The sequence below is a fragment of the Fructilactobacillus lindneri DSM 20690 = JCM 11027 genome (genome assembly GCF_002907375.1).
GTDB classification, from domain to species: Bacteria; Bacillota; Bacilli; order Lactobacillales; family Lactobacillaceae; genus Fructilactobacillus; species Fructilactobacillus lindneri.
Genome location: NZ_MIYK01000010.1, coordinates 345,436 through 385,911 on the forward strand (window position 1 = coordinate 345,436; position 40,476 = coordinate 385,911).

A 40,476-nucleotide genomic window follows, 5' to 3' on the forward strand; every position below is an offset into this window, starting at 1 on the left:
AAGTTTTTCAATGCGCAATCAATTGATGCAATACGAAAAGCAGGTGAGGATGGAAACTTAATTATTGTGCCAAATGAAAGCAATAGTTTATACGGCCAGTTAGCTGCTTTTAGTAAAATGCAAAGAACAAACGAAACTAAATAAACATGAAAAAATTAAATTTTAAGCAAATTCATCACATTGCCATCATTGGATCAGATTACGATAAGTCTCTCCATTTTTATCGTGATATTTTAGGCTTTTCTGTAATTCAAGAACATCACCGTCCAGATAAAGCGGACGTTAAAATTGATTTAAAAATCAATGATATTACAGAATTAGAATTATTTATTAAAGCGAGTGCGCCACAACGAGTTAATTATCCAGAAGCTCAAGGGTTACGACATCTGGCATTTGCCACTACTCAGATTGAAACTGATATTAAGATGCTTAAAGCTCAAGGAGTAAAGGTCGAAACGTTGCGAAAAGATGATTATACCGGTGAAAAGATGGTCTTTTTTTATGATCCTGATGGGTTGCCCATTGAATTACATGAATAATTAGTTGATAAAGTTTTTACATCTGATATCATATCCAGGTCATTCTTTAATGAAATATGATAAGAGTTTGAGTGAAAATTTTTAAGTTTGATAGATAAAAAAAGCTGACCGGAATTTAGTTCCGGTCAGCTTTTACTTAAAAATTATTTTTTATTTTCATCAGAATCTTCTTTGTCTTCTTCAGGTTCTTTTTCAACTCGTGGAGCCTGTTTAATCATGGTTAAGTCTTTCCAGTTAACTACCGTTTTACTATGATAACTATCAATAATCTCTGGATCATCACTTTCAAATGTTACTAAAAAGGCATTTTTGTAGGCCTTATCAATAAAACCAGTGAATTTTTGTTTTTTAATCTCAAAACTAACCTCATCACCAATGTCAAACGGTGATAGTTCTGTTTCAGTTGCTTCGTCATTCTTTTTTGGCAAACGAATCACCTCCTAATGTACTTAACTTATGAAATATAAACGAATATTCAACTTTTGTCAATTTTAAACTATTTTGTAGTACAATTTAAGTACATAGTTTTATATAGAGGTTAGTTTTGGCAAAAAAAAGAAAACGTAAGCGTCCGCAACGACGTACCAAAAAAGCAAAACAGAGTAAAATCACAGGATATGGATTGATTATTTTGATTGTAGTATTAATGGCAGGAGCCATTGGTGCTATCAAATTTGTCAATTCACCATCTTTTACGCGATATACTCAAAATGGAGTTAGCAAGCAGCATCAAGAATTTATTAACAAGGTTCTCCCTTCTGCAATTGACGTGCAGAAAAAATATAAGATTTTAGCTAGTATTACACTTGGACAAGCTATCTTAGAATCAAATTGGGGACAAAGTCAGTTAGCTTCAAAATACAATAATTTATTTGGCGTAAAAGCAGATCCTAATCAAAAAAGCGTGGAACTAAGTACGACTGAGTATACCAACGGTAAACCGCAAACAGTTACTGGGCGTTTTCGGGTTTATGATAATTGGAACCAGTCAATTGAGGCTCATGCTCAATTATTGGCACATGGAACTGACTGGAATAATATGCAGTATAAAGAAGTTGTACAAGCTAATAATTATAAACAGTCGGCCGCTGGTCTCAGTTCTGACGGTTACGCAACAGATCCTGCTTATGCTCAAAAAATTATTCAAATTATTGAAAAGTATCATCTAAACAAATATGATAAAAATCAAAAATAAGGAGAATTTAAGATGAATTCAACTTTATTACAACCAGGTAATACAATCGGAATCATTGGGAATTATTTTAGCAGCACGCAGTTAATTAATGCGGCTCGTGATGCAGGGCTTAGAATTGCTACGTACAGTACTCACGATAATAGTCAGATACAGCGACAGGCCGACATTGCGTTTGTAGGCAAATTAGATGATAAGGAACAACTCCAGCGTTTTGCCGAACAATGTGATGTTGTTACATATGTTTCTGATCTTATGGATCCTGAAATCCTAGCTTTTATTCAAAAATTCGCTCAAGTTCCCCAAGGGATGAGTCTGTTAGAAATGGTTCAAGATCGTGCTATTGAACATGCATTTTTTGAACAGTTAAACGTTAATAGTGCCCCATATGCAACGGTAGTTAATTTAGGTGATGTTTATCAAGCAATTGAAGCAATTGGATATCCAGCTACTTTAAAACCTATTTTAAAGAATTCAAAAAACTGTCAACAATTTGAAATCAAGACTAAGGCAGATATTCAGTTAATAGGAAGTTTATTTGATCATGGAGCTTATATCCTTGAGTCTGGTGTCCCATATCAACAACGTTTTTCAGTAATTGCAGCTAAAGACGTTAATAATCAAATTAAACAATTTCCCCCAGTAATAACTGAATTCGTTAATCATCAACCGCAAACAATAAATACGGTCTTAGATAAAGTTGATGATGAAGTTGTTGACGAAATGATTCGGATTACTGATGTAATTGGGAATAACATTAAATATGTAGGTACGTATGAAGTTTCGTTTGGAATTACCAAAGATGGTGCCTTATACGTTTGCGGAATCACTCCAACGGTTAGCAAGACAGGTTATTTATTTAATTTAGCAATAAATATCAATGAATACCGTCAACATTTACGTGCTATTTCTGGAATACCATTAGCAGATGTGACTAAATATAGTGATGTAATTATGCAAACATTTACTAAACGACAAGTTCCAGCTATCATTCAGGAACGATTAAAGCAACCTGATTGGCATTTTATATTTGATTATCAGTCCGATGCAATCGATGATGATTATTCTGGCTGTCTATTGATACCTACTAAATCAGTTACAAAATCTTTAGAGAAACTTGCTGCGACTAAAATTTGGGAGAATAATTAAAGAAATTGAGAGTTAGCAATTATGCCAGCTCTCTTTTTTGATATAATTAAACTAACAATGAATTTTGAGAGGACGAATAATAATGGCTAAAGCAAACCTGTTAAAAAATATGAATAATAAACAAAAAGAAGCCGTTGAATGTGTCGATGGACCTCTTTTGATTATGGCAGGTGCTGGTAGTGGGAAAACTCGTGTGTTAACTCATCGCATTGCTTATTTAATTGAAGAACGAGATGTTAAGCCCTGGAATATTTTGGCAATTACTTTTACTAACAAGGCTGCACGTGAAATGAAAGAACGAGTCAGTAATCTATTAGATGTTGGCGGAGACGATGTGTGGGTTTCAACGTTTCATGCTTTAGGAGTTAGAATTTTACGCAGAAATATTGAAAAATTGGGTTATAATCAGGCATTTTCAATTGCTGGAACGAGTGAACAAAAGACTTTGGTTAAAAGAATTTTGAGTGATTTGAATCTTGATCCAAAGAAAAATGATCCACGAGTAATTTTAGGGGCGATTTCGAATGCCAAAAATGATTTGGAAACCCCACTTGATTATCAAAATAATCATAATGATGGCAATCCCTTTCATCAGGTAGTCGCTGATGTTTATGCCGAATATCAAAAACGATTAAGACAAAATGATTCAGTCGATTTTGATGATTTAATTATGCTGACAATTCAATTATTTGAAGAATTTCCAGATGTGCTTAGCTATTATCAAAATAAGTTTCATTATATTCATGTCGATGAATATCAAGATACAAATGAAGCCCAGTATCGCCTCGTTCAATTACTAGCTGGTAAATATCATAATCTTTGTGTAGTGGGTGATGCTGATCAGAGTATTTATGGCTGGCGAGGTGCCAACATGAATAATATTTTGGATTTTCAAAATGATTATCCAACTGCTCACGTTACGATGCTGGAACAAAACTATCGTTCCACTAAAACGATTTTGAGTGCTGCTAATGCAGTTATTAAAAATAATGAAGAGCGTAAAGATAAAAATTTATGGACTGAAAATGGACAAGGAGACAAAATCACGTACTATCGAGCACAAAGCGAACGTGATGAAGCCCAATATGTAGTTTCTAAGATTAAAGAAGAGATGCAGCAAAAGAAGTTTTCTTATAATGATTTTGCAGTTTTGTATCGAACAAACGCACAATCTCGAGTAATTGAAGAAACTTTTTTAAAGGCTAATATTCCATATACCATGGTTGGTGGTCATAAGTTTTATGAACGAAAAGAAATTATGGATTTGCTTTCATATTTGACATTAGTTGCTAATCCCAACGATTCCTTGAGTTTTGAGCGAATTATCAATGTTCCTAAACGTGGGATTGGTGCTAGCAGTTTTGAAAAACTGAGAACCTATGCGAGCGACAATCAGTGGGGCTTATCTGAAGCTGCTAATAATGTGGTAATGGCTAATGACATTCCAGCTCGTTCGCGAAATGCAATTGCTAATTTTGGACAAATTATGACATCGTTGCAAGCTAAAGCCAATGATAAAACGGTAACTGAGATTACAGAAGAAATTCTTGATAAAACTGGTTATATGGCTGCTCTAAAAGCTGCCGATAATTTAGAAGCACAGGCACGAATTGAAAATATCGAAGAATTTATTTCAGTTACACAAAATTTTGATGATAAATATGATGAATCAGATAGTGAAACAGGAAATCGATTGGTTGATTTCTTAGCAGATTTAGCATTAGTATCTGCTCAAGATGATGTTGATGAAAATGCTAAACAAGTCACTTTAATGACACTCCATGCTGCCAAAGGATTGGAATTTCCAGTGGTTTTCATGGTAGGAATGGAAGAAAAGATTTTTCCGCTTGCCAGAGCTGCCGAGAAACCGGATGAACTTGAAGAAGAACGACGGTTGGCATATGTGGGAATTACTAGGGCGAAGCAAAAATTATATCTTACCAATGCTTTTTCCCGCATGTTGTATGGACGGATGCAAAACAATCCAGCTTCAAGATTTATGACAGAAATCAAACCAGAACTGCTTGATAACGAAAACGCCATGAAATCCCAAGGTCCTAAAACGCCGTTTGATAATACTTATCAGCGTAATAGCGATCGTGCTTTTAGTACGCCTTATCAACAATCACAACATCGAGTTGCTAAGCCAGCAGGAACTGGAGCTGAGCAAAAAGCTTGGAAAATTAACGATAAAGTTAGTCATAAAACGTGGGGTGAAGGAACCGTTGTTAAAATAAATGGTACAGGCGAAGACATGGAATTGGATATAGCCTTTAAAGATAAAGGTGTGAAGCGATTGCTAGCTGCATTTGCTCCAATCAAAAAGATTGAAAAATAAAGGCGGTGAGTGATTTGCACAAACTTTCATCGGAAAATTTAACTGAACAAGAAGCTCGTCAGGCTGCTGATGAACTGCGACCTCAATTAATTAGATGGGGAAAAGAATACTATGAAAATGATCAGCCGTCTGTTCCAGACGCTGAATATGACCAAGTCTATAACCAATTAGTGAAATTAGAGGAGCAGTTTCCAAATATTGTAACTTCTGATTCTCCAACTCAACAAGTCGGAGGAAATGTTGATTCTGATTTCACTAAAGTAAAACATCCGATTCCGATGCTATCTTTAGGAGATGTTTTTTCAAAAGAAGAACTAAACAATTTTATTGAGCGTTTGCAAAAGGAATACCCAGAAGATCAGGAATTTAATTGTGAATTAAAGATTGATGGTTTATCAATTTCTCTGCGTTATGAAAATGGGATTTTAGTTCAGGGATCTACCCGTGGAAATGGGAAAATTGGGGAAGATATTACTAAAAATATTAAAATGATTCCGTCAATCCCACAAAAGTTAACACGTCCAATTAACATTGAAGTCCGCGGAGAATGTTATATGAGCAAAACGGAATTTCTTAAGTTAAATGAACGTCGCCAAATTGATGGTAAGACTACCTTTGCCAATCCTCGCAATGCTGCAGCTGGAAGTTTGCGCCAATTAGATCCTAAAGTTACTGCTGAGCGTCATCTAAGTACCTTTATGTACAATGTGGCAGATTATAGCGACTTACAAGCTACAACGCAAAGCGGAATGTTAAAGGAATTAAAAGAACTTGGTTTTACAGTTGATGAGGATTTTCAAGTTGCTTATACCATTGACGAAATCAATCAATATGTCGATAAGTATCAGCAACAACGTAATGATTTAAGTTATGGAATTGATGGAATTGTGATTAAAACTAATTCACTTCCGTTACAAATGAAGATTGGTCATACGGTTAAAGTACCTAAGTGGGCAATTGCCTATAAATTTTCTCCCGAAGAAGTCAAAGTTAAAATTAATGATATTGAATGGACCGTAGGAAGAACCGGGGTAGTGACACCTACTGCCATTATGGATAAGGTCAAATTAGCTGGGACGACTGTTTCGCGTGCTTCGCTTCACAACGCTGATTATATTGAAAAGAAGGACATTCGGATTGGTGATACAGTTGTTCTTTATAAGGCAGGGGATATTATTCCTGAAGTTGAAAGATATTTGCCAGAACTTCGACCTGCTGATTCAAAGCCGTATGTCATTCCAGATACTTGTCCATCATGTGGAGCAAAATTAGTTCATTTAGATGATGAAGTTGCCTTACGCTGTATTAATCCAAAATGCCCAGCCCAATTAGCAGAGCAAGTTACTCATTTTGCTTCTAGGAATGCAATGGATATTGATGGGCTAGGTCCTAAAATTGTAAAACAACTATTTCAAAGGAATTTAATTTCAGATGTAGCGAGTTTATACAAATTAAAACAAACAGATTTAATTGATTTAGATAAATTTGGGGAAAAATCATCCCAAAATTTGTTGACAGCACTGAATCAAAGTCGTAATAATTCGATGGAAAGATTGTTGTTCGGTTTGGGGATTCGTCACGTTGGTAATAAAGCTGCTAGACTGATTTCACAACATTTTGGGTCAATCGATGCTTTAATGAAAGCTACTCGTGATCAAATTGCCGCCATTGATTCAATTGGTGATATTATCGCTGATAGTGTGGTAACTTACTTTTCTGATCCAAATAGTCAGGATTTGATTGCAGAACTCCAAACAGTTGGAGTTAATATGAAATACACTGGTCCTAACCCAACTGTTCAACCAGATACATTTTTTACCAATAAAAGAGTAGTATTAACAGGTAAGTTAACTAGTATGACTAGAGAAGCAGCTTCCGAGTGGCTTCAAAATCAAGGAGCTGAAGTAACCAGTGGTGTTTCTAAGAAAACTGATTTATTAGTAGCAGGAGAAGCTGCTGGCAGCAAGTTAACAAAAGCTCAGAAGTTGAAGATTCCGGTCTGGGATGAATCAAGGTTTAAAAAAGAAATGGCGGAAAAACAATAAGTTGTGGAAGGTGAAACAGTGAAACGATTAAGTATGATTTTGATGGTAGCAGCTAGCTCATTGGTCTTAGTTGCCTGTGGAAGCAATAATAAATTGGGAACTAATAGCGGTTCTAATAAAACACAGTTAACAGGTAGTGATTCTAGCAGTAATTACCAAAGTTTAATTAAAGATGGTCATTATCAAGTCAGCAAATCATCCGGTGTAGATGATCAACAAACTAGTAACCAATTTAATCTTCAAGGTTTTCAACATGGATTATTGGATATTTCTAAAAAAGAATTTTCTCCTGATAAATATGTTTTCCAAGAAGGGCAAGAAATTTCAACTGAAACCACACAAAATTGGTTAGGAAGAAAGAGTAAAGATAATCCTGATGGTTTAAATCCAGAACAACCCAAGAAAAAAGTAGTTCCAGAATATCTACAACAGATTGATGAACAAGATTACCTTCAACCTGAAGGCGGTAAGATGAAACTAAAAGGTATGACCGTTGGATTGGGACTTAATTCGATTTATTACTATACTAAAGAAAAATATGGTGCTCAGTATTCAAAGAAACTTGATAGTGCAGAGATTGAAAAGCAAGGTAAGGAATTAGCAAACATTGTATTAGCAAGATTACGAAAACAAAAAGATCTGAAAAATATTCCAATTGTAATTGCCTTATATAAGGCCGCTCCAGATGATAGTTTAGTTGGGGGTAATTTCTTTGCTTACTCTGTTAATAATCCTGGTTCGGATTCAGTTAGTTCATGGAATAAGATTGATCAAAAGAACTATGTTTTCCCAACTACTAATGGAGAAAAGGCACCAAATGCAAATGATGAAACGGCCTTTAATCAATTTAAAGAAAAAGCCCAAAGCTATTTCCCTAATTTAAGTGGAATTACTGCACAAGCTCAATATACAAACGGCTCTTTAACCGGAATGCATATCGATGTTACTACACAATTTTATAGTTATACTGAAATCAATAGTTTTACTCAGTATTTGCAAACCTCGGCAGAAAAATACTTGCCTCAAAATACTCCAATTGAAATTAACGTTGGCTCAACAAATGGAGTACAAAGTTATCTAAGTCGAAGTAAAAATGCTAAGAAATTTAGTGCACACGTTTTTAATAATTACTAATCACAAAAATTGGATTGGAGGAACAAAATGACTGAAAAAGTAAATGAAGAAAAAACGCAACATATTGCTGGTCTAGCCAAGCTAAGTATTGATAAAGAAGATTTGCCTAAGTTCACAGAACAACTCAACGACATGCTTGAAATGTTAGATGAAATCGATACTGTTGATACTGATGGGGTTGAACCAACTTATACCGTAACTGATCGAATCAATGTAATGCGTGAAGATGTTGCAGATAATTGGGGACAAAGAGATGCGTTATTGCATAACGCTCCTGAAGCAGTCGATGGTTTGATTCGAGTACCAACTATCATTGATGAAAGTGAGGACAAATAATGAATTATTTTGATAATGATTTAGAATCAGTTCACCAACAATTAGTTAATGGTGATATTACTTCCGAAGAATTAACGAAGCAAACAATTGATAAAATTAATTCCGAAGCTGATGACATTCAAGCCTATTTATCAATGAATGATCAAGCAATTGAAAAAGCTAAAGCAATTGATGCTGCTGGAATTGATCCAGATAACATTTTTTCTGGAATGCCAATTGCTATTAAAGACAACATTGTTACAAAAAACATGAAGACGACGGCTGCTTCTAAAATGTTAGAAAACTTTACCTCAGTTTATGATGCAACAGTTGTGGAAAAGTTAGAAAAAGCTGGAGCTGTAATTGTTGGTAAAACTAATCTTGATGAATTTGCGATGGGTAGTTCTACAGAAAAATCAGCTTTTAAGACTACACGTAATCCATGGAATCTTGATACAGTTCCTGGCGGTTCTTCTGGTGGATCTGCTGCGACTGTTTCAGCAGGTGAAGTCCCAGTTAGTTTGGGTTCTGATACTGGTGGATCAATTCGTCAACCCGCTTCGTTTACCGGAGTAGTTGGGTTAAAACCAACTTATGGACGAGTTTCTCGTTGGGGATTAATTGCGTTTGGCTCAAGTTTTGACCAAATTGGTCCTTTGACTAATAATGTTAAAGATAATGCTCATATGTTAAATGCGATTGCTGGACATGATGAACATGATGCGACATCCTCTAAAAAAGAAGTTCCTGATTTTACTGAACATATTGATGCTGGTGTAAAAGGATTACGAATTGCTTTACCTAAAGAATATTTAGGTGAAGGAGTTGATCCAGAGATTAAAACTGCTATTAAACAGGCCGCTGAAACCTATCAAAAATTAGGTGCAACCGTAGATGAAGTTTCGTTACCTAATTCTAAGTATGGTGTAATGGCATATTACGTTTTAGCTTCTTCTGAAGCTTCATCTAACTTGGAACGTTTTGATGGGGTTCGTTATGGTTATCGAGCTGATGGCGTTAAAAATCTTGAAGATTTGTACGTTAAAACTCGTTCAACTGGTTTTGGTAACGAAGTTAAACGTCGGATAATGTTGGGAACATTTTCCCTTTCAGCTGGCTCATTTGATAGATACTTTAAACAGGCAGCAAAAATTAGAACGATTATTTTAAATGATTTTCAAAAGGTCTTTAAAGATCATGATTTAATCATGGGACCAACGACACCAACAACTGCTTTTAAAGTTGGTACTGAATCAACTGATCCAACTGAAATGTATACAAATGATACCTTGACAATTCCAGTTAACTTGGCTGGATTGCCAGGAATGTCATTACCAGCTGGATTTAGCAAAGGATTACCAATTGGAATGCAGTTAATCGGACGTCCATTTGATGAAAGTACAATTTACCAAGCTGGATATGCATTTGAACAAAATACTGATTTTCATAAAGAAAAACCACAGTTGGGAGGTAAATAATTATGAATTTTGAAACTACTATTGGTCTAGAAGTCCACGTTGAATTAAAAACTAATTCGAAAATTTTCAGTCCTTCCCCAGTAAAATATGGTGCTGAAGCCAATGCAAATACGAACGTGATTGATTGGGGTTATCCAGGAACCCTTCCAACTGTTAATAAACAGGTAATTGCAAATGGAATTACTGCTGCACTTGCTCTTCATGCCGACATTCAAAAGCATCCTCATTTTGACCGAAAAAATTATTTTTATCCTGATAACCCTAAAGGCTATCAAGTAACTGAAAATGATACTCCAGCTGCTATTAATGGTTGGATTGAAGTTAAAAGCGGAGATGGCAAGAAAAAAATTGGAATTGAAGAAATGCACGTAGAAGAAGATGCCGGTAAAAACACGCACGGTAAAAACTATTCATACGTTGATTTAAACCGTCAAGGAACTCCTTTGATTGAAATTGTTTCTAAACCAGAAATGTCATCGCCACAAGAGGCTTATGATTATTTGGAAGGTTTGCGTGAACGAATTCAATTTACTGGTGTTTCCGATGTGAAAATGGAAGAAGGTTCAATGCGAGTTGATTGTAATATCTCGTTGCGACCAATTGGAAGCGATCAACTAGGTCAAAAAATTGAATTAAAAAATTTGAACTCTTTTAATTACGTTCGTAAAGCGCTTGCCTATGAAGAAGAACGTCAAGCACAAGTTTTAATGTCTGGTGGAACCATCGGAGCTGAAACACGACGTTTTGATGAATTAACTGGCAAGACTTATTTAATGCGGGTCAAAGAAGGAAAAGATGATTATCGTTACTTCCCAGAACCTGACCTTCCTAGTCTTGATATTTCTGATGACTGGATTAACGAATTGCGAGAAGCATTACCAGAAATGCCTGCTAGTCGGCGCAAACGTTATGTAAATGATTTAGGTTTAACTGAATATGATGCCATGGTTTTGACCCAAACTAAAGAAATGTCTGATTTCTTCAATAAATTAGTAGAACTTGGTAGTGATCCTAAGATGGCTTCTAATTACCTTCAAGGTGACGTGAATGCCTATTTGAATGACAATCAAGTGGTCTTAGAAGATACTAAAATCACTCCAGAAGCGTTGGCTACCATGATTAAAATGATTATGGACAAGACAATTTCAACCAAGATGGCTAAAAAGGTCTTTAAAGCCATTACTGAAGGTAAAGATCCTAAGAAATTTGTTAAAGAAAAGGGACTGGTACAATTATCTGATCCAGCTAAGTTACAACCAATTATTGATGAAGTATTAGAAAATAACCAACAATCCATTGAAGATTTTCATAATGGAAAAGATCGGGCAGTTGGCTTTTTAATTGGACAAATCATGAAACAAACTCATGGAAAAGCAAATCCTCAAATTGTTAATCAACTTTTGATGAAATCATTAAATAACTAGAAAGTGGTGTAAGAATGCAAAAGCGAGCACGGATAATTTATAATCCAACCTCTGGAAGAGAAACGTTAAAGACCAAGTTGGTTGATATTTTAGATGTTCTTGAGCAGGGAGGATATGAAACTAGTACGTTTGCGACTACTGCCAAGCCTAATTCTGCTCAAGATGAAGCGGCTCGCGTTGCAAAAGATGGATTTGATCTAGTCGTAGCTGCTGGCGGAGACGGAACGATTAATGAAGTTATTAATGGGATTGCACCGTTGGAAAATCGTCCTAAATTAGGGATTATTCCAGCTGGCACAACTAATGATTTTGCGAGAGCGCTAGGAATTCCCCGTGATGACTTTGTAGAAGCAGCCAAAGTAATCACTAATGGTAAATTAACTTCCATGGACGTTGGCAAAGCCTATAATGATAAAACTACCAAGTATTTCATTAATATTGCTGCTGGAGGACGTTTTACTGAACTAACTTATGATGTTCCGTCTGATCTGAAGACTATTTTAGGTTATATGGCTTATTTGTTAAAAGCGGTAGAATTAATTCCGCAAGCAAAACCGATGAATATAAAAGCCACCTATGATGATGGTGAGTATGAAGGAATGGCGTCGATGTTTTTTCTGGCCATGACTAATTCAGTTGGTGGGTTGGAACAAGCAGTTCCTAATGCAGCTTTAAATGATGGTAATTTCACTATGATTATTGTTAAAACTGGCAATATGGTTGAAATTCTTCAGTTAATTACTAAAGCTTTAAACGGGGGACGACACGTTAATGACTCGCGGATTATATATAAGAAGACGCGTAATTTTTCTGTGGTTCCTAAAGATGGTCGGATGCCAATTAATCTTGATGGTGAGTTTGGTGGCAATGCACCGATGAAGTTTGTGAATTTAAAGGAAAGAATCTCAATTTTTGCTAATTTAAAAAAAGATAAAGTTGCTAAAATTGATGATTAAGTAAGTTTTGTCGATATTTTCGACAAAACTTTTTATTAGGGAGAAAAAATGAGTAAAAAAATTATAGCACCAGTGACTAAAAATGAAGAACTAACCGTTTCAATTTCTGATTTAACTTATCAGGGATTGGGAGTTGCTAAAGTTGATAATTTTCCAATCTTTATCGAAGATGCATTACCAACTGAAGAAGTAAAAATCAAGATTATTAAAGTTAAAAAGAATTTTGCATTTGGTAAGTTGATTAAAGTTTTGAAAAAAAGTGCTGATCGAGTAGAAATTCAAGATAAACGTTATACTCAATCAGGAATTGCACCGTTACAACATTTAAGTTATCCCAAACAATTAGAATTCAAACAACATCAAATTGCAGAGCTATTTAAAAAAGCTCATCTTGATGTGCAAGTTGATCCTACAATTGGGATGGAAAATCCTTCAGAATATCGGAATAAAGCACAAATTCCAGTTCGAGAAATTAAGGGACAATTAGAAACCGGTTTTTATCGTCGTCATAGTCATGATTTGATTCCAATTGAAGATTTTTATATTCAAGATCCACAAATTGATAAAGCAATTTTGGTTGTTAGAGATATTTTACGAAAATATCAAATTCCTGCTTATAATGAATTAACTCATCAAGGTTTAATTCGAAACGTTATGGTTCGTTATGGTAAGTTTAGTCATGAAATGATGATTGTTTTAGTCATGAATGGGAAACAATTACCTCATGCAGCAGAGATTGTGGCTGATATTGAAAAAGCATTGCCAAACCTTGATAGTTTAGTGCTTAACATCAATACGAGTAAGGGGAACCGTTTATTAGGCGAAAAAAATGTCATGTTAGCTGGTAAAGAATACATTATGGATGAATTATTAAACACTAAATTTATGATTTCTCCATTGTCGTTTTATCAAGTTAATCCCGAACAGACTGAAAAATTGTATTCACTTGCCATTGAAAAAGCTAGTTTAACTAAAAATGATATTGTGATTGATGCATATTGCGGAATTGGAACTATTTCGCTCGCAATGGCGCCCGAGGTTAAACATGTGTATGGTGTTGATGTGGTTAAAGAAGCAATTGAGGATGCTCGTACAAACGCTAAGTTAAACCACATTGAAAATGCTACCTTTGTCGTTGGTAAAGCTGAAGGTCAAATGAAAAAATGGGAAACAGACGGAATTAAAGCTAATGTAATCGTAGTTGATCCGCCTCGTAAAGGATTGGATGCTAGTTTTATTGAAAGTGCAATTCAAATGAGTCCGGAAAGATTAGTTTATGTATCATGCAATCCAGCTACTCTGGTCCGTGATGCCGAACTATTGATTGCTGGGGGATATAAAATCAAGCAGCCAATTCAACCTGTTGATCAGTTCCCTCAAACGCCGCACGTTGAAAGTGTCACGGTATTTTCTCGGGATTAAAAAATCAAATAAACATAATAAAAGCGACCAAATCTTGATTGATTTGGTCGCTTTTTTATTATTTTCAAGTTAAATTATTTTTCCAAATGACTTCTTAAAACTTAGTAAATAACAATTCTGAATGGGTCAAACAATGATAATTTAAATTGCTAATTCCACAATCAATTATTTGAGCTAAATAATTTCAAAATTTTTTAAGATAACTGTAGATTAATGATTTTAAATTACGATAATCATTCCAATAACTATTAATGTATAAATCATTAATGCAAGCTAAATCGAACGTTCTTCGTAAATTTTAATTTTTAAATTCATATAAAGTTCAGCAACATAATTTAAATGGTGTGGTTTTTAATTATGATATTTTCATTAATCAATGAAATTTATATAAAAAAATTAATTTTAACAAAATCCGAATATTATCTTTCAAAAGACACTTTCAATCTTCGTAAAACGATTGACATTGCTTGTTTTTTAGTTATATATTAATAAAAACGAACTTTAGTCGTATTACTGAAAGGTCATAAATTTAAAATGGATACCGAAATTAAAAAGATTACTGATACACCCGAAAATGTTCAAAAATTGCATAAAATGATTGTTGATACTTTTTGGGATACCTATCGTGGCTCCAGTGCTGATCAAAATATTGCTGATTATCTTCAAGATTCATATTCATCAGAACAAATTGCGACTCAATTACAGCAGTCAAACTGTGCGTTTTACTTTATAATGAAAGATGGGAAGGTAGTTGGCTATATGAAACTCAATTTTGCTGATGCCCAAACGGAAGCTTACAATGGTGATTCAGTTGAAATTGAAAAATTATACGTTTTACCATCCTTTAAACGGCAAGGACTTGGTCGTAAATTATTAGAATTTGCAGAAACAACTGCTAATCAAGATCATGCTGAGTATCTTTGGCTTGGGGTGTGGTGTGACAACGATAAAGCTTTAGCCTTTTACCATGAGATTGGATTTAAACAGACAACCACTCATACCTTTGATTTAGGAAATGACCCCCAAACCGATTTAGTCATGGTCAAAAAATTACAAAAATAATCATTAGTTAGGTGAGATGAATGAATAAAGAAGAAAAATTAGCGGTTTTAGAAAAATTAGTTAGTTTTAACACTTCAGAAGGTAATGAATTAGCCGAGGCTCAATATTTGCAAGATTTATTGTTAGGACACGGGATTGAAAGTGAAATTGAAAATTTAGGGAATCATGAAGCTAATTTAATTGCTGAAATTGGAAACGGACAAAAGCCAGTTTTTACCATTAGTGGGCATTTGGATACCGTCGCAGTCGATGTGAAAAAATGGGATACTAATCCATTTACGTTAGTACGTAAAGACGGACAAATGTATGGAAGTGGGTAACCGATATGAAGGGTGGCGTTGCTGCTTTAGTGATTGCTATGATTAATCTAAAGGATGCCGAAGTTCCTCTGAATGGAACGTTACGTTTAGTTTTGACATCTGGGGAAGAATCAAATATGCACGGCTCGCGTCAATTACACGCTGATGGTGCAATGCATGATTCAGATACGCTTTTAATTGCGGAACCAACTGGTTATCGGACGGTCTATGCTAATAAGGGTGAAGTCGACTTTAAGATTACTGCTCAAGGGAAAGCTGCTCATAGTTCACGTCCCAACTTTGGGATTAATGCCATTCAAAACTTAATGGATGTCTTGGAATTAATTAAAACTAAGGTCGAAGCTCGTGCCAACCAAAACCAAAATGATATTTTAGGCAAAACGACCTTTACGATTGATATTTTCAAAGGTGGAATTCAAATTAATGCGATTCCAGCAAACGCAGAAGCTCAAATTAACACTCGAATTGTACCTGAATATTCAAATGATGATGTGATAGATGATGTTAAAACGATTATTGATGATTTTAATCAAACTCATGAAGGTGAAATTAAAATTGAAATTTTAATGAACATTCCACCAGTGGTTGGAGATCCAGAATCAAAATTAATTAAAGATATTATCAAATTTGCGACTCCCTACATGAAAAACATGCAATATACTCCTTTAGAAAAACAACAAGGAAAAGAAATTCAGGCTAAGCAGGGTTTTAATCCCTTTTCAAACGATAAGATTGATGTTTTGAGTGGTGCAGGTGGAACGGATGCTTCAGAGCTCCTTAAAGATAAATTAAGTGGAGCTAACTACGCTGTCTTTGGCCCAGGTAATCCATTGAAAATGCATCAAACTAATGAATATGCTTCAGAACAAATGTGGTTTGATTTTATTGAAATTTATCAAAAACTATTTAAGGATTATTTAAATAAGTAAAATAATTTAAATTCAGATTTAATAGATTTATTTTATTGGTCTTAAATAAAAAAGACACTCATTTGAGTGTCTTTTTAAATAACTAATATTTCTAATTTTCTTCTTCGTTCCATTCAGAAGCATGTTCTCGTTGATAAGTAGCGATACTTTTGTACTCTGGTTTCAAGTCTCGACTTAAATTAATATAAATTGGAACTAATTCACGGTAAGCTTCGTAATTAACAGGGTTAGGTTTGTGGGTATTAGTAACTCCCACAAAGTTTTTAACATCGTAAAGACTGTCAATCATACCAAGGCTATACATCCCTAAGACAGCAGCACCCAATGCGGTTCCTTCAAAACTTTCGGGAATATTTACATCTTGTTCAAAAACATCAGCTAGCATTTGACGCCATAATTCTGAACGAGCAAAACCACCAGTAGCTTGAATACTCTTTGGATCGCCAACAACTTCTTCAAGTGCTAGCATGACGGTATATAAGTTATATACGATTCCTTCTAGAGCAGCTCGAATCATATGACCTCTAGTGTGTTTTCTTGTAAGACCAAAGTAGGTTCCACGAGCATCAGCATCCCAAATAGGGGCACGTTCGCCACCTAAGAATGGTAAGAAGATTAAGCCATCTGATCCTGCGGGAATCTTAGCAGCAATTTCAGTTAACAAATCATAAGCGTCAATGTGCATTTGTTCTGCGGTTACTTTTTCTGGAAGACAGAGTTGATCACGAACCCAGCGGAAGACAATTCCACCATTATTAACTGGTCCGCCAACAACCCACATATCTTTGGCTAAGTAGTAACAAAATACTCGTCCCTTAGGATCAATAGTTGGTTTGTCAGTTACTACTCGAACAGCCCCAGAAGTTCCAATTGTAACTGCCACTACACCAGGTTGAATGGCATCTACTCCAAGATTAGCTAAAGGTCCGTCAGAAGCACCAATGACGAAAGGAGTATCTGGATTAATTCCAATCATTTGTGCATAATGTTTCTTCATTCCTTTAAATTGATAAGTAGTATCAACTAAATCAGGTAATTGATCTTGTTTAATCCCAGCAACTTCAAGTGCTTGGGGATCCCAATCCATTGTGAAAATATTAAATAAACCAGTAGCATTTGCAATCGAATAATCTTCTTTTAAAACACCAAATAATTTATAGTTAATATATTCTTTAATACCAACAAACCATCTAGTTTTTTTGAAAATTTCTGGTTTTTCATTTCTTAGCCACATGATTTTTGTTAATGGTGACATTGGGTGAGTTGGAACTCCAGTTTTTTTGTAAAGTTCCATTCCAACGCCGTTTTCTTTTAACTCATCAGCATACTTTACAGCTCGATTATCAGCCCAGGTAATAGCACGTGTTAGTGGTTTATAATTTTCGTCTAGACAAATTACACTGTGCATTGCACAAGAGTATGAGATTCCTTTTAAAGTTCCATTTTTTAAATCAGCTTTTTCAAGAACGTGATTTAAACCTTCTAGCATGGCACTAAAAATTTCTTCTGGATCTTCTTCAGCCATATCAGCCGTATCTTGATAAAGTGTATAAAGGTCGTTTGAATATCCTTTAACTTGTCCCTTATCATCGTACAAAACTGTTTTGACACTGGTAGTACCAATATCAACACCAATTACGTATTCCATAATAATATTTCCCCTAACTACATATTTAAAACAGTTAAATTCAGTCATTAAAAATTTTTGTAACGCTTTCATTATATTGAAATAAGGAATGAACTTCAAGCAAGACACTGTCAATAATGATAATATTAGACTAACTTATTTACGCTACGTGAGGATTAAAATGCATAAATTGACTCGACAGTTATATCAACAACAGCAGCGAAAAAATCGTTTGCGAAAATGGTTCATACTTATTATGATAGTAATTTTTATTTTTGCGATTGGATTTGGAATTTTTAGTTTTTTTGAAAAACAAGAGCAACAGCGTCAACACCTAATTACCCAATATCCGGTTCGTGGATTGATAATTGATCAAGATGATTCATATGTAGATTTTACAGAAGCTAATCAGCGAGGGATAAAATATGCTTATATCCGTGCAACCCAGGGGGCTAATTTTACTGATGATGATTTTAGCGATAATTATTCTCGTAGTATTGGTTCTGGTTTAAAAATTGGAGTTTATCATCAGTTTGGTTTTGGGAGTTCAGTTAAAGATCAAGAACAAAATTTCGTGAGATCAGTTGGTAACAATATTGGCGATTTACCAATTGGTATAGATATTAGTTACTATGGAGATTATAATTCTGAAAATGTTAATCCTAAAAAATTACGTACCAAGATTATTGAAATTACTTCGTTTTTATATCATAAATATCATCGTCCAATTTTGCTTAAAACTAGTTCTGATAATTATCAGATTTTAAAAAATATTAATCACGTTCAGTTTTCTTTAGATGGTAATCATAATGCTAAAAAAGTGGAATTCATTAATTTAAACAAATCCGATCAAATTTACGATAATGGTAAATCTAGTGATTATCAAATGTCTGCTTTTGATGGAAATAAGGTAAAATGGGAACAGTATTTAAAACAACTTAAAAACGACGATTTAGAAAAGAGTGGATTACATGATTAGATTAGGAACGATTGGAACCAACTGGATTACACAACGAATGGTTGATGCAGCAGTTACTACCAAACAATATAAATTAGCTGCTGTTTACTCACGTCATTTAGAAACTGGAAAACAGTTTGCAACCAAAAATCATCGTCAAAGAACATATACAGATTTAGATGATTTTTTTGCTTCCGATATTTTTGATACCGTCTATATTGCTTCACCAAATGTTTTTCATTATGGACAGATTATGCAAGCCTTACAGCATGAAAAAAATGTAATTGTTGAAAAACCAATGGTGTTAAGTACCTATCAATATCAGAGTGTAATGGATGAATTAGACCGTCATCCACAACTACATTTGTTTGAAGCGGCACGTAATATTCACATGCCTGCTTTTAAGGCTGTTTTACAAGCGATTGATAATTTGAATCATATTGATGGGGGTGATTTCACCTTTAGTCAGTATTCATCACGATATGATAAAGTATTAGCTGGAATGAAACCAAACGTGTTTAATCCACAATTTGGCGGTGGTGCTTTGGCTGACTTGGGAGTTTATCCAGTGTATGCAGCTGTGGCATTATTTGGATTGCCAAAACGGCAACAATATTTTCCAACTTTTATTCAAACTGGAGTTGATGGTAAGGGAACTGCCGTTCTAAATTATGAACAGTTTGATGTTATTTTAAACTTTAGTAAAATTTCATCATCTAATCATGATTCAGAAATATATAGTGGAAAAAAGACGATTACGATTGATAATGCTGGAGAATTTACTTCAGCTTCAGTAGTTTCTAATGATTCAGATGAGAAATTAAGTCCATTTTATCAGGGTAATCCCATGGTTCCTGAATTAACTGATTTTGCAGAAGTACTTAATCATCCTTCTGATGAACCAAGTAGAAAAATGTATTTTCAGTGGATGCAGCAAATGCAACAAGTTAACTTATTGATGTCGCGCTTAGCTGCCTCAGCAGGAATTGAATATCCTAATAAAACGAAGGAGTAAAGATTGTGTTAGAAGAATTTGAAAAAAGATTTGAAAAACTAGGATATGAAGAACAAACAGAGATTCAAAAGGCCGTTTATGATCCAATGATTGATGGCGGCGAAGATATAGTCGGTTTATCACCAACTGGATCAGGAAAAACGGTTGCATTTTTAATGCCGATTCTAGCAAACATTATGCCAGGTGAGGGAGTTCAAGCAATCATAGTTGAACCTTCTCAAGAGTTAGCCATGCAAGTGACAAATGTCATGCGTGATTGGGCTAAACCGTTTAATGTCAAGATTTTACCTTTGATTGGGGGAGCCAACGTTAAACACCAACATGAACAATTAAAAAAACGTCCAGAGATTGTAATTGGAACTCCTGGTCGAATTTTAAGTTTGCTTGCTGAACATAAATTAAAAGTTAATGGTGTAGATGAAGTAGTGATTGATGAAGCTGATGATTTACTACAAGATGATACCTTAGATAAGGTAAAAGAAATTGTGGCTTCCGTACCTCGTGACTCTCAGGTAGCTTATTTTTCAGCAACTGATAGCGAAGTTTTACATCACCTAGATGAATATATGGGCAAACCAGCTCGTATTATTGATGTCCGAAACACCGATAAAAGTCGAGGAGCCGTGAAACATGGTTTATTTGAAGTTTCTCGTGGAAAACGAAATGATGTTTTAAATCGATTAGCTAAATTAACCAACTTTAAAGCTTTAGTATTTTTTAATCAAAGTGAAAATTTAAATCGGGCGTACAATTATTTTAAACACCAAGGTCATGCGCCAGTTGAAAAGTTGAGTGGGGGAGAAAATAAACTCCAACGTGAACGAGCATTGAAAAACTTTAGAAAAGGGCAGACTAAGTTATTATTAACAACAGATGTTGCTGCCCGGGGCTTAGATATTCCCAAATTACCTGCTGTTATTAATTATGATCTGCCGACGGATGCAACTACTTATATTCATCGTGTCGGACGAACAGGAAGAATGGGAGAACCAGGGTTAGTGATTAATTTTGGTGATGATCATGATTTACGTGATTTAAAGAAATTACTTCGAGATGAAGAATATGAACTTAAACCAATTTATTATTATGATGGAAAATTAGTTGATCATATTGATCAGGAACCAGTTAAAAAAATTAAAAAGTTTGAGTCTCAAAATAGTAATGAACGTATTGAACAGGCTCAGCCTGTGATACCCAAAAAGCATAAAAAGAAGAATCGAAAACGGAATCAAAAAAATAAAGGGAAACATAAGAAGTAAGTTATATTCCAACAATTTCTTTACGAATGGAAGAATTCATGAGAAAATTAAACAGTTGGAATATGGCCCCATAGCACAACTGGATAGGGCAGCCGCCTCCTAAGCGGTCGATCTCAGTTCGAGTCTGAGTGGGGTCATCAATAAAGAAGTCAATCACCAAACCGATTGGCTTCTTTTTAATAAAATAAATTAATGTTTTGTTATTAAAAATTTATATTCATGTATTGTAATAATTAATGAAAACGCATACAATTAAGAATGTCGTTAAAACTTATATGTGGAAAAGAGGAATCACAAATGATGCCGTTTGTTGTATTATTTTTAGGAATTGCTTTATTGCTATTTCTAATTATCAAATTGAAATTAAATACATTCGTTTCTTTGATTGTTGTTGCCATTTTAGTTGCATTGGGATTGGGAATGAATCCAGCTTCAATTGCTACTTCGATTAAAATGGGAATTGGAAGTACACTAGGAGAACTAGCCATCGTCTTTGGTTTTGGTGCTATGATTGGACGTTTGGTTTCAGATTCTGGTGGTTCTTATCGAATTGCTAAGACTTTAATTGATAAATTTGGTAAAAAGCGTTTGCAGTTAGCAATCGTGATTGCTTCATTTATTATTGGAATGTCATTGTTTTTCGAAGTTGGGTTAGTCTTATTAACTCCAATTGTGTTTGCAGTTGCATTAGAAGCAGATGTTCCTTTTCTTTACTTAGGAATTCCAATGGCTGCCGCTCTATCGGCAACCCAAGGATTCTTACCTCCTCAACCTGCACCTACAGCTGTTGCTACTGCACTTGGTGCTAATATTGGTGAAGTATTACTGTTTGGTATTATTGTAGCAATTCCTGCAGTAATTATTGCAGGTCCACTTTGGACAAAAGTAATTCAAAGATTTTTCCCAAGTGCTTTTGTGGTAAAGAAAAGTTTACCAGCATTTGGAGAAGTTAAACAATATGATTTAAAAGATACTCCAGGCTTTGGGTTGTCAGCTCTAACTTCATTATTACCAGCTATTTTTATGGCTGTTAATACCATTTACCAAATGATAGCTCACGGTGGAAAAGCTGTTGCTAAACCTACTGGATTTGATGCTGTGATTTCAATGTTAGGGAACCCAATGATTGCCATGGTAATTGCACTTCTATTTGCAATTTGGTCCATGGGATTCCATCGGGGTAAAGATATGAAACAAATCTCAACTAGTATTGCTGACGCGATTAAATCAATTGCTATGTTATTGATGGTAATTGCTGGTGGTGGTGCTTTCAAACAAGTTTTGATTGATGGTGGAGTTGGAAATGCTGTTAAGGGCATGATGATGCATTCGTCATTATCACCAATTATTTTAGGCTGGTTAGTTGCAGTGATTCTTCGTGTTTCACTTGGATCAGCAACAGTTGCTGGAATGACAGCTGCTGGATTGGTAATGCCATTAATGGCTTCCTTAAATGTCAATCCAGTTATGATGGCACTTGCAATTGGTGCTGGATCATTAGCTGCTTCGCATGTTAATGATGCAGGATTTTGGATGTTTAAAGAATACTTTGATTTAGATGTTAAACAAACTCTTGGTATTTGGACTACTCTTGAGACTGTGATTTCAGTTGTGGGGTTGATAATGGTTCTAATTCTGAATATGTTTGTCGGTTAATAAATAAAAGACTCTGAAAAAAATCAGAGTCTTTTATTTTGTCTTTATTTAGCTTTATCTTTAAATGAAATTAAAATTGCCCAGAAATAATTTAAAATAATTACGACAATATTTTGTAAAATATTGATAACATTTTGTTCTAAATTAGAGTTGAATTTTAACAAACTAATCCCCAAAAACATGATTCCAGCACCGATAATACAAGTAACAAATCTGCCGGCAAAGAATGTAGCCATTTGATACCAAAATTTTTTGTTAGTATGATGTTCAGCATGGAAAACAAAATATTTATTAGTGAAAAATGCAAATAAAACTGTAAAGAACCAATCAATTAAGTAATTTAATAAATAGCCAAGCGGGGTGAATTTTTGTAATAAGAAAAAGACAATGATGTTAAAAGCAGTAGCAGCAACTCCCCAAAATAAATAGGGAATGACATCTTTATGCTTTTGATATAGTTTCAGGATTGCTTGCATTATTCCTGCTCCTCAATAATATATTGTGGTCGATGTTTAGTTTCTAAGTAAATCTTACCAATGTACTTACCAACAATTCCTAAGCAGAATAATTGAATTCCGCCAATTAGCAGAATGATTGAAACTAAAGATGGCCAACCTGCTACCGATCCACCGAAGAAAATGGCTCTGACAATGACAACTAAAATTCCAATTATTGCTAGAAAACATGAACATCCACCAATGAAGGTTGCAATTCTTAAAGGAGCATCTGAAAAATCGATAATTCCTTCGATTGAATATTCAAATAACTGAAAAATTGACCAATGTGAGTTTCCAGCAGCACGAGGTTGTCCTGGATATTTAATGTATTTAGTTTTAAAACCAACCCAGCTAAAAATCCCTTTTGAAAAACGATTATATTCGGTTAATTCGTTAACAGCATCAACGTAACGACGTGACATTAAACGATAGTCTCGTACATTGGGTTGAATTTTTACGTCAGATAATGCATCAATAATTTTATAAAAGGATGATGATAAGAAAGCTCGAATCGGATTTTGTTTTCGACTGGTTTGAATGCAGCCAACACAGTAATAATCTTCTGTATTAATAATTTTGAGCATTTTTGGTAATAATTCCGGTGGATCTTGCAAATCGACATCCATAAGTGCAACATAATCTCCATGAGCGTTACGTAATCCTGCTGTCATTGCTGATTCTTTACCAAAGTTTCTGGAAAAAGAAATAAAGTGGACAGTTTCTGGATGCTGATTATGGAGTTCTTTTAATATTTTTCCAGTATTGTCTGAAGAACCATCATTGATGAATAAATAGTCGGGAATAAATTTTTTACCATCTTTGTTCATTTCTTTAAAGACTTTTTCTACGGTATCATAAAATAAATTAATTGATTCCTGTTCGTTATAACATGGAACAATTAAACTGATTGTTTCCAAATCATTTCCTCCTCATAAAAGCAAACAAAGTAATTTGTTTGCTAAAGCTAATCTTAATTTTATCATTAATTAAACTTAAATTGTAACGGATTTAGATTAAGATTCTGATATAATTCAAATTAGCGTGTAATTTAATAATTAAATTTTTCAGGAGATTAAGTTGTGAAAAAGATTAAATTAATTTTAAAGAACAAGATCAGTCCTATTTTTAAAATATTCTTGCACCATTTTAAAATGGGTAATGTTTCTGATTCTGCTATTGTGTTTGCTTACTATGCTTTATTATCTTTGTTTCCAGTATTGATTATTATTGGCGGGGTTATTAAGATTTTAAATGCAAATCCTGATACTGTGTTTGGTTACGTTAGACCATTAATGCCAAATTCAATTTATTTATCATTAAAACCGATTTTTGAATCAGCATTTGCTGGTGGTCATGGTGGGAGTAATTTATCAGTGGGTCTTATTTTGGTGATTTGGTCCGCCAGTAGTGCAATGGCAGCGTTTCAAAGAGCTGTCAATCGGACCTATGGTGTTGATAACCAAAGTGCTTTGATGAATCGGATTATTTCATTTTTATGGATGTTGTTATTAGTATCGTTTCTTTTCATCTTAATGTTGTTATTAGGTTTTGGACAAGCATTGTTAAGTTTTATTCAACATACTTTTAATGTTTCTAGTGTAATCATTACAACACTAGAAAATGCTAGATTACCATTAATTTTGAGTTTATCATTTTTAGTTTTATTGATGTTATATTATTTTGTTCCAAGCTTAAAAACTAGATTTAAATATACTTTATTTGGTTCCATTTTTTCATTAGTTGGGTTAGCAATTTTGGCTCAGGTTTTTTCTTTAATTATTGCTAATTTTTTCAGAAATATTTCAGCTTATAAAACATTGGGAACCTTTATTGTTGTAATGCTGTGGTTATATTTTATGGGAATGGTACTTTTATTTGGTGCTGTTATTAATGCTAGTGTGCATGACTACTGTTTAGACGGGATTGATGAATCACATAGTAAATTAAAATCCCTAGAAAAAAAAGCCCTTAAAAAAAGGCTTTAATAATAACTATTTTGTAGCGCTTTGAACAAGTTGCTTGGAAAAAGTATCCAGTATTTTGATATCATTTTCATCTGGGTCTAGATTGATTTTAACATTGGGAGCTCCGGCAACTGCTCCAGCTTCTTGGAGAGCTTTTGCAAATGCATCAACTGCTACGTTGTAAAATTCCTCGTAAAAAACATCACCAGATCCTGCAACACCAAATATTTTTCCAGTTAAATCAAGATTAGCTAAATCATCATAGAAATCCATTCCTTCTTCAGGAAGATTTCCTTCATCGTACGTATATGGACATATAACAATGATATCTGTGTCTAATAATTCCTCAGCATCTGTTTGAGAAATTTCAGTTTCAGTTACATTGATTCCTAAATCTTCCAATCCCTCGGTTACAATATCTGCTACATCTTCGTTATTTCCGGTAATAGTTGCATAAACTACATGTGCTTTTGTCATCACGAAACTTCCTTTACTATTTATCTGGTTAGTATAGCAGAAGAGAATTCAATTGTGAATTTAGAAAGGATAATTAGTTATGAAAAATAATTCGCAAAAATTAAAAATTAGTCGAATTGAAGCACAAAAACGTCCTGGTCGTTATAATGTTTACATTAATAATGAATATGCATTTCCAATCAGCGAAGAAGTTTTAATAAAATATATGATATTTAAGGGAAGTGAATTTACATCCGCCGAAATTGAACAGATTAAAGCAGCGGATAATCTTTCAAAACTCTATGGAAAAGCGGTTGATTTTATATCTTATCGTCAACGAACCCAGTTTGAAGTGGAAAAGAAACTGAAAGATTTGACCGATGATGAAATTATGATTGCTAATGTAATTGAACGACTAATTAAAATTGATCTAATTAATGATAAAAACTATGCTAAAAATTATATTAGACAGGTAGCAGATGGAAAAAATAAAGGACCTGGAGCAGCGACCCGTTATTTGCAACAAAAAGGAGTTGCTGAGGCGGTCATTAATGATGCGTTAAAACAATATTATTCAAAAACAAAAGTAGTTCAAAACGCCCAGCAGATTGCCCAAAAGTTATTTGACCATTATAATCGTTACCCATATAATAAAAGAATTGAAAAAGTTAAATTAACAATGATGAGGAAAGGATTTAGTTTTGATGATATTGATCAAGTGTTAGATTTAATTGATAAAACAATTGATGAAAATCAACAAAATTTAATTTTAAAAAAGACCTGTGCTAAAGTATGGAAAAAATATCATGCAATTGATTCCTATCAGCGACGACAAAAAGTTAAACAAGCTTTGTACCGGAAGGGCTTTGATTTAGATGATATTGATCAATTTTTAGATGATTTGGAAGGTTAATGAATGAAAAATATTAAAGATTCAAGACTACTTTTTTGGACAGTTGAAGTATTATTAGTGATTGGAATTATTTTTTTAAGTACTAAAATTAATTTTGTTTTTTATCCCATCGGCGTTTTTATTTCAACTATTTTTGCACCATTATTAATCGCAGGTTTTCTTTATTACATGTTGAATCCGGTTTTAAACCTGTTAATGAAGATTAAAATCACGAAGACTAAAACAATTAATCGCACCTGGGGAACAACGATTATTTTCTTAGCTGTTATCGGGATAATCGGATTTATCTTAGTTTCATTTATTCCCCGCTTAATTTCTCAGATTACTAATTTAGCAAGTACCATGCCGCAGTTCACAGCTCATCAAGAACGCTCTTTAGCTAAAATGACTAAATATGGTTTTTTAAAAAACGTTGATTGGGATCCGATTGTGTCTAAAATTCAATCATCTTATTCGGCATATCTAAAATCGATGTTAAATCATTTATCTAATAGTGCTGGTGACATTATTTCAACTGCTGCAGGAGTTGTAGTTACGATCATTACAGCTCCAATTATTCTTTTTTATATGTTAAAAGATGGTGATCGTTTATTACCTAGTATTGAACGTTTGCTTACAACTTTATCAGATAAGCATCGTCATCAATCTGAAGTATTGTTAAAAAAAATGAACAAAACGCTTTCTCATTATATTGGAGGTCAAGTGATTGAATGTTTATTTGTTGGTACCTTTACTTCAATCGGATATTTAATGATCGGGCAAAAATATGCGTTGTTATTAGGTGTTTTTGCTGGGTTTTGTAACTTGATTCCTTATGTTGGTCCTTATATTGGAATTATTCCAGCGTTATTTGCAGCGATTGTGGTTAGTCCAATGCAGGTAGTATGGACAATTGTAGTAGTATTAATAGTTCAACAGGTAGATGGAAATTTTGTTTATCCAAATGTGATTGGTAAAAGTTTAAACATTCATCCATTAACAATTATTTTAATTTTATTGGCTGCCGGTAATATTGCAGGATTATTAGGAATGATTTTAGCAATTCCAATTTATGCGATTGTAAAAGTAGTTGTTGAGTATTTTTATAGTATTTGGCAGGTTCAACACGACCAAAAATCTGATATTGATTCAGATAATTAAATATTAAATTAAAATCCGGGTTCTCCGGATTTTTTTATCATTATTAGATGTTATATAATTTTGTTAGGAGGATTCTAATGAATGAAAAAGAATTAACAAAAGAAGTTGATAAACGAAGAACATTTGCGATTATTTCTCATCCTGATGCTGGTAAAACAACAATTACCGAGCAATTACTTTTGTTTGGTGGGATTGTTCGAGAAGCAGGGACTGTTAAAGCTCGTAAAAGCGGTAATTTTGCAAAATCAGATTGGATGGAAATTGAACAAAAACGTGGAATTTCTGTTACTAGTTCCGTAATGCAATTTGATTATCAGGGTAAACGAATCAATATCTTGGATACTCCTGGACATGAAGATTTTTCTGAAGATACTTATCGAACTTTAATGGCAGTTGATTCAGCTGTGATGGTAATTGATGCTGCCAAAGGGATTGAACCACAGACTAAAAAACTTTTTCAAATTTGTAAAATGCGGGGAATTCCAATTTTCACTTTCATGAACAAACTTGATCGTGATAGCCGTCCTCCAATGGAATTGGTTGATCAGTTAGAAAATGTATTGGGAATTGAAGCCTATCCGATGAACTGGCCAATTGGTTCTGGAAGGATTTTTAAAGGAATTTATGATCGATATAATCATCGAGTTGAATTATTTCAACCTGAAAGTAATGAACGAAATTTTTTAAAGTTGGATAAAGATGGTAATATTGAAGGCGATAATCAGCTAGAAGATGATGATATCTATGGAGATGCAAAAGACGAAATGGATTTAATCTCTGAAGCCGGCAACGAATTTAGTGCAGAAAAAATCAAAAATGGAGATCAGACTCCTGTCTTTTTTGGTTCGGCATTAGCTAATTTTGGAGTTCAAACCTTTTTAGATGCATATTTAAAGATGGCTCCTGCTCCAGGTCCACATAAAACTTTGGCTGGAACTGAAGTTGAACCAAATGATGAAAACTTTACTGGTTTTGTGTTCAAAATCCAAGCTAACATGAATCCACATCATCGCGATCGAATTGCGTTTGTGAGAATTTGTTCTGGAGAATTTAAAAAGGGAATGGATGTTACCCTTGATCGAACCCAAAAATCAATTCGTTTGTCAAACGTTACTGAGTTTATGGCAAATACACGTGAAAACGTTAAAACCGCAGTTGCTGGAGATATTATCGGGCTTTATGATACTGGTAATTTTCAAATTGGTGATACAATTTACACGGGTAAACACCAAGTTGAATTTGAAAAGCTTCCGCAATTTACCCCAGAATTATTTATGCGGGTTTCTGCTAAAAATGTTATGAAGCAAAAGTCATTTCATAAGGGAATCAAACAACTTGTTCAAGAAGGTGCTATCCAACTTTATACTACGTATTCAACTGGTCAATATATTCTAGGGGCAGTGGGTCAGTTACAATTTGAAGTATTTAAGTTTAGAATGAAGAATGAGTATAATTCAGATGTTTTGATGGAACCGATGGGGAATAAAATTGCTCGTTGGATTGATCCAGAACAATTGGATGAAAAGATGTCGTCTTCACGGAATATTTTGGTAAAGGATATTAATGAAGAGCCACTCTTCTTATTTGAAAATCAATTCGCAGAACGTTGGTTTAAAGATAAATATCCGAATGTTAAATTAACAGCCAAGTTATAAAAAGGAGAAAAATATGAAACATTTATCAGCTTGTACAAGTGTTTTGGTAGGTAAAGACGCTAGTATTGATGGTTCAACTATGATTGCCAGAAATGACGATACTTTTTTGCCACTAACACCACAACGTTTTTATGTTGAACCAGCATATCAAAATGAAAATAAGGTTTGGAAATCCAATCAAAATGGATTTACCATGACAATGCCAACTTCTGGATATCGCTATTTATTAACACCTAATGCAGACATTGCTAAAGAAGGGGTTTATGCAGAAAGTGGTTTTAATCAAAAAAACGTTGCGATGAGTGCAACTGAGAGTGTTTACGGAAACTTACACACTTTGGCGTATGATCCATGGGTTACAAACGGATTAGCTGAAGATTCCCTGCAATCAATGGTGCTTCCTTATATTAATTCAGCTCGTGAAGGAGTTTCATATTTAGGTAGTTTAATTAAAAAGTATGGTTCTCCAGAAGGGAATGGCGTCCTTTTTAGTGATAATAATGAAGTTTGGTATATGGAAATTGTTACTGGACATCATTGGGTTGCTCAAAGAATTCCTGATGATAGCTATGCCGTTGTTGCTAATCAAGTTGCAATTCAACAAGTTGATTTTGATGATCCTGATAATTTTATGTTTTCAGACGGGATTCAAGAATTTGTTGCCAAACATCGATTGAATCCTGATGCTGAGGGGTTTAATTTTAGACATATTTTTGGAACTAGTAATGAAAAGGATCGTCATTATAATACGCCCAGAGTATGGTACGGTCAGCGTTATTTGAATCCAGAGATTGAACAATCACCAACTTCATCTAATTTGCCTTTTATTAGGAAAGCTAATCGAAAAATTGCGGTAACAGATGTCGAGTTTATTTTGAGTTCTCATTATAATGAAACCGAGTATGACCCATTAGGTAATGGGCCTGAGGATTTAAAAACTAAGTTTAGACCCATTTCAATGAACAGAACACAAAATTCTCATGTTTTGCAGATTAGAAATGATGTTGATTCGGCTTGGTCTGCGATTATGTGGTTAAATTTTGGAATTCCAGCATTTAGTCCTTATGTTCCATTTTTTGCAAATGTAAATGCTACTGATCCAACGTATGAAAATACACCTTTGCAAATGGATGATACTAGTGCATATTGGATGTATCGTAAGTTATCAATGTTAACTGAATCGCATTACAGTCATTTTATTCAAATGGATCGTGATTTTAAAACTGATGTTAACCAAATGTTTTTAACTCATATTGATAATACAATTGATCAAGTTAAGCATCGTAATCCTAAAAACATTTCTGCATTTTTACAAAAACAAAATCAAAGCTTGGTAGCTGAGATGAGAACACGAGTTGACAATTTGATGCATGAATTAATGTCAAAAGGTTTAACTTTATCTAAACTTACTTATGATATGGATAAAAACTTATAGGATAAACAAAAACTACTTGAGATTTTAAATCTCAAGTAGTTTTTTAATTAGTTAATTTAGGATGATTTTTGGTAATTAGCTTAACATCATCAGCTTTAATCCATTCAGCACCACCTAATGATAACCAAAGTGTTTGATTTGTTTTTACTTCTTTAAAAACTTTCCAAATTGATCCAATAGGTAGTTGAATATCATAGGGTATTTTTTCATTTGGATCTTGATATACTTTGGTTTTTATTGCAATTTTAACTTGATAATTAACCGGTTGAACAATTTTCCAATTAGCATGACGATAATAACAAATTATATTTTGTGATTTATTGGTAAATTGACCCTTTAGGTCACCCACTAAAAGATTAAGTTTGTAATCTTTTAACTGTGGTAACTTAAGATTGAAAGGATCTTCTAATTTACCTGTTATAAATTCAGGAGTTTTTAGTAATTTACCAGTGTCAAAATCAAAGCAATATATCATAACCGGTTTTCCCATATCTTTTACGTAGTGCAATGTTATAACCTGATTTGGAATGATAACAGTTGAACTAATGCCAGAAACATTTTTAAAAGTATAATTATGAATAGAAGGAATATCAATGTGTATGGAATTACCTAAATAGGTTTTAATGATTAAAGGGGATTTAAGCAGCTTTTTATTTTCATCAACAATGTTTACGAAAATGGTAGTTGAAATCTCACCATTTGAAATTGGTAATTTTGATTTACTAAAATTCGAAGTTAGTGATGTTTGAGAAGAGGATTGTTTGCTGACGTGACTGTTACTTAACTCTGATTCTTTTTTATCATAGTGGGATTTTTTAACAACTGAATTATTTTTATTATTATGGTTTAACAATTTTTTGATAAAGTTTAACAAGATACATTCCTCCGTTAGATAATAGATTAATTCTAACATTTTCGTAAACAAAAGCCCGAATTAAACTAATTCGGGCTTTTGTTTATTTTGCAGTAACTTGAATGTTACCATTTTTATCAGTTCTTGCAAGCAATTCTTTAGCTTCTGGATGTTCAAGTAAATAACTTGCAGTTTGGTCTTCAACTTGTTCTTGAATTACGCGACGGAGAGGACGAGCTCCCATTGCTGGATTAAATCCTAATTCAACTAATTTATGTTTAGCATCATCGGAAACATTAACTTTAATTCCATTTTCAGTTAATGTGTTATTCATCTCATCCAACATAATTTCAACAATCTTAGTTAAATTATCTTTATCAAGAGAGTTAAATTCAACAATTCCATCAAATCTATTTAAAAATTCTGGTTTGAAATAAAATCCAAGTTTATCAAGAACAGAATGAGTATTTCCACTTGATTCAGCTCCAAACCCAACATTAGCACCAGTATTAGCACCGGCGTTACTAGTCATGATGACGACAGTATCTTTAAATGAAACGGTTCTTCCTTTCGAATCGGTTAGGCGACCATCATCTAATACTTGTAAAAAGGTATGCAAAACATCTGCATGTGCCTTTTCTACTTCATCTAATAAAATCAGACTATAAGGATTTCTGCGAACCTTTTCAGTTAATTGACCAGCTTCATCATAACCAACGTATCCAGGAGCAGCACCAATTAATTTGGCAACTGATTGTGGTTCTCGATATTCTGACATGTCGAATCTAATCAAAGAATCTTTAGACCCGAAAAGCTGTTTTGTTAATTGTTTTGCTAATTCAGTTTTACCAACTCCTGTAGGTCCAACAAATAAAAATGATCCAATAGGACGGCCGGTTTTGTTGAATCCCATACGATTTCTTTGAATTGCTTTAGCAACTTTTTGCACCGCTTCATCTTGGCCAATTACATGAGCTTCAAGATTTTTATCAAGATCTTTAAGTTGTTGCTTTTCTTGATCTTCTAGATTTCCAACTGGAATATTAGTAATCTCTTCTACAACTTGTTGCATATTTTTTTCAGTAACCGTGTTGTTTTTGTTTGTAGCTTGAGCACTATGATCTCTTTGTTGCTCTAATTGTTTTTCACGATCTCTAAAGTATGCTGCAGTTTCGTAATCTTCTTTGTTAAGTGCGCTTTCTTTTTCTTTTTCAGCGTTAGCAATCTCCTTGTCAATTGTTTTAGGATCGATAATATTAAGAGTTAAATTTTTTCTTGAACCAGTTTCATCCATTAAATCAATGGCTTTATCAGGTAAAAAGCGGTCATTAATATATCTTTGTGATAATTTAACGGCTGCCTTGATTGCGTCATCAGTATAATGCACTAAGTGATAATCCTCATAACGTTTTTGCAAACCCTTTAAAATCTTGATAGCTTGCTCTTCATTTGGTTCATCAACTTTAATTGGTTGAAAACGACGAGCTAAAGCTGAATCTTTTTCAATATCACGATATTCTTTCATGGTAGTTGACCCAATTAGTTGAAAATCACCACGGGCAAGAGAAGGTTTTAAAACATTTCCTGCATCTAATCCGCCTTCAGAATTCCCGGCACCCATGATTTCATGAATCTCATCAATAAATAAAATAATATTTTTATCTGCTTTAACTTCTTTAATTAACTGTTGCATCTTTTTTTCAAATTGCCCACGAATACCAGTACCTTGAATAATCGAAACCATATCGATTTGAATGATTTTTTTATTTTGTAATTTTTGTGGTACAGTTCCATCAGCAATTTTTTGGGCTAAACCTTCAACGATGGCAGTTTTTCCAACACCGGCTTCACCAATTAAGACTGGATTATTTTTAGAACGACGATTTAAAACCTCAATTGCACGAGCAGTTTGTTTATCTCTTCCTACCACTGGATCTAGTTTTCCAGTTCGTGCTAACTTGGTTAAATCAGTTCCGTAAGTTTTTAAAATACTACTAGGTCCTTGTGGCGGCATTTGAAAATTACCGGATCCGGAATCTCCGCCTTGCATTGATTTTAATAAGTCATCTAGACTACCAAAACCGTATGCTCCTTGTTGTCCTTCCATAATTAAACCTCCTTATAGATTATAAATGATTGCTTGACCTTATTTGACTATTACAAATATTATACTCTCCAACTAATGTGTTTCAAGTAATTGGACTGTTGTTACGTTTTTTAATTCGAGTTACTATATTATGATAAAATTAAATAGATGACAGGGGGAAATACGTTGGTTAAAACAAAAGAAGAATATACTGCTTTATTAGATAAACTCCGCGATGGTGAAATTGAAACTTTAACCATCACGCCTAGTGAATTTTTCGTATTTCAACAAGCATTTATGGATTATAAGACTAGAAAAAGAATTGTAGGAAGAGCTGGTAATAAAGGTATCGTAGTTTATCATTATGCTCAAAACAGTTAATGATTCAAGTAATTTAACTCGGGGTTTTAAAAACTTGTATTTTCGGTTAGATATTGGTACGCTTAAAGTATAAATAAGGTCAATAAAGGGGTGCGTTTATTATGGAAAAACGTCAATTTAAAATTACAGCAGAAACCGGTATTCACGCTCGTCCTGCTACATTCTTAGTTCAAACAGCTAGTAAGTTTGATTCAAATATTAGCTTAGAATATGATGATAAAACGGTTAACTTGAAATCAATCATGGGTGTAATGTCACTTGGTGTTGGTCAAAATGCGGTTGTAACTATTTCAGCCGAAGGCGACGATGCTAAAGAAGCACTTGATGCAATCGCTAAGACTATGAAAGAAGAAGGTTTAATCGAGTAATCTTCATTGTTTAAAAAGAGTTGCTTATGCAGCTCTTTTTCTTTATGAAGATGTTTGCAAACTGATTATTAAAAACATATAATTACATTTGTTTAGCTCAAATTGGAAGGGTGAAGATTTGCTTGAATATTGGATTATTTACAGATACATATTTTCCACAAGTTAGTGGAGTTGCGACATCTATCAAGACCTTAAAAGATGAGCTAGAACGTCGTGGAAATAATGTTTATATTTTTACTACCACGGATCCAAATGCTAAAGATGATGAACAGGGAATATATCGTTTTTCTAGTATTCCTTTTGTTTCTTTTACTGAAAGACGAATTGCAGTTCGTGGTTTATTTCAGGCAACCCAGATTGCCAAAAGCCTCAAACTTGATATTGTTCATACTCAAACAGAATTCTCAATGGGTATGATTGGTAAATTTGTAGCTAAGAATATGAGTATTCCTTGTATTCATACTTACCATACAATGTATGAAGATTATCTTCATTATGTTGCTAATGGGAAACTATTAAAGCCAATTCACGTAAAAGAAGGAACCCTAGCCTTTTGTCATCATTTAGACGGAATAATTGCACCTAGTAAACGTGTATTGGATAAATTGACCAATTATGGAGTAAAAAGTCCAATTCGTATTATTCCAACTGGTGTCGATATTAATCATTATGAAAAACAAAACAATGAAAATATTAGAGAAAAATGGGGAATTCCGACTGATGCTCCTGTGATGTTGTCACTTAGTCGTTTGTCTTATGAAAAAAATTTAACAGGATTAATTAACGCTTTTCCTGCAATCCTAAAAAAAGTACCTAAAGCAAAATTAGTAATTGTTGGAGCAGGTCCTGCAGGAGAAAATTTACAAAAGCAAGTTAAGAAGCAAGGACTTGTTGATAATGTTATTTTCACTGGTGAAGTTAAGAATCAAGACGTTAGTTCATACTATAAAATGGCCGACGTTTTTGTATCAACTTCAAATTCAGAGTCACAAGGACTAACTTATATTGAAGCAATGGCAGCTGATACCAAAGTAGTGGTTTCAGCAAGTCCTTATACTGATGATTTAATTAATGATAATTCATTAGGGAGAACATTTGAGACTGATACTGACTTTGTTAATGATGTTGTATCGTATCTAGAACATCCTAATGATTATCCAGATAATCCGTCTTTGCGGAAGCAAAAACTGCATGATATTTCTGCTAGTTATTTTGTAGATCAAGTTTTTGACTTTTATGTTGATACGATTAATAGTTATCAAGTTGACGATAAGGAGTAACTAATGCTCAAAATTGATATGTTTTCTACGGCTACTAAGGTAAAAGGTCAGGGAGTTGGTAGTGCATATATAGAATTAATTGGGATGTTAAAGAAATATCTTCCTAATGATTTTGACATCGAAATAAACAAATATAATCAAGCTGATATTAGTCATTATCACACTATCAATCCCAGCTTTTATTTGTCTACTTTTTCGAAAAAAAGAGGGCGTAAAATTGGTTATGTTCATTTTTTGCCTGAGACTTTAGAAGGAAGTTTAAAAATTCCAACACCGTTTCGGCAATTATTCTATAAATATATAATTGCTTTTTACAAACGGATGGATCATATTGTTGTGGTTAATCCAACTTTTATTCCTAAATTAGTAGCATACGGAATTCCTGAAAGTAAGATTACCTACATTCCTAACTTTGTCAGTAAAAAAGAATTTTATCCGGTTTCAAGAACTACTAAAGAAGCTTTAAAGCATAAATATGGATATGAACCTAATAAATTCACGATTTTATGTACTGGACAGGTACAGACACGTAAAGGTGTGCTTGATTTTGCAAAATTGGCACGTGAAAATCCTGAATATCAATTTGTATGGGTTGGTGGTTTTTCATTTGGAAGTATGACAGCTGGTTATACGGAACTAAAAAAGTTGGTTGAAAACCCACCTGCAAATCTTAGCTTTCCTGGAATTGTTAATCGAGATAAATTAGTAGATTATTATAATTTAGCCGACCTTTTTCTTTTGCCATCTTATAATGAATTGTTTCCTATGTCTGTTTTAGAAGCATTTTCTTGCGGTATACCAGTAGTTTTAAGGAATTTAGAGTTATATCGAAAAATCATTGATGGATATTACTTAGCTGCAGATGATGAAGCACAGATGAATCGAATAATAAATAACATTTCAGCTGACAATCAATTGTGGAGTGATTATCATCATAAAGCATTGAAGGCGTCTAATTTTTATTCAGAAGATCATTTAGCCGAAATTTGGCATAATTTTTATTTCGAACAGGCAAAACTGAGTAAATCGAAAGGGGATTTGAATGTCAAAAAGAAATAAAATCTCGTTTGTTGTGATGATAGCTTTGGGATTTTTAATTTCGTGGTATGCAATTCGTGATATTAAATTTAGTGTATTGATTAACGATATTACGGAGATTAATCCCTGGTGGATGATTGTAGCACTTGGTTGTATCCTCTTGTATTTCCTTTTAGAAGCAGTCGTAACTTATATATTGGTTAAAAGTAGTACGCCAAATTTTAGTTTTCGGGATGCAATCAGAGTTCCGCTTGTCGAACAGCTGTTCAACGGGATTACTCCGTTTTCTTCTGGGGGACAGCCAGCCCAATTAGTCGTTTTGGTGCAATCAGGAGTTGATGCTGGAAAAGCAACTTCTGCTTTATTGATGAAGTTCATAGTTTATCAAGCCATGATAGTAATTAACTTTATTTTTAGTTTGATTATTGGTTTTGATTATTTGATTGATAAAGTCCATGCTTTGGCTATTTTTGTTTTATTTGGTTTTTTAATTCATTTATTTGTAATTGTAGCTTTACTGATGATTATGTATTGGTATTCTTTTACAAAAAAACTGGTTAATTTTTGTCTTAAACCGGTTCGTTGGTTTGTTAGCGAAGAAAAATATCTACGATGGCAACATAACTTAAATAATAAAATTGATACCTTTTATACTGAGAGTGTTAGAATTGGTCATCAATGGAAATTGATATTAAAAATTTTTGTTTTAACCTTTTTTCAGTTATTATTTTATTATTTGATTCCTTATTTCATCATGCTGGCATTAGGTTACTATAATGCAAATGTATTGATGATTACTAGTTTGAATGTGTTGATATTTTTAGTTATTTCAATCTTTCCAATTCCTGGTGGAGCTGGTGGGGCTGAATATAGCTTTGAAATGTTATTTAAGAGTTACGTTTCTAATGGTAGTAAACTAGTGTTAGCAATGATATTGTGGAGAATTCTCACTTATTATTTAGGATTAATATTGGGATCATTCGCATTGGTTGCTAAACCAAGCAAAATGCTGAATAAAAATAAAAGTTAATTAACATTAATAATTTGGGGGAAGTTAGAATGTCAGGTTTTTTTAAACGCATTCGTAATTTATTAAATACAACGATTGGTTTTTATGTTTTGGTTGTATTTCTTTTTTGGTTAAAAACATATATTTGTTACAAAACTGATTTCACTTTAGGTGTTTCAGGTGGGATGCAGCAGTTTCTTTTAGCTGTCAATCCAATTCCATCAGCAATGCTATTATTTGGAATTGCCTTATACTTTAGAGGTAAGCTAGCTTATTGGTTAATGTTGATTATAGATTTTTTACAATCAACTTGGATTTTCGCTAACATTCTTTATTATCGTGAATTTTCAGATTTTCTTTCATTGGGAATTATTAAAGGGACAGGTAATGTTCAAAATAATTTAGGGAAAAGTTTTTTAGAGATTCTTCGACCAGGTGATTTCATTGTCTACGTTGACATTGTAATATTGATTATTTTATTACTTTTTAAAGTAATAAAAATTGATCATCATCCACTTAAGTTTCGATATGCATTTAGTATTACGATTCTTTCTCTTGTATTAATGTTTGGAGAATATAGTGCTGCCAATGCCAATCGATCAGGATTATTAACTAGAACTTTTGATAATAATTACATAGTCAAATATTTAGGATTGAATGAGTACGCAGCCTTTAATATTTATCAAACTCAAAAAGAGAGCTCAACACGTGCCAATGCTAAAGCTAAAGATTTAAAGGGCGTTGAGAAATTTATAAATAAAAATCAAGTTTCTCCAAATGTTAGCTATTATGGCAAGGAAAAAGGTAAAAATGTCTTTATTATTCATTTAGAGAGTTTCCAACAATTTTTGATTAACTATAAAGTTGATGGAAAAGAAGTTACACCAAATCTTAATAAATTCTACAGAAATCAACATACAATTGCTTTTGATAATTTTTATCATCAGGTAGCACAAGGGAAAACTTCTGATGCTGAAATGATGTTGGAAAATTCACTCTATGGTTTGCCTCAAGGATCAGCAATGGTTAGTTATGGAGCCCAAAATACTTATCAAGCAGCTCCATCAATTCTTGATCAAAAAGGCTATACTACTGCTGCTTTTCATGGTGACGTACCTACTTTTTGGAATAGAAACAATACTTATAAATCATGGGGTTATGACTATTTCTTCAGTGATTCTTACTATAAAAACAAATCCAATTATAATGTCGGTTATGGGATGAAAGATAAGATATTCTTTAAACAAACGATTCCATATTTGCAACAGTTACCACAGCCGTTTTATGCAAAAATGATTACTTTAACAAATCATTATCCTTATGAACTAGATAAAGCTAATACTTCATTTCCTGCGACGACTACGGGTGATAGTACCGTTGATCCATATGTTCAAACAGCTCATTATCTTGATCAGGCCTTCGGTGAATTTGAAAGCTATCTCCACAAAACCGGACTTGATAAGAATAGTGTGGTGGTGCTTTATGGTGATCACTACGGTATCTCTAATAATCACAGACCAGCTATTGCTAAATTATTACACAAAAAGAGTGTTAATAATTATGATCTAGCTCAATTCCAGAAAGTTCCATTTATGATTAATGGAAGTAATCTTGATGGACATGTTGACCATACTTATGGTGGGGAGATTGATGTTTTACCAACGCTTGAGCATTTATTGGGCATTAAGAATAACAATATGATTCAATTTGGCCATGATTTACTTAGTCCAGAAAATCAACAAATTGTTCCATTTAGAAATGGCGATTTTGTAAGTAAAAAATATACAAAAATTGGTGGAACTGTATTTGATACTAAGACTGGCAAAGAATTGAAATTGACTAAGACGCAAAAGAAACAGTTTAACGATATTCAAAAATATGTAAATGATTCATTATCAAATTCTGATAAAGTTGTTTATGGTGATTTACTGCGTTTCCATCATATAAAAGGCTATAAAGATGTTGATAAGAAAACTTTTGATTACAATAAGAAAACTGCCCTTAAGAGACTGAAGCAAGAAGATAAAAAGAAAAAGACTGATTTAATTGATGAAAATGGAGGTAAGTCGACTGTTTCTGACTTTAAGACAGATGCCCCTGAATTGAAATAATTTAGTTTAGAAAAATAAAATCCTAGCATACCGTTAGTTTTAGATAATGGTATGCTAGGATTTTTTTATTACTACCAATTTATTTTCACAATTTTATTAACTTTTTCAAAAAAACTATTGATTAATTTATTTAAACTTGATATTATAGTTTATGTCGCTGATATCTATATAAATTAAGTTAAATTTTTAATTGAAATAATATCTTGACAAAAAAATAAAAACATTATATACTAACGAAGTTGTCAAAAAGAGAAAAGTTGTTGATGACTTTTAGTAAATCTTTGAAAACTGAACAAGATTTTGATTACAAAAAGTGTAAGGTAATCTTTAAACTTAGTTTAAAGATTAAAACATTATGCAAAGTCAATTTGCTTTAAGAAATAAAATAAATAAGAGCTAGTAAAGTTCTCATTTTTAAAATGAGAGTTTGATCCTGGCTCAGGACGAACGTTGGCGGCGTGCCTAATACATG

At 33.5% G+C, this 40,476-nt stretch carries 37 protein-coding genes and 1 tRNA gene (1 of these 38 only partly in view); 31 read left to right on the top strand and 7 right to left on the bottom strand.

The features are described 5' to 3' along the window. Together BHU33_RS04645 and gloA2 are read left to right on the top strand one after the other, a co-directional pair. Positions 1 to 144, top strand: partial view of an SPFH domain-containing protein gene (locus tag BHU33_RS04645; RefSeq protein WP_054645833.1) — the end only. It extends 705 nt beyond the left edge of the window; only the last 144 of its 849 coding nucleotides appear in the window; the start codon falls outside the window, past its left edge; the stop codon is at positions 142 to 144. A 2-nt stretch (positions 145 to 146) separates the two neighbouring features. Next, on the top strand, positions 147 to 539 hold the full coding sequence (gloA2, locus tag BHU33_RS04650) for an SMU1112c/YaeR family gloxylase I-like metalloprotein (RefSeq protein WP_054645832.1): 393 nt from the start codon (positions 147 to 149) through the stop codon (positions 537 to 539). A 143-nt stretch (positions 540 to 682) separates the two neighbouring features. On the opposite strand, the gene BHU33_RS04655 is transcribed toward gloA2, so the two are convergent. After that, a complete protein-coding gene (locus BHU33_RS04655) occupies positions 683 to 967 on the bottom strand; it encodes a hypothetical protein (protein WP_054645831.1) in 285 nt (94 codons plus the stop codon). A 116-nt stretch (positions 968 to 1,083) separates the two neighbouring features. On the opposite strand from BHU33_RS04655, the gene BHU33_RS04660 reads away from it, so the two are divergent. The 13 genes from BHU33_RS04660 (at position 1,084) to BHU33_RS04715 (ending at position 16,303) form a co-directional block, all read left to right on the top strand. Then, on the top strand, positions 1,084 to 1,734 hold the full coding sequence (locus tag BHU33_RS04660; RefSeq protein WP_065866197.1) for a glycoside hydrolase family 73 protein: 651 nt from the start codon (positions 1,084 to 1,086) through the stop codon (positions 1,732 to 1,734). Positions 1,735 to 1,746: 12 nt separating this feature from the next. Then, positions 1,747 to 2,880 carry an ATP-grasp domain-containing protein gene (locus BHU33_RS04665; protein ID WP_054645830.1) on the top strand — a complete coding sequence of 378 codons (1,134 nt, stop codon included), beginning with the start codon at positions 1,747 to 1,749 and terminating at the stop codon, positions 2,878 to 2,880. 82 nt (positions 2,881 to 2,962) lie between these two features. Beyond that, positions 2,963 to 5,218, top strand: coding sequence for a DNA helicase PcrA (gene pcrA, locus BHU33_RS04670; RefSeq protein WP_056997687.1), 2,256 nt, complete (start codon positions 2,963 to 2,965; stop codon positions 5,216 to 5,218). A 14-nt stretch (positions 5,219 to 5,232) separates the two neighbouring features. After that, complete coding sequence (gene ligA, locus BHU33_RS04675; protein ID WP_056997686.1) at positions 5,233 to 7,263, top strand: NAD-dependent DNA ligase LigA; 2,031 nt, start codon at positions 5,233 to 5,235, stop codon at positions 7,261 to 7,263. Between the two features lie 18 nt (positions 7,264 to 7,281). Beyond that, complete coding sequence (locus tag BHU33_RS04680) at positions 7,282 to 8,397, top strand: CamS family sex pheromone protein (protein WP_167550922.1); 1,116 nt, start codon at positions 7,282 to 7,284, stop codon at positions 8,395 to 8,397. A 27-nt stretch (positions 8,398 to 8,424) separates the two neighbouring features. Then, positions 8,425 to 8,733, top strand: a complete 309-nt coding sequence (gene gatC / locus BHU33_RS04685; protein WP_054645828.1) for an Asp-tRNA(Asn)/Glu-tRNA(Gln) amidotransferase subunit GatC — start codon at positions 8,425 to 8,427, stop codon at positions 8,731 to 8,733. Continuing rightward, entirely contained in the window at positions 8,733 to 10,190 is a 1,458-nt protein-coding gene (gene gatA, locus BHU33_RS04690) for an Asp-tRNA(Asn)/Glu-tRNA(Gln) amidotransferase subunit GatA (protein WP_054645827.1), read from the top strand. The genes gatC and gatA overlap by 1 nt, the downstream gene beginning before the upstream one ends. 2 nt (positions 10,191 to 10,192) lie before the next feature. Beyond that, the gene (gene gatB / locus BHU33_RS04695) at positions 10,193 to 11,614 is read left to right on the top strand and encodes an Asp-tRNA(Asn)/Glu-tRNA(Gln) amidotransferase subunit GatB (protein ID WP_054645826.1); all 1,422 of its coding nucleotides are present in this window, start codon (positions 10,193 to 10,195) and stop codon (positions 11,612 to 11,614) included. A 14-nt stretch (positions 11,615 to 11,628) separates the two neighbouring features. After that, a complete protein-coding gene (locus tag BHU33_RS04700) occupies positions 11,629 to 12,570 on the top strand; it encodes a diacylglycerol kinase (protein ID WP_054645825.1) in 942 nt (313 codons plus the stop codon). 48 nt (positions 12,571 to 12,618) lie between these two features. After that, positions 12,619 to 13,992, top strand: a complete 1,374-nt coding sequence (gene rlmD, locus BHU33_RS04705; RefSeq protein ID WP_054645824.1) for a 23S rRNA (uracil(1939)-C(5))-methyltransferase RlmD — start codon at positions 12,619 to 12,621, stop codon at positions 13,990 to 13,992. Positions 13,993 to 14,526: 534 nt separating this feature from the next. Continuing rightward, the gene (locus BHU33_RS04710; RefSeq protein ID WP_054645823.1) at positions 14,527 to 15,054 is read left to right on the top strand and encodes a GNAT family N-acetyltransferase; all 528 of its coding nucleotides are present in this window, start codon (positions 14,527 to 14,529) and stop codon (positions 15,052 to 15,054) included. Positions 15,055 to 15,074: 20 nt separating this feature from the next. Beyond that, complete coding sequence (locus BHU33_RS07620; RefSeq protein WP_225354766.1) at positions 15,075 to 15,374, top strand: hypothetical protein; 300 nt, start codon at positions 15,075 to 15,077, stop codon at positions 15,372 to 15,374. 5 nt (positions 15,375 to 15,379) lie between these two features. Continuing rightward, positions 15,380 to 16,303: a M20/M25/M40 family metallo-hydrolase gene (locus BHU33_RS04715; protein ID WP_225355259.1), complete on the top strand. Its 924-nt coding sequence runs from the start codon at positions 15,380 to 15,382 to the stop codon at positions 16,301 to 16,303. A gap of 91 nt (positions 16,304 to 16,394) precedes the next feature. On the opposite strand, the gene gntK is transcribed toward BHU33_RS04715, so the two are convergent. Continuing rightward, a complete protein-coding gene (gntK, locus tag BHU33_RS04720) occupies positions 16,395 to 17,951 on the bottom strand; it encodes a gluconokinase (RefSeq protein WP_054645822.1) in 1,557 nt (518 codons plus the stop codon). 160 nt (positions 17,952 to 18,111) lie between these two features. Here gntK and BHU33_RS04725 point away from each other — a divergent pair, with 160 nt between their 5' ends. From BHU33_RS04725 to BHU33_RS04745, 5 genes are all read left to right on the top strand, one after another. Then, entirely contained in the window at positions 18,112 to 18,909 is a 798-nt protein-coding gene (locus tag BHU33_RS04725) for a GH25 family lysozyme (RefSeq protein ID WP_056997685.1), read from the top strand. Then, on the top strand, positions 18,902 to 19,903 hold the full coding sequence (locus BHU33_RS04730; protein ID WP_054645820.1) for a Gfo/Idh/MocA family protein: 1,002 nt from the start codon (positions 18,902 to 18,904) through the stop codon (positions 19,901 to 19,903). Before BHU33_RS04725 ends, BHU33_RS04730 begins: the two co-directional genes overlap by 8 nt. 5 nt (positions 19,904 to 19,908) lie before the next feature. Continuing rightward, positions 19,909 to 21,162: a DEAD/DEAH box helicase gene (locus BHU33_RS04735; protein ID WP_054645819.1), complete on the top strand. Its 1,254-nt coding sequence runs from the start codon at positions 19,909 to 19,911 to the stop codon at positions 21,160 to 21,162. A gap of 64 nt (positions 21,163 to 21,226) precedes the next feature. Further along, positions 21,227 to 21,299 (top strand) — tRNA-Arg (locus tag BHU33_RS04740). 160 nt (positions 21,300 to 21,459) lie between these two features. Beyond that, on the top strand, positions 21,460 to 22,818 hold the full coding sequence (locus BHU33_RS04745; RefSeq protein ID WP_056997684.1) for a gluconate:H+ symporter: 1,359 nt from the start codon (positions 21,460 to 21,462) through the stop codon (positions 22,816 to 22,818). Between the two features lie 44 nt (positions 22,819 to 22,862). On the opposite strand, the gene BHU33_RS04750 is transcribed toward BHU33_RS04745, so the two are convergent. Next, complete coding sequence (locus tag BHU33_RS04750) at positions 22,863 to 23,294, bottom strand: GtrA family protein (RefSeq protein ID WP_054645818.1); 432 nt, start codon at positions 23,292 to 23,294, stop codon at positions 22,863 to 22,865. Continuing rightward, a complete protein-coding gene (locus tag BHU33_RS04755; RefSeq protein WP_054645817.1) occupies positions 23,294 to 24,232 on the bottom strand; it encodes a glycosyltransferase family 2 protein in 939 nt (312 codons plus the stop codon). Before BHU33_RS04755 ends, BHU33_RS04750 begins: the two co-directional genes overlap by 1 nt. A 162-nt stretch (positions 24,233 to 24,394) precedes the next feature. Here BHU33_RS04755 and BHU33_RS04760 point away from each other — a divergent pair, with 162 nt between their 5' ends. Further along, entirely contained in the window at positions 24,395 to 25,300 is a 906-nt protein-coding gene (locus tag BHU33_RS04760; protein ID WP_225355260.1) for a YihY/virulence factor BrkB family protein, read from the top strand. A 6-nt stretch (positions 25,301 to 25,306) separates the two neighbouring features. Here the strand turns inward: BHU33_RS04760 and BHU33_RS04765 are convergent, their stop codons facing one another. Further along, positions 25,307 to 25,756 (bottom strand): flavodoxin, encoded by a 450-nt coding sequence (locus BHU33_RS04765; protein WP_054645816.1) that lies wholly within the window; start codon positions 25,754 to 25,756, stop codon positions 25,307 to 25,309. 79 nt (positions 25,757 to 25,835) lie between these two features. Here BHU33_RS04765 and recX point away from each other — a divergent pair, with 79 nt between their 5' ends. The 4 genes from recX to BHU33_RS04785 all read left to right on the top strand — a co-directional run bounded on the left by recX (position 25,836) and on the right by BHU33_RS04785 (position 30,878). Then, on the top strand, positions 25,836 to 26,648 hold the full coding sequence (gene recX / locus BHU33_RS04770; RefSeq protein ID WP_054645815.1) for a recombination regulator RecX: 813 nt from the start codon (positions 25,836 to 25,838) through the stop codon (positions 26,646 to 26,648). 3 nt (positions 26,649 to 26,651) lie between these two features. Continuing rightward, complete coding sequence (locus tag BHU33_RS04775) at positions 26,652 to 27,788, top strand: AI-2E family transporter (RefSeq protein WP_056997683.1); 1,137 nt, start codon at positions 26,652 to 26,654, stop codon at positions 27,786 to 27,788. Between the two features lie 77 nt (positions 27,789 to 27,865). Next, positions 27,866 to 29,443, top strand: a complete 1,578-nt coding sequence (locus tag BHU33_RS04780) for a peptide chain release factor 3 (protein WP_056997682.1) — start codon at positions 27,866 to 27,868, stop codon at positions 29,441 to 29,443. A gap of 13 nt (positions 29,444 to 29,456) precedes the next feature. Next, positions 29,457 to 30,878, top strand: coding sequence for a C69 family dipeptidase (locus tag BHU33_RS04785; protein WP_054645814.1), 1,422 nt, complete (start codon positions 29,457 to 29,459; stop codon positions 30,876 to 30,878). Positions 30,879 to 30,921: 43 nt separating this feature from the next. Here BHU33_RS04785 and BHU33_RS04790 read toward each other — a convergent pair whose 3' ends face one another. Beyond that, a complete protein-coding gene (locus tag BHU33_RS04790; protein ID WP_054645813.1) occupies positions 30,922 to 31,752 on the bottom strand; it encodes a MucBP domain-containing protein in 831 nt (276 codons plus the stop codon). An 82-nt stretch (positions 31,753 to 31,834) separates the two neighbouring features. Continuing rightward, a complete protein-coding gene (locus tag BHU33_RS04795) occupies positions 31,835 to 33,838 on the bottom strand; it encodes an ATP-dependent Clp protease ATP-binding subunit (RefSeq protein ID WP_054645812.1) in 2,004 nt (667 codons plus the stop codon). A 165-nt stretch (positions 33,839 to 34,003) separates the two neighbouring features. On the opposite strand from BHU33_RS04795, the gene BHU33_RS04800 reads away from it, so the two are divergent. The 6 genes from BHU33_RS04800 to BHU33_RS04825 all read left to right on the top strand — a co-directional run bounded on the left by BHU33_RS04800 (position 34,004) and on the right by BHU33_RS04825 (position 40,004). Further along, a complete protein-coding gene (locus tag BHU33_RS04800) occupies positions 34,004 to 34,198 on the top strand; it encodes a hypothetical protein (RefSeq protein ID WP_054645811.1) in 195 nt (64 codons plus the stop codon). 101 nt (positions 34,199 to 34,299) lie between these two features. Next, positions 34,300 to 34,566, top strand: coding sequence for a phosphocarrier protein HPr (locus BHU33_RS04805; protein ID WP_054645810.1), 267 nt, complete (start codon positions 34,300 to 34,302; stop codon positions 34,564 to 34,566). A 122-nt stretch (positions 34,567 to 34,688) separates the two neighbouring features. Further along, on the top strand, positions 34,689 to 35,846 hold the full coding sequence (locus BHU33_RS04810) for a glycosyltransferase family 4 protein (protein ID WP_054645809.1): 1,158 nt from the start codon (positions 34,689 to 34,691) through the stop codon (positions 35,844 to 35,846). Positions 35,847 to 35,849: 3 nt separating this feature from the next. Continuing rightward, positions 35,850 to 36,905 (top strand): glycosyltransferase family 4 protein, encoded by a 1,056-nt coding sequence (locus BHU33_RS04815; protein ID WP_056997681.1) that lies wholly within the window; start codon positions 35,850 to 35,852, stop codon positions 36,903 to 36,905. Next, the gene (locus tag BHU33_RS04820; RefSeq protein WP_054645808.1) at positions 36,889 to 37,914 is read left to right on the top strand and encodes a lysylphosphatidylglycerol synthase transmembrane domain-containing protein; all 1,026 of its coding nucleotides are present in this window, start codon (positions 36,889 to 36,891) and stop codon (positions 37,912 to 37,914) included. The genes BHU33_RS04815 and BHU33_RS04820 overlap by 17 nt, the downstream gene beginning before the upstream one ends. A 29-nt stretch (positions 37,915 to 37,943) precedes the next feature. Beyond that, positions 37,944 to 40,004, top strand: a complete 2,061-nt coding sequence (locus tag BHU33_RS04825) for an LTA synthase family protein (RefSeq protein WP_056997680.1) — start codon at positions 37,944 to 37,946, stop codon at positions 40,002 to 40,004. The last annotated feature ends 472 nt before the right edge of the window (positions 40,005 to 40,476 follow it).

Bases quoted from the DNA above. Each gene is read 5' to 3' on its own strand.
- BHU33_RS04795 (WP_054645812.1), bottom strand. From the start codon at position 33,838: ATGGAAGGACAACAAGGAGCATACGGTTTTGGTAGTCTAGATGACTTA.
- gatC (WP_054645828.1), top strand. From the start codon at position 8,425: ATGACTGAAAAAGTAAATGAAGAAAAAACGCAACATATTGCTGGTCTA.
- gatA (WP_054645827.1), top strand. From the start codon at position 8,733: ATGAATTATTTTGATAATGATTTAGAATCAGTTCACCAACAATTAGTT.
- BHU33_RS04765 (WP_054645816.1), bottom strand. From the start codon at position 25,756: ATGACAAAAGCACATGTAGTTTATGCAACTATTACCGGAAATAACGAA.
- BHU33_RS04745 (WP_056997684.1), top strand. From the start codon at position 21,460: ATGATGCCGTTTGTTGTATTATTTTTAGGAATTGCTTTATTGCTATTT.
- BHU33_RS07620 (WP_225354766.1), top strand. From the start codon at position 15,075: ATGAATAAAGAAGAAAAATTAGCGGTTTTAGAAAAATTAGTTAGTTTT.
- pcrA (WP_056997687.1), top strand. From the start codon at position 2,963: ATGGCTAAAGCAAACCTGTTAAAAAATATGAATAATAAACAAAAAGAA.
- BHU33_RS04820 (WP_054645808.1), top strand. From the start codon at position 36,889: ATGTCAAAAAGAAATAAAATCTCGTTTGTTGTGATGATAGCTTTGGGA.
- rlmD (WP_054645824.1), top strand. From the start codon at position 12,619: ATGAGTAAAAAAATTATAGCACCAGTGACTAAAAATGAAGAACTAACC.
- BHU33_RS04750 (WP_054645818.1), bottom strand. From the start codon at position 23,294: ATGCAAGCAATCCTGAAACTATATCAAAAGCATAAAGATGTCATTCCC.
- BHU33_RS04815 (WP_056997681.1), top strand. From the start codon at position 35,850: ATGCTCAAAATTGATATGTTTTCTACGGCTACTAAGGTAAAAGGTCAG.
- BHU33_RS04780 (WP_056997682.1), top strand. From the start codon at position 27,866: ATGAATGAAAAAGAATTAACAAAAGAAGTTGATAAACGAAGAACATTT.
- BHU33_RS04725 (WP_056997685.1), top strand. From the start codon at position 18,112: ATGCATAAATTGACTCGACAGTTATATCAACAACAGCAGCGAAAAAAT.
- BHU33_RS04785 (WP_054645814.1), top strand. From the start codon at position 29,457: ATGAAACATTTATCAGCTTGTACAAGTGTTTTGGTAGGTAAAGACGCT.
- gatB (WP_054645826.1), top strand. From the start codon at position 10,193: ATGAATTTTGAAACTACTATTGGTCTAGAAGTCCACGTTGAATTAAAA.
- recX (WP_054645815.1), top strand. From the start codon at position 25,836: ATGAAAAATAATTCGCAAAAATTAAAAATTAGTCGAATTGAAGCACAA.
- gntK (WP_054645822.1), bottom strand. From the start codon at position 17,951: ATGGAATACGTAATTGGTGTTGATATTGGTACTACCAGTGTCAAAACA.
- BHU33_RS04825 (WP_056997680.1), top strand. From the start codon at position 37,944: ATGTCAGGTTTTTTTAAACGCATTCGTAATTTATTAAATACAACGATT.
- gloA2 (WP_054645832.1), top strand. From the start codon at position 147: ATGAAAAAATTAAATTTTAAGCAAATTCATCACATTGCCATCATTGGA.
- BHU33_RS04665 (WP_054645830.1), top strand. From the start codon at position 1,747: ATGAATTCAACTTTATTACAACCAGGTAATACAATCGGAATCATTGGG.
- BHU33_RS04700 (WP_054645825.1), top strand. From the start codon at position 11,629: ATGCAAAAGCGAGCACGGATAATTTATAATCCAACCTCTGGAAGAGAA.
- BHU33_RS04775 (WP_056997683.1), top strand. From the start codon at position 26,652: ATGAAAAATATTAAAGATTCAAGACTACTTTTTTGGACAGTTGAAGTA.
- BHU33_RS04730 (WP_054645820.1), top strand. From the start codon at position 18,902: ATGATTAGATTAGGAACGATTGGAACCAACTGGATTACACAACGAATG.
- BHU33_RS04805 (WP_054645810.1), top strand. From the start codon at position 34,300: ATGGAAAAACGTCAATTTAAAATTACAGCAGAAACCGGTATTCACGCT.
- BHU33_RS04715 (WP_225355259.1), top strand. From the start codon at position 15,380: ATGAAGGGTGGCGTTGCTGCTTTAGTGATTGCTATGATTAATCTAAAG.
- BHU33_RS04710 (WP_054645823.1), top strand. From the start codon at position 14,527: ATGGATACCGAAATTAAAAAGATTACTGATACACCCGAAAATGTTCAA.